General features: G+C 39.8%; 46 protein-coding genes, 1 tRNA gene and 1 pseudogene (1 of these 48 running past the window's edge). 28 read left to right on the forward strand and 20 right to left on the reverse strand.

Annotated features, from left to right (window positions below; all coding sequences use genetic code 11):
• From QZT73_RS07225 to QZT73_RS07240, 4 genes and pseudogenes are all read left to right on the forward strand, one after another.
• Positions 1-352, forward strand: a pseudogene (locus tag QZT73_RS07225) (6-bladed beta-propeller); the annotation flags it as partial.
• A gap of 192 nt (positions 353-544) precedes the next feature.
• The gene (rpsA, locus tag QZT73_RS07230; protein WP_291787471.1) at positions 545-2,308 is read left to right on the forward strand and encodes a 30S ribosomal protein S1; all 1,764 of its coding nucleotides are present in this window, start codon (positions 545-547) and stop codon (positions 2,306-2,308) included.
• A gap of 259 nt (positions 2,309-2,567) precedes the next feature.
• Positions 2,568-3,734, forward strand: a complete 1,167-nt coding sequence (locus QZT73_RS07235) for an ATP-binding protein (RefSeq protein ID WP_363331088.1) — start codon at positions 2,568-2,570, stop codon at positions 3,732-3,734.
• Positions 3,735-4,030: 296 nt separating this feature from the next.
• The gene (locus tag QZT73_RS07240) at positions 4,031-5,176 is read left to right on the forward strand and encodes a hypothetical protein (protein ID WP_291787423.1); all 1,146 of its coding nucleotides are present in this window, start codon (positions 4,031-4,033) and stop codon (positions 5,174-5,176) included.
• A gap of 55 nt (positions 5,177-5,231) precedes the next feature.
• Here the strand turns inward: QZT73_RS07240 and QZT73_RS07245 are convergent, their stop codons facing one another.
• The 3 genes from QZT73_RS07245 to QZT73_RS07255 all read right to left on the reverse strand — a co-directional run bounded on the left by QZT73_RS07245 (position 5,232) and on the right by QZT73_RS07255 (position 8,157).
• The gene (locus QZT73_RS07245; protein ID WP_291787425.1) at positions 5,232-7,454 is read right to left on the reverse strand and encodes a molybdopterin cofactor-binding domain-containing protein; all 2,223 of its coding nucleotides are present in this window, start codon (positions 7,452-7,454) and stop codon (positions 5,232-5,234) included.
• Between the two features lie 3 nt (positions 7,455-7,457).
• On the reverse strand, positions 7,458-7,931 hold the full coding sequence (locus QZT73_RS07250; protein WP_291787427.1) for a (2Fe-2S)-binding protein: 474 nt from the start codon (positions 7,929-7,931) through the stop codon (positions 7,458-7,460).
• Positions 7,932-8,086: 155 nt separating this feature from the next.
• A tRNA-Cys gene (locus tag QZT73_RS07255) sits at positions 8,087-8,157 on the reverse strand.
• 370 nt (positions 8,158-8,527) lie between these two features.
• Between QZT73_RS07255 and QZT73_RS07260 the strand changes: the two genes are divergently transcribed.
• From QZT73_RS07260 to QZT73_RS07345, 18 genes are all read left to right on the forward strand, one after another.
• Entirely contained in the window at positions 8,528-9,784 is a 1,257-nt protein-coding gene (locus tag QZT73_RS07260) for a c-type cytochrome (RefSeq protein WP_291781627.1), read from the forward strand.
• Positions 9,785-9,822: 38 nt separating this feature from the next.
• The gene (locus QZT73_RS07265; protein WP_291781624.1) at positions 9,823-12,897 is read left to right on the forward strand and encodes a TAT-variant-translocated molybdopterin oxidoreductase; all 3,075 of its coding nucleotides are present in this window, start codon (positions 9,823-9,825) and stop codon (positions 12,895-12,897) included.
• 17 nt (positions 12,898-12,914) lie between these two features.
• Positions 12,915-14,279, forward strand: coding sequence for an NrfD/PsrC family molybdoenzyme membrane anchor subunit (gene nrfD / locus QZT73_RS07270; protein ID WP_291781621.1), 1,365 nt, complete (start codon positions 12,915-12,917; stop codon positions 14,277-14,279).
• A 4-nt stretch (positions 14,280-14,283) separates the two neighbouring features.
• Positions 14,284-14,814 carry a DUF3341 domain-containing protein gene (locus QZT73_RS07275; RefSeq protein ID WP_291781619.1) on the forward strand — a complete coding sequence of 177 codons (531 nt, stop codon included), beginning with the start codon at positions 14,284-14,286 and terminating at the stop codon, positions 14,812-14,814.
• 13 nt (positions 14,815-14,827) lie between these two features.
• A complete protein-coding gene (locus QZT73_RS07280; RefSeq protein ID WP_291781614.1) occupies positions 14,828-15,454 on the forward strand; it encodes a cytochrome c in 627 nt (208 codons plus the stop codon).
• A gap of 2 nt (positions 15,455-15,456) precedes the next feature.
• Positions 15,457-16,746, forward strand: coding sequence for a quinol:cytochrome C oxidoreductase (locus QZT73_RS07285; protein WP_291781612.1), 1,290 nt, complete (start codon positions 15,457-15,459; stop codon positions 16,744-16,746).
• Between the two features lie 21 nt (positions 16,747-16,767).
• Entirely contained in the window at positions 16,768-17,802 is a 1,035-nt protein-coding gene (locus QZT73_RS07290; protein ID WP_291781609.1) for a cytochrome c oxidase subunit II, read from the forward strand.
• A 15-nt stretch (positions 17,803-17,817) separates the two neighbouring features.
• Complete coding sequence (locus QZT73_RS07295; RefSeq protein WP_291781606.1) at positions 17,818-19,707, forward strand: cbb3-type cytochrome c oxidase subunit I; 1,890 nt, start codon at positions 17,818-17,820, stop codon at positions 19,705-19,707.
• The gene (locus QZT73_RS07300) at positions 19,688-20,770 is read left to right on the forward strand and encodes a COX15/CtaA family protein (RefSeq protein ID WP_291781603.1); all 1,083 of its coding nucleotides are present in this window, start codon (positions 19,688-19,690) and stop codon (positions 20,768-20,770) included. The genes QZT73_RS07295 and QZT73_RS07300 overlap by 20 nt, the downstream gene beginning before the upstream one ends.
• Positions 20,767-21,669 carry a heme o synthase gene (cyoE, locus tag QZT73_RS07305; RefSeq protein ID WP_291781600.1) on the forward strand — a complete coding sequence of 301 codons (903 nt, stop codon included), beginning with the start codon at positions 20,767-20,769 and terminating at the stop codon, positions 21,667-21,669. The genes QZT73_RS07300 and cyoE overlap by 4 nt, the downstream gene beginning before the upstream one ends.
• A 2-nt stretch (positions 21,670-21,671) precedes the next feature.
• On the forward strand, positions 21,672-22,253 hold the full coding sequence (locus tag QZT73_RS07310) for a cytochrome c oxidase subunit 3 (protein ID WP_291781596.1): 582 nt from the start codon (positions 21,672-21,674) through the stop codon (positions 22,251-22,253).
• Positions 22,254-22,279: 26 nt separating this feature from the next.
• Entirely contained in the window at positions 22,280-23,056 is a 777-nt protein-coding gene (locus QZT73_RS07315) for a cytochrome c oxidase subunit 3 (protein ID WP_291781593.1), read from the forward strand.
• A gap of 18 nt (positions 23,057-23,074) precedes the next feature.
• On the forward strand, positions 23,075-23,404 hold the full coding sequence (locus QZT73_RS07320; RefSeq protein ID WP_291781591.1) for a cytochrome C oxidase subunit IV family protein: 330 nt from the start codon (positions 23,075-23,077) through the stop codon (positions 23,402-23,404).
• Between the two features lie 80 nt (positions 23,405-23,484).
• Positions 23,485-24,150: an SCO family protein gene (locus tag QZT73_RS07325; RefSeq protein ID WP_291781587.1), complete on the forward strand. Its 666-nt coding sequence runs from the start codon at positions 23,485-23,487 to the stop codon at positions 24,148-24,150.
• On the forward strand, positions 24,140-24,694 hold the full coding sequence (locus QZT73_RS07330; RefSeq protein ID WP_291781584.1) for a DUF420 domain-containing protein: 555 nt from the start codon (positions 24,140-24,142) through the stop codon (positions 24,692-24,694). Before QZT73_RS07325 ends, QZT73_RS07330 begins: the two co-directional genes overlap by 11 nt.
• Before the next feature lie 34 nt (positions 24,695-24,728).
• Positions 24,729-24,995, forward strand: coding sequence for a hypothetical protein (locus QZT73_RS07335; protein WP_291781638.1), 267 nt, complete (start codon positions 24,729-24,731; stop codon positions 24,993-24,995).
• 54 nt (positions 24,996-25,049) lie between these two features.
• Positions 25,050-28,751, forward strand: coding sequence for an ATP-binding protein (locus tag QZT73_RS07340; RefSeq protein ID WP_291787429.1), 3,702 nt, complete (start codon positions 25,050-25,052; stop codon positions 28,749-28,751).
• Between the two features lie 99 nt (positions 28,752-28,850).
• Entirely contained in the window at positions 28,851-32,327 is a 3,477-nt protein-coding gene (locus QZT73_RS07345) for a hypothetical protein (RefSeq protein WP_291787432.1), read from the forward strand.
• 105 nt (positions 32,328-32,432) lie between these two features.
• On the opposite strand, the gene QZT73_RS07350 is transcribed toward QZT73_RS07345, so the two are convergent.
• The 5 genes from QZT73_RS07350 to QZT73_RS07370 form a co-directional block, all read right to left on the reverse strand.
• Positions 32,433-33,092 carry a DUF1080 domain-containing protein gene (locus tag QZT73_RS07350; RefSeq protein ID WP_291781576.1) on the reverse strand — a complete coding sequence of 220 codons (660 nt, stop codon included), beginning with the start codon at positions 33,090-33,092 and terminating at the stop codon, positions 32,433-32,435.
• Between the two features lie 70 nt (positions 33,093-33,162).
• On the reverse strand, positions 33,163-34,191 hold the full coding sequence (locus QZT73_RS07355; protein WP_291787435.1) for a hypothetical protein: 1,029 nt from the start codon (positions 34,189-34,191) through the stop codon (positions 33,163-33,165).
• Positions 34,188-34,544 carry a hypothetical protein gene (locus QZT73_RS07360; RefSeq protein WP_291787437.1) on the reverse strand — a complete coding sequence of 119 codons (357 nt, stop codon included), beginning with the start codon at positions 34,542-34,544 and terminating at the stop codon, positions 34,188-34,190. Before QZT73_RS07360 ends, QZT73_RS07355 begins: the two co-directional genes overlap by 4 nt.
• Entirely contained in the window at positions 34,522-35,664 is a 1,143-nt protein-coding gene (locus QZT73_RS07365) for a DUF4221 family protein (protein WP_291787439.1), read from the reverse strand. The genes QZT73_RS07360 and QZT73_RS07365 overlap by 23 nt, the downstream gene beginning before the upstream one ends.
• Positions 35,665-35,744: 80 nt before the next feature.
• Positions 35,745-35,945, reverse strand: coding sequence for a hypothetical protein (locus tag QZT73_RS07370; RefSeq protein WP_009184235.1), 201 nt, complete (start codon positions 35,943-35,945; stop codon positions 35,745-35,747).
• A gap of 188 nt (positions 35,946-36,133) precedes the next feature.
• Here QZT73_RS07370 and QZT73_RS07375 point away from each other — a divergent pair, with 188 nt between their 5' ends.
• A complete protein-coding gene (locus tag QZT73_RS07375) occupies positions 36,134-37,417 on the forward strand; it encodes a M20/M25/M40 family metallo-hydrolase (protein WP_291787441.1) in 1,284 nt (427 codons plus the stop codon).
• A 127-nt stretch (positions 37,418-37,544) separates the two neighbouring features.
• Here the strand turns inward: QZT73_RS07375 and QZT73_RS07380 are convergent, their stop codons facing one another.
• The 12 genes from QZT73_RS07380 to sucD form a co-directional block, all read right to left on the reverse strand.
• Positions 37,545-38,048 carry a Na+/H+ antiporter subunit E gene (locus QZT73_RS07380; protein ID WP_291787443.1) on the reverse strand — a complete coding sequence of 168 codons (504 nt, stop codon included), beginning with the start codon at positions 38,046-38,048 and terminating at the stop codon, positions 37,545-37,547.
• Positions 38,049-38,059: 11 nt separating this feature from the next.
• Positions 38,060-39,826 carry a proton-conducting transporter membrane subunit gene (locus tag QZT73_RS07385; protein ID WP_291787445.1) on the reverse strand — a complete coding sequence of 589 codons (1,767 nt, stop codon included), beginning with the start codon at positions 39,824-39,826 and terminating at the stop codon, positions 38,060-38,062.
• Positions 39,823-41,325, reverse strand: coding sequence for a proton-conducting transporter membrane subunit (locus QZT73_RS07390; RefSeq protein ID WP_291787447.1), 1,503 nt, complete (start codon positions 41,323-41,325; stop codon positions 39,823-39,825). The genes QZT73_RS07385 and QZT73_RS07390 overlap by 4 nt, the downstream gene beginning before the upstream one ends.
• Entirely contained in the window at positions 41,312-42,847 is a 1,536-nt protein-coding gene (locus tag QZT73_RS07395; protein ID WP_291787449.1) for a proton-conducting transporter membrane subunit, read from the reverse strand. The genes QZT73_RS07390 and QZT73_RS07395 overlap by 14 nt, the downstream gene beginning before the upstream one ends.
• Positions 42,844-43,146, reverse strand: coding sequence for an NADH-quinone oxidoreductase subunit K (locus QZT73_RS07400; protein WP_291787451.1), 303 nt, complete (start codon positions 43,144-43,146; stop codon positions 42,844-42,846). The genes QZT73_RS07395 and QZT73_RS07400 overlap by 4 nt, the downstream gene beginning before the upstream one ends.
• A 48-nt stretch (positions 43,147-43,194) precedes the next feature.
• Positions 43,195-44,148 (reverse strand): hydrogenase subunit MbhD domain-containing protein, encoded by a 954-nt coding sequence (locus QZT73_RS07405; protein WP_291787453.1) that lies wholly within the window; start codon positions 44,146-44,148, stop codon positions 43,195-43,197.
• The gene (locus tag QZT73_RS07410; RefSeq protein ID WP_291787464.1) at positions 44,148-44,453 is read right to left on the reverse strand and encodes a monovalent cation/H(+) antiporter subunit G; all 306 of its coding nucleotides are present in this window, start codon (positions 44,451-44,453) and stop codon (positions 44,148-44,150) included. The genes QZT73_RS07405 and QZT73_RS07410 overlap by 1 nt, the downstream gene beginning before the upstream one ends.
• Complete coding sequence (locus QZT73_RS07415; protein WP_291787465.1) at positions 44,450-44,719, reverse strand: hypothetical protein; 270 nt, start codon at positions 44,717-44,719, stop codon at positions 44,450-44,452. Before QZT73_RS07415 ends, QZT73_RS07410 begins: the two co-directional genes overlap by 4 nt.
• 451 nt (positions 44,720-45,170) lie before the next feature.
• On the reverse strand, positions 45,171-46,811 hold the full coding sequence (locus tag QZT73_RS07420) for an ABC-F family ATP-binding cassette domain-containing protein (protein ID WP_291787466.1): 1,641 nt from the start codon (positions 46,809-46,811) through the stop codon (positions 45,171-45,173).
• 261 nt (positions 46,812-47,072) lie between these two features.
• Positions 47,073-48,461 (reverse strand): Na+/H+ antiporter NhaA, encoded by a 1,389-nt coding sequence (gene nhaA, locus QZT73_RS07425; RefSeq protein WP_291787467.1) that lies wholly within the window; start codon positions 48,459-48,461, stop codon positions 47,073-47,075.
• A 472-nt stretch (positions 48,462-48,933) separates the two neighbouring features.
• Entirely contained in the window at positions 48,934-49,581 is a 648-nt protein-coding gene (locus QZT73_RS07430) for a hypothetical protein (protein WP_291783224.1), read from the reverse strand.
• A gap of 246 nt (positions 49,582-49,827) precedes the next feature.
• A complete protein-coding gene (gene sucD / locus QZT73_RS07435) occupies positions 49,828-50,709 on the reverse strand; it encodes a succinate--CoA ligase subunit alpha (RefSeq protein WP_291783221.1) in 882 nt (293 codons plus the stop codon).
• A 129-nt stretch (positions 50,710-50,838) separates the two neighbouring features.
• Between sucD and QZT73_RS07440 the strand changes: the two genes are divergently transcribed.
• The 5 genes in view from QZT73_RS07440 to QZT73_RS07460 are tightly spaced (at most 51 nt apart) and all read left to right on the forward strand, a layout consistent with a single transcriptional unit that may run on beyond the window.
• On the forward strand, positions 50,839-54,267 hold the full coding sequence (locus QZT73_RS07440) for an ATP-binding protein (RefSeq protein WP_291787468.1): 3,429 nt from the start codon (positions 50,839-50,841) through the stop codon (positions 54,265-54,267).
• A gap of 51 nt (positions 54,268-54,318) precedes the next feature.
• Positions 54,319-55,497 (forward strand): ATP-binding protein, encoded by a 1,179-nt coding sequence (locus QZT73_RS07445; protein WP_291779599.1) that lies wholly within the window; start codon positions 54,319-54,321, stop codon positions 55,495-55,497.
• A gap of 2 nt (positions 55,498-55,499) precedes the next feature.
• Positions 55,500-56,132 carry an ATP-binding cassette domain-containing protein gene (locus QZT73_RS07450; RefSeq protein WP_291787469.1) on the forward strand — a complete coding sequence of 211 codons (633 nt, stop codon included), beginning with the start codon at positions 55,500-55,502 and terminating at the stop codon, positions 56,130-56,132.
• Positions 56,129-57,352, forward strand: a complete 1,224-nt coding sequence (locus QZT73_RS07455) for an FtsX-like permease family protein (RefSeq protein WP_291779605.1) — start codon at positions 56,129-56,131, stop codon at positions 57,350-57,352. The genes QZT73_RS07450 and QZT73_RS07455 overlap by 4 nt, the downstream gene beginning before the upstream one ends.
• Positions 57,353-57,377: 25 nt before the next feature.
• Positions 57,378-57,671 carry the 5' portion of a hypothetical protein gene (locus tag QZT73_RS07460; protein WP_291779608.1) on the forward strand. Its footprint extends 144 nt past the window's final position, so 294 of the gene's 438 nt are visible here — the first part of the coding sequence; its start codon is at positions 57,378-57,380; its stop codon lies beyond the right edge, outside the window.

The raw sequence follows: 57,671 nt of genomic DNA on the forward strand, positions 1-57,671 counted from the left end.
AGAGTTAGATTTCTTAGGAAGATTTTTTGAAGAGACAGCATTCCATTTGGTTTTTCAGTGGAATAGGAAAAAAAGTCCATCAAGCAATCGGATTGTTGACTTTAGGATTGGTGTATTCGATAAAAGAAATAAACAGTCAAAAATAAGTTTACCGGATGATTTTACGAGGAAATTAGTTGGCCCATTGGCAGCTTTTGGCAATGATGTTTATTTCTACATCTTACTAAAGGATTTGATTCAAGTAGCTGACGCGGACATATTGTCAAAGTTCAGGGCTTACATCCAAGAGGATTTATCGTCAATAGGTGATTTGGACTTACCTGTTTTATTAAAAATGGAATTAGCAAAATAATATACACTATTAAGATAAGTATATAAGTTCAATTTTTTTCTGTTCTCCGTATTCAGTTTATGAATTTTTCCTACCTTTGCAGTCCGTTCGAGTGGACGGAGTCTTTGGCTTTAAAAAACAAGGGCTTTATCAATCACTAAAAACCTCAACCCCATGATCCTAGGGTTGTTGAAAATCAGGATCAATCATTATATGTCTGAACAAAAAGAGTTTAACTGGGACGATTTTGGCACCAAAGGTTTTGGTGAAGGCTATTCCAAAGAAAAAAGAGCCGAAATGGAGGCCCTTTACGAAGGTACGCTGAACGAAATCACCGAGAAAGAGGTCATCAAAGGTACTGTAGTGGGTATCAATGACAAGGATATCATCATCAATATTGGATTTAAGTCTGATGGATTGGTTCCTGCTTCTGAATTCCGTGATGTTCCTGAACTAAAAATTGGGGATGAGGTAGAGGTTTTCATTGAAGAGCAAGAGAATTCCTTGGGCCAATTGGTATTATCCAGAAAGAAAGCCAGAATGGTACGTGCATGGCAGGATATCGAAGATGCCCTTGCCGAAGACAATATCATCGAAGGTTTGGTGAAAAGAAGAACAAAAGGTGGTCTTATCGTAGATATATACGGTGTAGAGGCTTTCTTGCCAGGTTCCCAGATTGATGTGAAGCCTATCAGAGATTTCGATATCTATGTAGGTAAGCAAATGGAAGTCAAAGTGGTTAAAATTAACCATACGAACGATAATGTGGTTGTTTCTCACAAAGTATTGATCGAGAAGGATCTGGAGAAACAAAAAGCTGAAATTTTGAACAACTTGGAAAAAGGTCAGGTATTGGAAGGTGTGATCAAAAACATGACCAATTTCGGTGTATTCATCGATCTAGGGGGTGTAGATGGTCTATTGCACATTACTGATATTTCTTGGGGAAGAATCAACCATCCGGAAGAAGTACTCAATTTGGACGATAAGGTTCAGATTGTGGTTCTTGACTTTGACGATGACAAGAAGAGAATCTCTTTGGGTATGAAGCAGTTGACTGCTCATCCTTGGGATGCGCTTTCTGCTGATTTGGAAGTTGGTTCCAGAGTTAAAGGTAAAATTGTTAACGTAGCTGACTATGGTGCATTCCTTGAGTTGGCTGCTGGCGTTGAAGGATTGATCCACGTTTCCGAAATGAGCTGGTCTCAGCATCTGAGAAACCCTGCTGATTTTGTGAAAGTGGGTGATGAAATCGAAGCAGTTGTACTGACATTGGACAAAGACGAAAGAAAAATGTCTTTGGGCATCAAGCAGTTGACTGAAGATCCTTGGACCAAAGGTGACATGGTGACCAAATATGCAGTGGGAACCAAGCACAAAGGTGTAGTTAGAAACTTGACTAACTTCGGTCTTTTCCTTGAATTGGAAGAGGGTATCGACGGATTGGTACACGTTTCTGACCTTTCCTGGACCAAGAAAATCAAGCATCCTTCTGAGTTCGTAAAAGTAGGAGATGAATTGGATGTTGCGGTTCTGGAATTAGATGTAGAAAACAGAAGATTGGCCTTAGGTCATAAGCAATTGGAAGAAAACCCTTGGGATACTTTTGAATCTGTATTCCCTGTAGGTTCTGTGCACAAGTGTACGGTAGTTTCTAAAAACGACAAAGGTGCTGTCCTTGAGTTACCATATGGTCTTGAAGGATTCGCCACTTCCAAAAACTTGGAAAAAGAAGACGGTTCTTCTGTAGAGGTCGGTGAAGCTTTGGATTTCAAAGTAACTGAGTTCTCTAAAGACGATAAGAGAATTGTCCTTTCTCATACAGCGACGTTCAAAGAAGAAGCGAAGCCAGCTGCAGCACCTAAGAAAGCTGCTCCTAAGAAGAAAGTAGAAAGCACTCCGGAGGAGAAATCTACACTTGGAGATTTGGATGCTTTGGCGGAGTTGAAAGAGAAGATGGAAGGCGGGAAGAAGTAATAGACTAGAAGCGAGCCCTTCGACAGGCTCAGGGACCCAGATGAGAGTCTAAACTAGTGAATTATATAATTGAAAGTGGCTGTCGGAAGGCAGCCACTTTTTTTTATGGTTGGGAGGGAAAAATACCCATTTTAGAGCATATGGGCATGAGGTTGATGATGGAGTCAAATCAGGTAAGAATCCAAGATTTGTGATCCAAATCGAAAAATATATATAATTTTTGTGAATACATTCACAAAAATTATATTAAATTAGTGAATTGAAGTTTTTTCCCTCTATTATCATGTATCTAAGGACTATTGAAAGGGTATTGTCAGAAAAAATAAAATCAAGGTTTTTCAGAAACAAAGCCATACTGATATTTGGGCCTAGGCAGGTTGGAAAAAGTACCTTATGTCAATATTTGCTTGACCAAGTAAGAGAGCCGTTCTTGGTGCTCAATGGAGATGAGTCAGATGTCCAAGAGGTTTTGAGTAAAACCAATGCAACTAACTTAAGACAAGTGATTGGCAAAAATAGGATTTTGTTTATTGATGAAGCCCAAAGGATTCCAAACATAGGCCTTACCATCAAAATCATTGTGGACCAAATCAGGGATGTTCAGGTCATTGCATCAGGGTCATCATCTTTTGATTTGGCAAATGCCGCCAATGAGCCACTCACCGGAAGGAAATATGAATTTTTTCTTTTTCCCTTAAGTTTTGGGGAAATGGTTTCCCACCATGGGTTTTTGGAAGAAAAGCGATATTTGGAGCACAGAATGATTTATGGCTATTATCCAGAAATAGTTTCTAAGTCTGGCGAAGAAAAGGAATTATTAAAACTGCTTGCCGGCAGCTATTTGTACAAAGACCTTTTGATGTTGGAAAGCATTAAGAAGCCACTTTTACTAGAGCAGATTTTAAAAGCATTGGCTTTGCAATTAGGGAATGAAGTGAACTTTCACGAGTTGGGGCAGATAGTTGGCGCGGACAAAAATACCGTGGAAAAATATATAGACTTACTCGAAAAGGCTTTTGTAATATTCAAGGTTCCCGCTTTCAACAGAAATGTAAGGAATGAATTGAAAAAAGGGAAGAAAATCTATTTCTATGACTGTGGTGTCAGAAATGCTATATTGGGGAATTTCACAGGTATAGATAAAAGGTCTGATGCAGGTGGACTTTGGGAAAACTTTTTCCTGGTAGAAAGAATGAAATACCTAAGTTATGAATCCATGGATTTCAGACATTACTTTTGGCGTACTACCGCCCAACAGGAAATTGATTTTATAGAAGAATCAGAAGGTGAGCTTTTGGCCCTTGAATGTAAATGGAATAAAAACACCAAAGTCTATTTTCCCAGTACATTCAGGGAAGCATATCCACAAGCAAAACTGGATGTTGTAAATCCGGAAAACTTTGAAAAGTTTTTGATTGGCAGGTAGTTGATGTTAATTGGGTTCAGATAAAAATATCCCTATTAGAATCCCCGTTTTTGTACAGTTTTTCAACTTTTGATTCTAACAAACACAACTCTATTAGTTTGCCCTGTCTCAACCATTTTTACCCTCATTCTGATCTCTGAAAATGCCAAATTTTAGAATTCCTAATGCGTATTTCGGGTTAAACCATCATAAGCACCGTATGCGCTGTATTTTTAAGGGCAAAAGTTGGGGATTTCTGGATAAATTTTTAGTTTAATATTCCTGTTCTGAGTTTTGAATTAAAAATTAAATGACTTATGAATGCTTTTCGATTATTCGTACTGGGGATTTCTTTTCTTGCCTTCGGGCTGTTTTTCTCCTGTTCTAAAAGTGAAAAGGAAGCCTCATTGGCCACTGGTTCCAATGAATGGGAACTGGTTATTTTGGATTCTATTCAGGTGGATTATTTAGCTGATATAAGAGAGGGTACTTTTAATAATGGGATAGGTCTGATTAAGGATATTTCCAGTAGGACGTTAGTTAAGTTTGATACAACAGGAAGAATTCTTCTTAAAAAGGAATTCCCTCAAGAAGGTCCTGGATCAGTAATGTGGTTGCAGACTTTGGTTGAACATAATGGAGAATATTTTGGATTGACCTCATTCAAAGATATCTATCATTTCGATAAAGAGCTTAATATCAAAGAAACGCTTAAAATGCCTTTTTTAGGTGAAGCGAGAGGAGGGGCTTACAATAGAAAGAATATTACTGTTTGGAATGAAAAATTGCTTTTGTGGTACCCGGGGCGCGATGGTGTCAGTCCATATATAGACCATTTTCATAGAGATTATGCACTTTTGGAATTATTTGACTTGAAAACCAGAAATTCAATACCAGTAGTAAGAACACCTTCTACCTCAAAATTTAGTGGCGAGGATTTTCATGTAAGTCCAAGTATATCTTTTGCCATAGCCAATGATAGTCTTTATTTAGTGTTTTCAAATGAGCCTTTGATTCATGTTTATTCCATGGGGGATAGTATCCAATGGGTAAGAAGTATTGATATCGAAGCCTCAGATTTTAAATTGTTGCATGGACAGAAAACGCCTGTCACTTATCAGGAAATGATCAGAATGTATGAAGCAAGTGTTTATGGTATATTTACTGATGCCAAAAATATTATCCTCACCTATCATGGAGGGATTGATGAGGAAACTTTCGCCATTAACGAATTAAAGGAAAGGGAGAATTTTTACCGATATCCGGAATTTCTCAAAAACTACCTCAAAATTTATAACCACGGATTGGGATGGTCCAACCCGATAATGATTCCTGCCAAAATCAAACTGATCCTCAATATCGAATCAGTAGAAAAACCTTTTTATGCTTTAAGAGATGACGATTTCATTGGGGAAGAACATGATTTTTTGACCTTTTATAAGTTACAGTTGAGGAGAAAATGAATGAAACAGAATGGGATAGCTTAGTTTGACCGTGTTTTTTGTTTACCGTAGCCTATCACCAGTAAATCTTTTCCGCTGTAATCGGCAATTCCCTAATCCTTGTCCCTGTACAATCAAAAACAGCATTGGCAATGGCTGCCGCTACAGGACCTTGAGCCGCTTCCCCAGCACCCAGAGGTGGGAGATCGGGCCGGTTGATGACATATACCTGGACCTCAGGGATATCGTTAGTTCTCATGATAGGATAGCTGTTCCAGTCTTTACTCAAAACCCCATGTTCATCATACTTGACCGCTTCCATAAGTGTCCAACTGGCAGATTGTATCATGCCTCCCTCTGTCTGATTGATGATTCCATCAGGATTGATGCACTGTCCGGCTTCAATCACTCCCACCATTCTTGTTAACCTGAAAGCTTTCTCCAATGGATCCTTTTCTACTTCAGCCATCAGGGCAAAGTAGGCCGCTGTGTTTTTGTATTTGGCAAAGGCAATTCCATACCCTTTGTTCCCTGATCGTCCCATGGCATTCCAATTGGTCTTTGATTTCAATTCTTCCAAAACTGCGATAGCCCTTTCATCCTTCAGGTTATTGATCCGGAATGTGAATGGGTCCATGTCAGAAGCCTCAGCCAGTTCATCTATAAAAGATTCCAATGCAAAAATATTGGCATAGGCACCAAGCCCCCTGAGCGCAGAGGATCTCAAGGGACCATCATAGTTGAATAATTTTAAATTCAGGACAGGTATATCATATAAAGGAATGGCATTTCGGTAGGCCCCTCCTGAAAATCCTCCTTTTTTGAATTCAAAAGGATTTTCCAAATGCCGGGCAGAGATAAAGTGTCCCGCATCTCCACGTGGCCTGGTACTATGGGAGTCGGACCAGATTTTGCTGTCCCAAGCCTGTATCATGCCTTCTTTGTTTATTCCGGCCTCAAGTTCCATGATCATAGCAGAACCATAAGGTTCCCATTGGTGCTCATCTTCCCGCATCCATTGAAGTCGGATAGTTTTTTCAGGAAAGGCCTTGGCGATAAGCGCTGCTTCTGCAGATACGTCATCAGCACCATTGTGTCCATAACAGCCAGAACCAGGTACACCAATGCACCTGATATTTGTCAGCTCCACCTGAAAAAGGTCTGCCAGTGTGGACTGTAAAGGATATACCCCTTGGGTAGGAGACCAAACGGTAAGTTTTTCGTCCTCCCATTTTGCTAAGGCGCAGGAAGGACCCGCAGACCCATGCATGTGATAAGGGCGCTCATAGGTTGATTTGAGCCGAATAGGGGATTGGTTGATCTGAGATGTGGTATTCTTGTTTTCTTCAATGATTTCCGGCTTTTGGTCTTTGCTTCGCATATCGGCAAATAAGCGGTCAGGTAGAGGGTTTATGGTTGGTTTTTCCCAGATTGTTGCCTCTTTGAGTTTTTCCCAAGCCTTTACAGCCTGAAATTCTCTTTCAGCAATGACCGCAATAAAACTTCCATCCACAAAAAGCCCTAATACGCCAGGTAGTGCTTCCACTTTTACTTTGTCTATAGACAAAAGTCTGGCCCCATAAGTGGGGGGATGCAAAACTCGTGCATGCACTATGTCGGGAAATCTCAGATCCTGAACAAAGTGGGCTTTTCCTTTGACTAGCTCAAGAATATCCGCTCTTGGAATGGGTTTCCCCACATATTGGTGCCTCTTATGGTCCAATATCGGAGCTTCTCCTGAAATGGTTTTTTCATAGTATTGGCCATCCAGGAGTTCCCAGTAACTGGTTTTTTTGTTTCGAAGTCCTTTGATGGTTCCGTCTGATAAGTTCAAGTCTTCCAGGGAGCATTCCAATTTTGTTGAAGCAAGCTGCAACAGGAATAATTTGGCCTCTGCTGCTGCCTCGCGGATGGCTTTTCCACTTCCTTCAATAGAGTTGCTGCCTGAAGTGTAGCCCTCATTGGCTGTCTGACCGGTGTCACCATTGATGATATGGCATCTTTGGATATCCACTTCCAGTTCATCGGCTGCTATTTGGATCAGGGCAGTCCGGATACCTTGTCCCAATTCTTTTTTACCTGTTAATACGGTCACATGCCCTTCCGCATCAAGCCTTATCCAGGAATCAATCAGCTCTCTCCCTCCATGAGGTCTTTCCGGAATGCCTGAGTAGGCATGAAAGATACTAGGATCCTTTTCCGCAGGGCTGCAGTTCAATAAGGGGAAAAGGTTGAAGCCTATTAGGAATTGCCCGGTAGTTTTCAAAAAAGTTCGTCTATCTGTGTTCGAAAGCTGCATGATTTACAAGTTTGAAGTGGAAGATGCTGCCTTTTTTACAGCCTTAATAAAGCGGCTGTGTGTGCCACATCGGCAAATAACCCGGTTCAATGCGGATCTGATTTCTTGCTCGTTAGGGTTTGGGTTCCCTTCCAGCAACTCTAATGCGGCCACCATCATTCCGTTGACACAGTATCCACATTGCGCAGCCTGGGCTTCAAAAAAAGCCTCCTGTAACACATGAAGTTTATCCCCATTGGAAAGACCTTCTATGCTTTGAATCTTTTTTCCTTCAAAAGAGGCGCATGGTATTCTGCAGGTGTAACTGGCTTCACCATCTACCAAAACCAAGCAGGAACCACACTGGTGTAAACCACAGCCGTACTTGGGGCCATTTAACCCAAATTCTTCTCTGAGGACATATAACAGTGGTTCTTCCGGATCAACTTCCACAGTTTTGACTGCTCCGTTGACCCGTAATTCAAGGGGCTTTTTCATTATTGACAAAAATGACGAATTATTAATCTAAGCATTTAGATGAAAAAATCCAATGATATAGGTACTATTGAGGAAAATAGCAATCCTGGATGTGAAAGATTTGTCAGTTCTGGGGGAATTAAAAAAAGCATCTGCCAATGCAGATGCTTTTTGAGAGGTCGCGAGCGGATTCGAACCGCTGTACAAGGTTTTGCAGACCTCTGCCTAACCGCTCGGCCACGCGACCAAACTAAATTGGAATGCAAATGTAGAGAAACTGGCGCTTAATCCAAAAGTAAATTGGAAAATAATGCTTCCGTTATAAAGACTGTTTATTTTGCTTATCAATAAATTTTATGCTTTCTAAGTCGCCTTCTTGAAGGTGCATTGTACAATTCTACTAAATGTCACGATATTGTACTATTTATAATTATTCTAAATTAATTGCAATCTTTAAAAATTTGATTTAAAATATTGATTAACAATAAGTTATTTGTGAACCTGTAATTATTTAACCCTCTTGCTACCAATTCCGTTCAAGTTTGAAAAATAGAATTGGGGTAGTACATTTGCAGTGCTCATAAAAAGTGCAATAAACTGTTTAATTAAAAATAAATATGTCGATCAAGCGCTCATTAACAAGTGTTCCTATGAAGTCAAGCTTCTTTATGATGCTCTTCTTTCTATTATTGGGTACACAGGTCTTTGCGGCTAATCCGGAAGTTTCTGACAGTGAAGAAGCAATAGCGGCTGGGAAATCCATTTTCAATGCCAATTGTAGGTCCTGTCATAGATTAGACCAAAAAAACGTAGGTCCTGCTCTTAGAGGCGTAACAGACCGTCATTCCATTGATTGGACCAAAAGCTTCATTCGTAATTCCCAGGTTTTGATTGCATCAGGCGATGCAGAAGCTGTGGCAATTTACAATGAATACAATCAATTGGTTATGCCTGCCCATGAATTCCTGTCAGATGATGATTTGATGAATTTGTTGGCCTATATTGAGTATGGAGACAAGGCAGATGCGACAGCGGCCGCTGAAGGTGGAGGTGGAGTCGCTGCTAGTGGAGGAGGAGGAATACCAAGTGAGTACCTCACTATTATACTAGGGGTATTGGTGGTAGTGTTGTTATTGATTTTGGTTGTACTGGGATTGATTATCTCTGTATTGACCAAATACTTGAAGTCCCAGTCACTCGAAGAAGATGACAAAGAGTTTTTGAGTCAGAAGTTCGATTTTAAAAAACTTGTGCGTTCAGATGCTTTCCTCATCATCATAACGGCATTGGTGATAGCTTTGGTAGCGAAGACCGCTTTGGACGAACTTTACACCGTTGGTGTACAGCAGGGCTATGCACCTAAACAACCCATAGCTTTCTCTCACCAACTACACGCCGGGCAGTATGAGATGGAATGTCAATATTGCCACACGGGTGTAGAAATTGGTAAATCTGCCAACATACCCTCGGCTAATATTTGTATGAATTGCCATATGCACATACAAAATGTAGGCGGAAAAGATGGTATTTCTCCCGAAATCGCCAAAATATACGCTGCCGTAGACAACAATCAGCCAATTGAATGGGTAAGGGTACATAATTTACCAGATTTATCTTATTTCAATCACGCGCAACACGTTGCTGTTGGTGGATTAGAGTGTCAGACTTGTCATGGTCCAATTGAAGAAATGGAAGTCGTATATCAGCACAGTTCCTTAACCATGGGATGGTGTATCGATTGCCATAGGCAAACTGATATTCGAGCTGATGGCAATGAGTATTATGACAAATTGGTTCAATTGCACAGCGGATCTAAAAACTCACTCAAAGTAAAAGACATTGGTGGGTTGGAATGTGCCAAGTGCCACTATTAATTTAAATCAATTCAGAACTTACTTTTCTTGAATATACAATGAAAGAAAATAAAAAGACCTACTGGAAAGGGTTAGAAGAGCTAACAAATGAAGAGTCGTTTGTAAAAAATGCTGACAGAGAATTTCCTGAGGGCCCGTCTAATCTTGATGGATCTTCCAGAAGGGATTTCCTCAAATTAATGGGCTTTAGCTTGGCTGCGGCCTCATTAGCAGCTTGTGAAGCGCCCGTAAGAAAGGCGATTCCTTATGTAAACAAGCCTGTGGATATTAATCCTTCTATCCCCAATTATTATGCGTCAACTTTTGCTTCTGGAGGTGATTATGCCTCAATCGTAGTCAAAACCAGAGAAGGCAGGCCTATCAAAATAGACGGTAATGATCTGTCACCTATATCGCAAGGTGGCGTTTCTGCAATAGTAGAGGCTTCAGTTTTATCTCTTTACGATAAGCAAAGGCTTTCAGACCCTATGATGAACGGGGAGAAAGTGGAATGGGCTGCGCTTGATGCAGAAATCAAATCCAAATTAATGGCTGCTGGCAATGTAAAAATTGTCACCAATACTATTCTCTCTCCTTCTACCGAAAAGGCCTTGGACGCGTTTGCGGCTGCTTTTGGTGATGCAGAAGTGATCACTTATGACGCGGTTTCCAGTTATGGGATTACAAAAGGAGCTGAGACTTCTTATGGAGAAGCCATATTGCCTACCTATCATTTCGATAAAGCTTCCGTTATTGTGAGCTTTGGGGCTGATTTCTTAGGTACTTGGATTTCTCCCATTGAATTTGCTAAGCAATATAGCAAAGGAAGGAAAATCAGCAAGGACAAGCCTTACATGTCCAGGCATTTTCAATTTGAATCCAATCTTTCCCTCACGGGAGCCAATGCTGATTATAGGACACCAATTAGAGCCTCACAAAGTGGATTGGCAGTTTTGGCATTATACAATGCCATCGCTAAAAAAGCGGGTGCCTCTACAGTTACTGGAGCTGCAGTAGAGATTGATTACCTTGATAAAGCAGCGAATGAACTTTGGGCAAACAGGGGGAAATCATTGGTGGTTTCAGGCTCCAATGATCCAAATGTCCAAATAGTTATCAATGCAATCAATGATCTTTTAGGTAACAACGGGTCAACAGTAGATTTTTCTACACCATCTTATTTTAGAAAAGGTGACGACTCGAAAATGAATCAATTCACTGCTGATTTGAAAGCAGGTAGAGTAGGAGGTGTAATATTCTATAACTGTAACCCGGTATATGATTATGTTAAGGGAGCAGATATTGCAGAAGGAGTTTCCAAGGCCAAAGTTTCCTTGGCTACCAATGCAACTTTGGATGAAACCGCTTCATTATGTCAATATGTGGCACCGGATCACCACTTTTTAGAATCATGGAATGACTTTAATCCACGTAAGGGGCATTACAGTTTATCCCAACCCACAATTTCTCCCTTATTCAATACGAGACAAGCGCAGGAGTCCTTTTTGATCTGGGCTGGAAATGATACCAATTATTATGATTTTCTTCAGGATAATTGGCGTACAACGCTATTTGAGTCCCAGTTAGAAATATCTGGTTTCCAAGAGTTTTGGGACAGATCTCTTTTCAATGGTGTTTATGCCATGCCAAGTGAGCCTACTGCATTGAGTGGTGCTGCAGATGTAAGTGCAGCAGCCTCAGCAATTGCTCGGGTATATAAGGCAGAAAATTCAAGCGATGAGCTTGTTGTTTACACCAAAGTAGGTATTGGAAACGGTACTTTCGCCAATAATCCCTGGTTGCAGGAAATGTCTGATCCAATTTCTAAGGCTACATGGGACAATTACCTTACTGTTTCGCAGTCATGGGCTGCTGACAATGGGGTGAAAATGTTTGAAGGGGCTACAAGAAAAGCGAGGATAACTGTTGGAGAAAAGTCTGTTTTAGTTCCTGTATTGGTTCAGCCGGGGCAGGCCAAGGGTACCTTTGGATTGGCATTAGGTTATGGAAGAACTAAAGCTGGAAGGGTTGCCAATGGTGTAGGTGTAAATGCCTACGAGCTATTGAACAATGCCAATGGTTTTACTGCTTTTGAACTTACAGAAGGCGTGTCAATTCAATTGACTGATGACACTTACAAAATAGCACAGACTCAAACCCATCAAACTTATATGGGCAGGGATTTTGTCATTCAAGAAGCTACTTTAGGAGAATACAAAGAAAATCCTTCTGCTGGAAGAGATTTCCCTAAAGTATATAAAGACGGTGAATTTGTTAAGCCTTCCAAGATTTCACTTTGGAAAGGGCACAAGTATTCCCAACATCATTGGGGACTGGCCATTGACATGAATTCCTGTATAGGATGTGGTGCTTGTACGATTGCCTGTCAGGTAGAGAACAATGTATCTGTGGTTGGTAAGCAGGAAGTATTGAACAGGAGGGAAATGGCCTGGATCAGAATTGACAGGTATTATTCATCTCCTGAAGGTGCTTCTTCCAATAAGGAGTTGGAGCAGGCAGCTGATAATCCAGAAGTGATTTTCCAACCTATGATGTGTCAGCATTGCAACAATGCACCTTGTGAAACGGTGTGTCCAGTTGCGGCGACTACGCACTCATCTGAAGGTTTGAACCAAATGACCTACAACAGGTGTATCGGTACGAGGTACTGTGCCAACAACTGTCCCTATAAAGTAAGAAGGTTTAACTGGTTCAAATACCATGACAATAAGGAGTTTGCAGCTGTGAATGTGGCTCAAAACGATGATCTTGGCAAGATGGTGCTTAATCCTGATGTTACTGTAAGGGCGAGAGGTGTGATTGAAAAATGCTCTATGTGTGTACAAAGGATCCAAGCGGGTAAATTGACAGCCAAGAAAGAAGGAAGAAAGGTAGAAGATGGAGATATCAATACTGCTTGTGCTACAGCCTGCCCAACAGATGCCATTGTCTTTGGAGACATGAACAATCCAGAAAGTAAAATCACAAAATTGCTTCAAATTGAAGATCAGGGTGATGCTGCTTCGAAAGAAGTCAATGAAGAAAGGGCGTACCATGTATTGGAATACTTGAATGTTAATCCAAACGTATGGTATTTTACCAAAATCAGAAATAAGGATAAATCAGAAGCGTAATAATAATTTTATAAGATATGCAGGTAACTTCATCCGTACGCGAGCCGCTAATTACAGGCGGTAAAACCTTAAAAGATGTCACCCACGACATTTCCAGACAGGTAGAAGGGAAGCCAAGTATTGGCTGGCTTCTTGGCTTGTTGGTATCAGTGGGCGCACTTGTACTAGGAGGTATTGCCCTAGGGGCAACCCTTTGGGAAGGTATAGGCATGTGGGGACTCAACAAAACCATAGGCTGGGCCTGGGATATCACCAACTTCGTGTGGTGGGTCGGTATTGGTCACGCAGGTACTTTGATCTCCGCTGTTCTTTTATTGTTCAGACAAAAATGGAGAATGGCGATCAATAGGGCCGCAGAAGCGATGACTATTTTTGCCGTGATTTGTGCCGCCATGTTCCCGATTATCCACATGGGGCGTCCTTGGTTGGGTGCTTATTGGGCACTCCCATTACCCAATACATTTGGTTCTTTATGGGTAAACTTTAACTCCCCATTGTTGTGGGATGTGTTTGCCATATCTACTTATTTCTCTGTCTCTTTAGTCTTCTGGTATATTGGTTTAATTCCTGATTTTGCCACTATCAGAGATCGTGCCACTGGCATAAGAAAGTCCATTTATGGGGCATTGGCATTTGGTTGGGATGGAGCTGCCAAAACATGGAGCAGGTACGAATCAGTTGCGCTGATCTTGGCGGGTCTTGCAACTCCTCTTGTACTTTCTGTACATACCATTGTATCTTTTGACTTTGCTACTTCAGTAATTCCCGGATGGCATACTACAATCTTCCCTCCATATTTCGTGGCAGGTGCGATTTTCTCTGGTTTTGCGATGGTTTTGACTTTGATGATTATCACAAGAAAAGTCTTCAAATTGGAGGATTATATCACTATTGGCCACATAGAATTGATGAATATAGTAATCATTATCACTGGGTCGATAGTAGGAATTGCCTACATTACTGAATTCTTTATGGCGTGGTATTCCGGTGTTGAGGCCGAGCAGTATGCATTTATCAATAGGGCATTTGGTCCTTATTGGTGGGCTTATTGGGCCATGATGACCTGTAATGTGATATCCCCACAGTTGTTTTGGTTCAAAAGAATAAGGACTTCAGTTGCTCTTACCTTTTTGCTTTCTTTGGTGGTAAACATTGGGATGTGGTTTGAGCGATTTGTTATTATTGTGACCTCATTACACAGGGATTTCCTTCCATCTTCTTGGGCGATGTTCTACCCTACCTGGGCAGACATTGGAGTTTACCTGTTTACCTTTGGTCTGTTCTTTACATTGTTCTTGTTGTTTGCCAAATTCTTCCCGGTAATCAACATGGCAGAAGTAAAGTCAATTGTTAAGAGTTCATCAGAAAAAGTTAATAAATAAGCACATGGAAAGAGATAAGAATTTTATCCTCGGAGTTTATGATGATGAGGATGTTTTGCTGGATGCAGTCTCAAAGGTGAGAGGAAGTGGTGTAAAGATACATGAAGTTTACTCTCCGTTCCCAGTCCATGGACTCGATGAAGTTCTGGGTTACAAGAGAAGCAGATTGCCTATTGCGGCGTTTCTTTTCGGAATGCTTGGTACCACACTTGCGCTGGTGATGCAGTTTTATATGATGAAATGGGATTGGCCTATGATAATTGGAGGTAAGGACTATGCATCTTTGCCCACCTTCATTCCGGTTACTTTTGAAATGACGGTACTTTTGTCGGCTTTTGGAATGGTTGGGGTATTTATGATCTCCAGCAATCTTAAGCCCTGGGGTCAGCCAAGGATCTTTGATCTAAGAATCACTGATGACAAACATGTAATGGCCATTGATTTGGCCACAAACTCAGGCATGGGAGAGGAGAATATTGCTGATGTGCTTAAGTCTTCGGGAGCCACTGAGATTAATAAAAAAAGTTTTGAATAGGTAAATAGAAGTCATGAAAATAAAATATTCTATATACACTTTAGTATTCACGGGAATAGCTTTTGGATTGGCCTCCTGTGGTGCATCGGGAGATAATCCCGGGTATGAATATGCCCCGCAGATGTATAACTCTGTGGCTTATGAGCCCCTTACTCAAATTGTAAATGAAGATGAGGGAGGATGGCTTTCTTCCAGAGAGGATGGAAAAGGAGAATTCTTTAACAGCAATATCAATAACCCACATAGAATGAATATGAGGGAGCCTGTTGAAGGAACTGTACCTAGGACCAAGGATGGTACTTTGCCTTACCGATTGAAAACCTTTGAATTGGAGGAGGCTGCTTTGATACCAAACCCTATTGAACTGAATGATCAAGTGCTGGCCCAAGGAAAGGTGCTTTACCAACAGTATTGCGCCACTTGCCATGGTCCAAATGGGGAAGGCGATGGAAAAGCAGGAGAAGTAGTAGGTGGGGTAGCCAACCTAAAAGGCGGTGCATATATTGATCTTCCTGAGGGGCATATTTTTCATGTGATTATGAAGGGTAAAGGCAGAATGGGAGCACATGGTTCTCAAATTTCCCAGGATAGGATTTGGAAAATTGTTCATTATGTTAAACAAGAAATTCAGAAGCAGTAATCATGGCCCACAGTACTACGAATTATAATCTGGATCAGAAATTTGATTTTACAGCGGCGCTGAAAAAATCAATTACCACTGTATTGGTATTAGGTGCAGTAATCCTTGCTATAGGATTAATTGCTGAAATTTTCGGAGGAAGTCATGATCAAGCCGAGGAAGCTGGTCATGCATACCATTGGTATCATAGGCTATATGCCAATTTATGGATCAATAATGTTTACTTTACAGGAATTGCCGTAATCGGTGTTTTCTTTTTTGCATTACAATATGCTGCCCAGGCGGGATGGTCTGCTGGTTTCCTTCGCATTCCTTTATCATTTGGAAATTGGCTGCCTATCGCTGCGGGGTTAATGATAGTTACTTTCTTTGTAGCAAGCCATGATATCTTTCACTGGACCCACAGTTACCTGTTTGATAAAAGTCATCCTGAATATGACAAAATCATAGATGATAAAGGTGGTTTTTTTTATTGGCCGATGGAGAAAGGAACCTTTCCTATTTTCTACATAGTGAGATTGGTCCTTTTCTTTGGTTTCTGGATATTCTTTTTTAATAAACTGAAGACCTTAGCCTTTGAGGAGGATATTCAAGGTGGTACGGGTTATTGGAAAAAAATGAGAGTATGGTCTGCCCTTTTCTTGGTTTTCTTTGCAGTATCTTCATCCATTGCTGCTTGGGACTGGGTAATGTCCATTGATACACACTGGTTCTCTACCCTCTTCGGTTGGTATGTATTTTCATCTTGGTTTGTTGCTGGCTTGTCAGCCATTACACTGATTCTTATTTTCCTTAGGGAAAAAGGCTACCTGGAAATGGTAAATGAAAACCATGTACATGATCTTGGAAAATTGATTTTTGGATTTTCCATTTTCTGGACTTATCTCTGGTTCTCTCAATTCCTTCTGATTTATTATGCGAATATACCTGAGGAGACAGTTTACTTTGCAGAGAGAATGCAAAGTGATGTGTACAGCCCGTATATTTTTGTAAATCTAGCGCTAAACTTCTTTCTACCTTTTCTTGTTTTAATGACAAGAGATGCTAAAAGACATGCTATATTTCTGAAAGTAGTTTGTTCTTTGATCATCTTGGGACACTGGTTTGACTTCTTTTTGATGGTACAGCCAGGAACTTTAAGAGAACATGGAGGATTTGGTTTGATGGAACTTGGTATGTTGTTGGTTTACTTGGCTTCTTTTGCGCTGGTAGCAATGAGTAAATTAGCTAAAAAACCATTGATTGCTAAAAACCATCCAATGTTGGAAGAAAGTTATTATCATAATATTTAATTATCCGAAAAAAATAACATTATGTACGGATTTCTAATTGCAGTTGGTGTTTTGTTGCTTGTATCCATAATTTGGATGGTGTACAGAATACAGACATTGGTATCTGTTATGAAAGGCAGTGACAAAAAAATCGCTACCGGCAGTAACAAAATCAATGCTTTCATGTTTGTCCTGTTTTTGGTAGGTGCTGGAATTTTGATGTTTTGGTACTCCATAAAAGAGTTTGATAATTATCAATTGCCAATTGCCTCTGAGCATGGTATAGTGACAGATCAATTATTTTGGATTACCATGGCTGTTACTGGTGTAATCTTTATAATCACACATATTTTATTGTTTTGGTTTCCCTATAAATACCAATACAAGGAAAGCAGAAAAGCATCCTTTTATCCTGACAATAACAAACTGGAAGTCATATGGACAGTTGTTCCTGCTATTGTTTTGGCATTATTGGTTATTGGTGGATGGAAAGCTTGGTCTGACATCACTGCACCTGCGCCTGAAAATTCACATGTAGTTGAAATTATGGGATATCAATTTGCTTGGGAAGTAAGGTATCCGGGTATGGATAATGTTCTTGGAGAGCATGATTATAGGCTTACCTCAGCTAGTAATGTATCAGGTATTGATTTTACAGATAAAAACTCCTTAGACGATTTCACTTCACCGGTTGTTGTAATTCCAAAAGGAGAACCTGTTTTGTTTAAAATCAGAGCCAGAGACGTTTTGCATTCTGTTTTTGCCCCGCACATGCGGTTGAAAATGGATGCTGTTCCGGGGATGCCCACAAGATTTTGGTTTACTCCTATCAAGACAACTGAAGAGATGAGAGCAGAGTTGAATGACCCTGAATTCGTCTATGAAATAGCCTGTACGGAAATTTGTGGAAGAGGACATTTTTCCATGAAAAAAGAAATTCGAGTTGTAGAACCCGATGAATACAGGAAGTGGTTGGCAGATCAAAAACCATATATAGTTAATAATCCCTCTTTGGTTGCTGATCTTCCCGAAGAATTAAAAGAATTAGCTGCAATAACAATCAGCGAACATAAGTAAATAAATTATCAAATTATGGCAACAGCTAACACAGCTACAAACAGTGCTGCTGCTCATGATCATCACGATCACGAGCATCACGATAATTTTATCACCAAATATATCTTTACAACAGATCATAAAATGATCGGTAAGCAATTCTTGATTACCGGTATGTTGTGGGCATTTATTGGTGGATTAATGTCAGTTATTTTCAGGTTGCAATTAGGATTTCCTGATATGAATCTGGAATGGTTAAGGCCACTATTAGGAGGTTGGATAACTGCTGACGGAGCGTTGGATCCTGAATTCTATTTGGCCTTGGTAACAATGCACGGTACCATCATGGTGTTTTTTGTATTGACTGCCGGTTTGAGTGGTACATTTTCTAACTTCTTGATTCCACTTCAAATTGGTGCCCGTGATATGGCTTCCGGTTTCATGAATATGCTTTCATATTGGTTCTTCTTTGTATCCAGTGTGATTATGTTCATATCGTTATTTATTGAATCGGGACCAGCTTCAGGTGGTTGGGTGGTTTATCCCCCACTTTCTGCACTTGAGCAAGCAATGCCTGGTTCGGGACTTGGAATGACCTTATGGTTGATTGCAATGACATTTTTCATAGCGTCTTCCTTATTGGGTGGTATCAATTATATCACCACTGTAATCAATTTGAGAACAAAAGGCATGTCATTTTCTAGGTTGCCTTTAACAATATGGGCTTTCTTTTTAACAGCCATTATAGGATTGTTATCATTTCCTGTTTTATTCTCAGCAGCATTGCTTTTAGTATTTGATAGAAGTTTTGGTACAAGTTTCTACTTGTCAGACATCTACATTGGCGGTGAAGCACTGCCCAACACTGGCGGTAGTCCAGTATTGTACCAGCACCTTTTCTGGTTCTTGGGTCACCCTGAAGTATACATTGTTTTGTTGCCAGCACTAGGTATTACTTCAGAGATTATAGCTACGAATTCCAGAAAACCAATATTCGGTTATAAAGCGATGGTGATATCCATGCTTGGTATCACGATTTTGTCTTTTGTGGTATGGGCACATCACATGTTCGTTTCGGGTATGAATCCATTCTTAGGATCCATATTTATGTTCCTGACATTGATCATCGCTATTCCATCTGCTGTTAAGGTATTTAATTATCTGACTACATTATGGAGGGGAAATTTAATTTTCACGCCTGGAATGCTGTTTTCAATTGGTTTGGTTTCCTTCTTCATATCCGGAGGACTTACTGGAATTTTCCTTGGAAATTCAGCTATCGATATTCAATTACATGATACATACTTTGTGGTTGCGCACTTCCACCTTGTGATGGGCTCAGCCTCTTTCTTTGGATTGATGGCGGGAGTTTATCATTGGTTTCCAAAAATGTTTGGTAGAATGATGGATGCAAGATTAGGATACGTGCATTTCTGGCTGACATTTATTGGGGTGTATTTGGTTTTCTTCCCAATGCATTATATAGGGATTGCAGGTTTTCCTAGGAGGTACTACTCTTGGACAACCTTTGAATTCACAAACATGTATACTGATTTGAATATGTTTGTATCTGTTGCCGCAATCATTACTTTCGCTGCACAGTTAATTTTTGTGTTCAACTTCTTCTATTCCATGTACAGAGGAAGAGTTGCTACGCTAAATCCTTGGAGGTCCAATACTCTGGAGTGGACAACACCGCTTCACCCTGGGCATGGAAACTGGCCTGGTGAAATACCCACAGTATACAGATGGCCATACGATTATTCTAAGCCCGGTGCAGAAGAGGACTATATTCCTCAGACTGTTCCTTTATCTGCCACACCAGAGTCTAACCTTCCGCACGAACAGGAGTTAGTAAAACTCGAAAAAGAAATTATTGCAGATGAAGAGGCTGATTTAGTTGCGAATGAAGCAAGACAAGTTTAAAAATATAAGTAGCTTCCGCAGGATCTCATTGATCACTGTGGTAGCTGTTTATTTTCTGATTTTAATCGGCGGGGTTGTTAGGAGTACTGGCTCAGGAATGGGTTGTCCGGATTGGCCGAAATGTTTTGGGAGCTGGGTTCCACCTACAAGTGTGGATCAGCTCCCAAATGATTATCAGGACATTTACTTAGCCAAAAGGGTTAAGAAAAACGAGGGTTTCGCTGCTCAATTAGAGGGCCTTGGTTTTAAAAGTAAAGCGGAAGAAATAAAAAATGATCCGACAATACTTATTGAAGAAGAATTCAATGCAGTAAAAACCTGGATAGAATATGTCAATAGGTTAATTGGTGCGGTGATTGGGTTATTAATCTTATTTACATTCTATCGCTCTATAGCGCTTTGGTCGTTAGATAAAGGAATAACCTTACTGTCTTTCTTTAACCTTGTTCTCGTTTTATTCCAAGCATGGATTGGATCTATAGTAGTATCTACCAATTTACTCCCTTGGATGATAACTGTACATATGCTCTTGGCCTTATTGATTGTATGCTTATTGCTGTATACTCACTACAGGTCTTACAGATTAAAATATCCCGTACAGTTTAAAACAGAAAAGCCTGGTCTATTGTATGGGATCATGTTATTGAGCATCCTTCTAATGGTGGTTCAGGTGGTTATGGGGACCCAAGTAAGGGAAGCTGTGGACACAGTAGCCTTCCAAATGGGCAATATGATGAGGGGTGAATGGATTGATATGTTGGGAATTACTTTCCTTGTTCATAGGTCTTATTCGCTGTTATTATTGGGTTTGACCCTGTTTTTTGTATACAAAGTATATAAATACAGTCTAAGGAATGTCAGCCTGTTTAAATGGACGCAGGCCTATGGATTGGTGGTATTGGTTGAGATTGGTTCAGGTGTGGGAATGGCTTATTTTGCTATTCCAGCTTTCCTTCAACCGATTCACCTACTATTTGGATCCTTGATTATTGGGATTCAATTTGTGATTCTTTTATTGTTAAAAGATCAAAAAAAATTAAATGTTGAAAAAATCGTTTCATGAGAGCGCTTAATATATCCGATACTGCATTATTTGAATTACTGACCTTAAGGGCCAAGGCTTACTTTGAGTTGGTAAAGTTCAGACTTTCTGCTTTGGTCACCTTTTCTGCTGCTTTTGGCTTTATTTTAGGTGATTCCGGAACTTTTTTTTCCTGGGGGTCTTTTGTAGCCCTTATTATTGGAGGTTTCCTAATCACAGGAGCTTCTGGTGCAGCCAATGAAATACTGGAAAGGGATTACGATAAATTGATGAAGAGAACTCAGAATAGGCCCTTGCCTCTGAATCAGATATCTCTTCAAGAAGCCTATTGGTTTACCTTTATCGTAGGGTTTACTGGTATCGGGATTTTATGGCTGTTTACCAATCCGCTGACAACGGCTCTAGGGGTATTGAGCATGATATTGTATATCTTCGTTTATACACCTCTTAAGCGTGTAGGTCCAATTGCGGTATTTGTTGGTGCGATTCCTGGAGCTATGCCACCGCTTTTGGGTTGGACTGCAGCTACTGGAATGATCGGTCATGAGGCCTTGATCTTATTTGGTATTCAGTTTATTTGGCAATTTCCCCATTTTTGGGCAATTGCATGGGTTAGTGATGAAGATTATAAAAAAGCAGGATTTAAGTTGCTACCAAGTGGTGGTAAGAAGGACTTGAATACGGCTATTCAGATAATGATTTATACATTATTTTTATTGCCTTTAGGACTATTGCCTACTTACTTTGGATTAACAGGTCTGAATTCCGGCATTGTTGCCACTGTTTGTGGCGTGCTTTTCCTGGCGCAGACCTTTTCACATATGAGAGATTGTTCGAGGAAATCAGCGCTTAAGATCATGTTTGGATCCTTCTTGTATTTGCCTATAGTTCAGATTGCGTATTTGTTGGATAAGATTTAAAGATGGAAGAAAAATTCGCATATGTAGAAGGTGCCGAGCAACCTATAGCCATGCACCCTAAGAAGTTTGCCTTATGGCTATTCATAGTCAGCGTGGTAATGATATTTGCTTCACTTACAAGTGCTTATATTGTGAGGCAGTCAGAGGGGAATTGGTTGGAATTTGATCTTCCTGTTATATTTTGGTATTCATCTGTTGTGATTGTATTGAGCAGTGTGACCCTTCATTATGCCTACACCGCTGCAAAGAAGGATGAGTTGTCCAAAATACGGTTGGGGATGATTCTTACCAGTATTCTTGGGGTAATCTTCCTTGTCGCCCAGTGGTACAGCTGGGTTGCCCTCGTGGACAGAGATGTGTTTTTTGTAGGAAATCCTGCAGGCTCATTTCTTTACGTTTTTACAGGTTTGCATGCAATACACTTGATTAGTGGTGTGATATTTCTAATTATTGTATTAATTTCGTCCTTTAGATATAAAGTACATTCCAAAAATATGAATGCCATGGAAATGTGTGTAACCTACTGGCATTTTTTGGGCGGACTTTGGCTTTATCTCTTTATGTTCTTATTATTAAATCATTAAACTAATATACTGTTAAATTATAGATTATGTCAACGACTGCAACTGCTGCGGGTGTAAGCCCCAAAAGAGGAATCTGGGGAGGTGGTAACGAACCTCTGAAAGCCAGCTACGGGAAACTAATGATGTGGTTCTTCCTTTTGTCTGATATATTCACATTTGCAGCCTTCTTGGTGGCATATGCTGCTATCAGGGTAAGTTACCCGGGATATGCCGGTCCTGAAGAAGCTTTTATAGGATCTAACGAATACTGGCCAATACCAGAACTTGTTTTTGACGCTATTCCGTTTTTTCATGGAGTCCATATTCCATTGGCGTTTGTTGGATTGATGACTTTCATTTTAATTATGAGTTCTGTTACCATGGTACTTGCGGTGGAAGCAGGTCATAGAAATGACAGAAATGATGTGGTTAAGTGGCTATTATGGACACTTTTGGGAGGGATTACCTTCTTAAGTTGTCAAGCATGGGAATGGTCACACTTTATCCACGGAACCGAAGGAGGTTCCATGCTCACTTATGTGAATAGAATGGGTCAAGTAGTAACTGAAACAGTATATGGTGCCAATTTATTTGTCAATGAGTATGGCCCTGTTGCTTTCGCCCAATTGTTTTTCTTCATTACAGGCTTCCACGGATTCCACGTAACAATCGGTGTTTTCCTATTGTTCTTAGCTTTCTACCAGGCTGCTGTTGGAGTATACGAAAGAAGAGGACATTATGAAATGGTAGAAAAAATCGGTTTGTACTGGCACTTTGTAGATTTGGTGTGGGTATTTGTATTTACGTTCTTCTATTTGATCTAACGCATAAATTTGAATAACATGGCATTACAAGAAAATAAATCAAGCTTGGAAATTATCCCAAGAAATGAAGAGAAAATAAAAAAGATTTGGAAAACGGCAGGTATTCTTTTGCTTTTGACAAGTATAGAATTCGTTTTTGCTTTTACACTTCCAAGAGGGATTTTATTGTATTTGATTTTCGTAGGCTTAACCATATGGAAAGCAAAATATATCATGATGGATTTCATGCACCTGGGTGAGGAAGCCAAACCGCTTTTCTATTCCATTGTGGTTCCTTTGATATTCTTAGTATGGTTAGTAATTGCCTTGATGCGTGAAGGTGCAGACATTTTCATGATCAGGTGGTAATTTGACCAAAAAGTATGTTAAAAATCAGGTTGGAGAAGGAATCTTCAACCTGATTTTTTGTTATAGTACAAAACTCAAATATGAAAGGTGTAAGAATTCTTCAGGGCTTGGTGTTGGTTTGTATTTTGATGATACCTGTATTGGTCATTGTTTTCTTAAAATCCTTTGGGACCAATTATTATGATATCCCCGTTTTTTTTGAAAAAGGTGTTGAAAATCCATTTCAGGAATGTGATGTTAGTGAAAATGACCAGCATTATATACCGGATTTTGAATTGATCTCACATCAAAATATAAGCATGGGAAGAAAAGAGATGGAAGGTAAAATCACCATTGTTGATTTTTTCTTTACTTCCTGCCCAAGTATATGTCCCGTGATGAGTGCTGAAATGGAAAGGGTCGATGATGCCTTTAGGGATATCGATGAAGTCCAAATTTACTCCATTTCGATTGATCCGGAATATGATACCCCAGAGGTCCTACAAGCCTATGCTGAAAGGCATAACGCCACTCCTGGGAAATGGCAATTTCTCACAGGGGACAAAGAACGGATCTACGATTTGGCCCGCTGTGGCTTTATTTTGCCTACCCTTGATGGCTATGGAGAGCCTGATGATTTTGTGCACAGCGATAAGTTTGTACTCGTGGATGAATTGGGTAGGATCAGAGGGTACTACAGTGGTACCAACAGAGAAGATGTGGACCTTTTGATATTGGAAACAAAAATTTTATTACATGGAAAATAACAGTTTAATTCAAGAGCGGGACAATAAGGGAATGCTTAAAATCATTACCGCAATTGCAATCATTGTGCCTGTAGTGGTAGCAGTTCTTTTGTTTATGCCATCCAAAATAGACCTGGCCAGTGAATGGGTATTCTTTCTTCCCCACCTCAATGCGGTCATCAATACAGCTGCTACAGTAGCTTTGGTTATGGCTTTGGTTTTCATTAAGCAGAACAATATTGCGCTGCATAAAGCAGCCATGACCGTGGCATTTGGGCTAGGTGCTATTTTTCTGGTTTCCTATGTAATTTACCATGCTGCTGCTGAAAGTACTGTATATGGAGGAGAAGGGTGGATTCGACCTGTATACTATTTTATTTTAATCAGCCATATTATTTTGGCAGCAGTTGCGTTATTCCCTATCCTTTTGGCCTATTATTATGGCTATACGGATCAAAGACCTAAGCACAAAAAAATTGTTAAATTTGCTTATCCTATCTGGTTGTACGTAACCGTTACCGGTGTATTGGTTTACTTGATGATCAGTCCGTATTATAACTTTTAAACTAATTTTCTGAAAACATCGTTCTAATCATATGATGAAGTCGTTAAAAATAGGCCTATTTGTGTTGGTCTTTAACCTTTCTGGATATTTCTCAACTGCATATGCCCAATGTGCCATGTGCAGGGCTACGGTGGAGAATAATATCAGTAATGGCGAGACTTCTATAGGGGCAGGTTTAAATATGGGTATTCTGTACTTACTCATCATGCCTTATCTTGCTGCGATGGTTATTGGATTTCTCTGGTACCGAAATGCTAAAAAGAGAAAAGGAAAATTTGTCTTTTACGGAGATAAATTCTGATTTAAAAAAGCAAAGTTGACAATCAAACTTTGCTTTTTTACTTTTATCCTTCTTATGTTAAAGAAAAAAAGAACCCTTCTTCTTCTAACCATTATAGCAATTGGATTATTGCTCGCATTTAATTTTTTTATTAGTGGAAGGGAAAGCGCTGAAGTTTATTCCAAGACTGTCAGCAAAAAGGTCCAGCAGGTGCTTCAAGCATTTGATGATGATTTTATTGAGCTTTTAATGCAGAATCGTCCTGAAGAACCACTTTCATTTGGACGGTTGTCGATAGATGCGCAGCATCCATATTTTATTTTTGAGGATAATGGTAATCTTATTTATTGGTCTGACTTTACTTTTTTACCCGACTTTGATATCATAAAGGATCGTGTCAATGCTTATATTTATGAGGACCGTCAAGGCATTTATTTCTCAAAAATCAGGCGTTTTACCAGAAATGAAAAAGGATATTGGCTGGTACAGTCCTATCCTCTTTATTTCAAAAGGGAAATTCAGAATGAATTTCTTCAAACCGGTTTTAACAAAGCTGTTTTTGGAAATGATTTTTTAAGTATCTCACCTCAAAAAGAAGAAGGGTATGAGGAGATTATCAATGAAAGGGGAGAATATCTTTTCTCAGTTGCCTTTGAGGAAGGTTATGAACCTGTGGAGCAGACCAATAATATCACTTTATTGGTTTTTTTCTTTTCTCTTTTATCCCTCGTTCTTATTTTGGGTTATGAATTCATAAAAACACTTTGGATAAAAGGGCAGGGCCTTGCTGCCGTTTTCTACACAGCTGCTATTTTAGTTGCCATTCGTTCCTTGATGTTGTTTTTCGGTTTTCCTCAGGATTATTTTGATTTTGAACTTTTTGATTCAAGCAGGTATGCATCTTCCTGGTTAAACCCAAGCTTGGGAGACCTTTTACTTAATGTGCTTTGTTTTGCAGTGCTATTTTCATTGATGCTTGCTTTTATTAGGTTAAAGACATTTGTTAACCTAATTGCCTCTTTGAAAAACAGCTTCAGCAAATGGTTCTTTTTCATTCTGGTGTATGCGGTAGCATTGATCCTGCTCGTGGTTTTTTATGGACTTTACATCAATATTCTTAGTAATTCCCAATGGGAATTGAACATCCTAAGTTTACCCTCTTTGGATTACCTGAAAATGATAAGTTTGTTTATCATATTTTTAGGAGCAGCGGGATACACCCTTTTTTCCATTATGGGACTGAGTTTGGTGTTGGATGATAAAAAAGAGGATAAAGTTTATGCATTGAAAGTTTTGCTCTTATTCTCTTTACCTATTGTTATTCTACTTCTGTTTTATAATTGGGTACACCTTTTGGCTTTTATTACCCATATCATTTTTTTGGTGTCTATCATCACCTTTGATTTATATAAAAATATATTTAAACTTGGTTTAAACACCTTTTTGACCTTCTTTTTTGCTTGTCTGATTACGGCAATAATTGCCGGTATAGCCTCACATGATGTGTTCTTGAAAAAACAGTTGCAGTCTAAAATTAGGTTTGGAACACAGCAACTGGCTGAAAGTGATGTAATGGCCGAGTTTTTTCTTTCTGATATTATGGAAAGGATCAGACAAGATCTTTTTATAAAAAATGCCCTTTCAGATCCCTTTCAATCAAAGGAACAAATAGAAAGAAAAATCCGGAGAATTCACATGACCAATTACTTCGATCAATATGCATTGAGAGTTAAGGTGTTCAACGCTTCAGGAGAGAATGTATTGAGCCGCAGTGATGAGGAGACTTTGGAAACTTTACGAATTAGCTATGTAAACAGTGATTACCTTACTGCTGTGAGGAACCTGTATTTTATCAAAGGGAATGAAGAGAAGATGGGTAATCAATATTTTGCTTTTATACCGCTCTTCAGAGAGGACTTATTAATTGGAACCATCTATCTTGAATTAAAACAGCTTAGAATCCTTCCAGGGTCAGTGTTTCCCAAGCTTTTGATGGATAAAAATTACCTTTCTGGCCTGAATGAAACCAATTACGATTATGCAGTTTTCCAAGATACTGAGTTACTGTATTCGGTTGGAGTTTTCAATTATAGAGCTGATGATTTTGTAGAACTTTTGGATTCACCCAACCTATTCAATACCGGAATCTATAAAAAAAAGTACCACCATTTTGGAGTCAGCAGTGAGGATAAAATCATCGTTGTATCCTCTTCCATGTACTCTCTTTATTATATTCTGGCAGATATTTCATTGTTTTTTCTTTCATTTATTTTATTGACACTTTTAAGCTTGGGTGTTTATTCTTTATTGCGGGGGTTGAAAACTTTTAATTTCAATTATGCAACGAAGTTACAGATGTACCTCAACTTTGCTTTTTTCTTTCCTATTTTAATTATTTCTGCCATTATCTTAGGACTTTTGACCAGTTCTTATCAGGAAGAACTGCACAGACAATATTTTCAAAAAGCGACTTTGGTCAAAGACAACCTGGCAGGTATGTTGGAAAGGATGCAGGCAGGGGTTGCGGATCGGGATGATTTCATTGAAATGGTCAATAGTCTGGCGAGTACCACCAACCTTGAGATCAACGTATACAATGATCAAGGCTATCTGATGACCAGCTCGCAGCCCAATATTTTTGATAAACGGGTCTTATCAAAAAACATCAATCCGAAAGCAATTGTTGCTTTGATAGAGGGGCAAAATAACCTTGCATTGATGGCGGAAAAGGTAGGCTCTTTGAGTTACAAAACCGTGTATGCTGCAGTAAGGTCTTCTGATGGACAGGATATCCAGGCTATTGTATCGATTCCATTTTTTGAATCTGAAAATGAACTGGATATGTTAATAGCAGATGTGCTGAGCAACATTCTCAATATATTTGTTTTGGTATTTATCATTTTCCTATTTGTATCCTATTTTGTGTCAAAAAATCTCACATTTCCATTTAAGCTCTTAACCCAAAAGTTGAAGGTTACTGATCTGGAAAACAATGAACCCATGTACTGGCCTGCAAGAGATGAAATAGGGCTTTTGGTCAATGAATATAACAACATGCTCTTCAAGTTAGAAGCCAGTAAAAATGTACTTGCAAGCACGGAGAAAGAGTCGGCATGGAGGGAAATGGCCAAGCAGGTAGCACACGAAATTAAAAATCCTTTGACACCGATGAAGCTGACTTTACAGCACCTTTTGCGTTTACAGTCTGAAGGAAAATTGGATGATGTGCAAAAATTAAAGAAGCCATTAGAAACACTGATCCATCAAGTAGACACGCTGAGTGATATTGCTACTTCCTTTTCCACCTTTGCAAAAATGCCTCTTCCCAAAAATGAAGCGATGGATTTTCGGAAGGTTGTTCAGGACACGCTGGAACTTTTCAAAAACAGGGAGAAGGGAACAATAAGTTTTGATGACCTCAGCCTGTCCGAAAAACTAATGGTGATGGGAGATGATCATTTGTTTGGGCGGGTAATTTCCAACTTGATCATCAATGGTATCCAATCCGTGGAAGAACCGATAAAACCAGAAATAAAGGTATTGCTCAAAGAAGAAAACTCTCAGGTGATTTTGGAAATCAAGGATAATGGGAAAGGAATTCCGGAGGAGCTGAAAGACAAAATTTTCGTTCCCAATTTCAGTACAAAATCCGAAGGATCTGGCCTTGGACTTGCTATAGCCAAAAGAGGGGTAGAGACTGCCGGAGGACGAATTTGGTTTGAAACAACTTTGGGAGTAGGTTCTACTTTTTACTTGGCTTTTGATTTGGCTAAATAAGATTTTTTTAACTTTGATTTTTGATTTACTGGCATTTAAACCCTTGATTTTCTTTCTTCAATCATAAAAATTACATTAGTGTGAATTTTGTGTGGTAATATGCCAAGGGGGAAATGTTTTCTTTTTCTTATTTTGCTCTTTTTTGTGGGAGTCTCAGGGGTTGCTGCGCAGACAACAACCTGCAGGCATGTATCATTGGAGCTTGCATCCAAACCATTTTTGTTGGACTCTTTGAGTGTAATTGAAGAAAGCATTCAGGTAACAGATGGGAAAGAAAATACTTTGGATTTCTCTTTTCATTTTGGTTCAGGTATGATCCAAATTATTCTTCCAGTGGAATATGAAGAGGAGATGGTATTGGTTTGTTATGAGACATTTCCTTATTCCTTTCATCAAAGGATTGCAAAAAGGACCTTAATGGCTGATTATGATTCTATGGCCTATTTCAAAGAGGGGAGGGAGGCAGCTATTCCGGCATTTGACTTTAGAGAGGAGCTTTTTCCTTCTACCAATCTGAATAAGTCCGGTAACCTCACGAGAGGAATATCTTTTGGCAATACCCAAAATCTTTTTGTCAATTCATCCCTTAACCTGCAGATGAATGGACAACTTTCAGAAAACCTAAATATTCGGGCCAGTATAACGGATCAAAATGTACCTTTCCAGCCAGAAGGGAATACGCAGCAATTGCAGGACTTTGATAATGTATTGGTCGAGCTTTATAATGACCGGTTTAACCTTGCCGCTGGAGATGTGGTCTTACAACAGCGGAAATCCGAATTTCTTCGCTATTACAAAAACGTGCAGGGGGCCCAACTGACAACAGACTACAAAATTGGAGATAAATGGAAAGCATCAACCCAAGCTGCAGCATCTGTAGCAAAGGGTAAATTTGCTTCCATTATCCTGGAAGTTTCAGAGGGTACATTGGGTCCTTATCGGATTCCAGGGCCTCAAAATGAACGTTTCGTGATCATCATGGCCAATTCTGAAAGGGTTTTTCTGGATGGTAAACAGTTGCAAAGAGGGTTTAATTACGATTATGTGATAGATTATAACCAAGGGGAAATTACTTTCACTCCCAATGTGCTCATTACGCAGTATACCAGGATCAGAATTGATTTTGAATTTGCCGAAAGAAATTATACCAGATCGATTTTAACAGCCAATCACATTCAGGAAACGGATAAGGTTACTTTTTATATGAATTTTTACAGGGAACAGGATAATAGGAATCGCCCACTTTTCTTCGAGTTTTCCGATGCCGAAAAACGGCTTTTGGCATCTGTTGGGAATAATTTGAATGAAGCTTCTGTACCAAGGGTGGATTCTGTGGCTTTTGATCCTAACCGTGTGCTGTACAGGAAGGTGCAGGATGTGGATGACCAAGGGAATCCCATAGAATTTTTTGAATATTCCACAGACCCTGAGCAGGCCCGTTTTGCTGTGGGATTTTCTGAGGTAGGTCAGGGTAATGGGGACTATGTGAGAGACCGTCAATTGGCCAACGGACCTGTTTTTGTTTTCCGCCCCCCTATTAATGGCATCTCTCAAGGGAATTATTCCATTTTGTCCCCACTACCTGCCCCCAATAAAAAGCAGATGTTTACCACAGGCGCAAGGATCAAGTTAAGTGCGTATGAGCAGGTTTATACCGAAATGGCATTTTCCAATGTGGATCAAAATCTTTTTTCAGAAATAGACAATGAGACCAATAATGGTGTCGGAATCAAGTCGGGATTTATTTCTGAAAATAGGCCTTTAGAAAAATTAAAAGGATATCGCTTCAATGCCATAACGGAATTTGAGTATAACTCTAATAATTTTAGTTTCATTGATCGCTTAAGATATATTGAATTTGACCGGGACTGGAGTCTAACTCAAGAGGACATGTTGGAAGCTGGTCATGAGCGTATTTTCAACGGTGGTTTTGAATTCAATAAGGACCAACACAACCAATTGAGTTACCGGCTTAATTTCAGGAACCGGGGTTCCATTCAGTCCGGTGTCCAACATCTTGCCAAATTTAACCAACGAATAGGTGGGAGAATTTTTCTCAAGAATGAATTGTTTGTTTTGGATTCTGATGTAAGGAATCTCAATTCAGACTGGCTGAGGTATACAGGAGATGTTCAGTACAGATCAAAGGTTTTGGTTCCCGGATACAGATTGATGCTGGATAGAAATGCGGTAAGGAACACGGAGACAGATTCAGTGGTAAGCACTGCGATGAACTTTGTGGAACACATGGCTTATATCAATAGCAATGATACCTTACCTTATTCCTTTTTTATCAATGCTTCAGTAAGGGAGGATCTTTTCCCTGTCAATGGGATTTTGGTTCCAGATACAGAAGCTTTTCAGACCATGTTTGGACTGAAAAGAAAGTTTAAAGACCATGATCTTAGCGCAACTTTTACCTACAGGGAATTGGAGTTTTTAAGATTGGATTCAGAAAAGGAGACTACTGTCTTGGGCAAGGTAGATTACCTGGGGACCATGGCCAAGGGAGCTATAAGAAACGAGCTCAGTTATGCCCTGGGTAATGGCAGGGAATTTCGCCGGGAGTTTGTTTTTCTTCCTGTACCCACTGGAGAGGGTACTCATACTTGGAGGGATGACAATGGTGATGGCATTCAGCAATTGAATGAGTTTTACCTGGCAGTGAATCCTGAAGAAAAAAACTTCATCAAAGTGTTTGTACCCACTACTGAATTTGTACAGGCTTTCACCACGATTTTCAATTATCGCCTGAATGCCAGATTTCCTGATTCTTGGAGAAAAGAGGCGGGGCTTAAGCAGTTTATGCAAAAATTTTCCAATACGACAAGTGTGAGTATAGAGAAAAAAATTACATCCAATGAATTTTGGGACAGGATCAACCCTTTTGTGGGGGGCTTTGCAGATGAAGACCTGATTTCTGTAAGACAGGTGATCCGTTCTTCTTTTTTCTTCAACAGATCCTCGGCCAAATATGGTTTTGATTTTTCTGTTTTTGACAGTCAGAATAAGCAATTGTTGGCTGGTGGGTTTGATGATTTGATTCAAAAGGACTTGAGGCTAAATACCCGTTACAATATCAATCAAAATATCAATCTTCGCTTGCTCGGACAAACAGGGAACAGGATCGCCAATTCAGATTTTTTGGATAACCGCAATTATACCATTCAACAATATGGTTATGGGCCGGAATTAGCCTACCAACCGAGCAGTGTGTTTAGGACAACCATCATGTATCAATATATGGAAAAGGTGAATGAAGCCAATACAGAGATCAATGAAAGGGCAATGATCCATCAAGCGGGATTGGACTTTAGGTTTGCCAAGGCAATTAAAACCACCATCAATGCCAACTTCAGGTACATTTATATTGATTATAACGGGCAGCCCAATACCCCCACGGGCTATGAAATGCTGCAGGCCTTAACGATTGGGAACAATGTGACCTGGTCTTTAAATTGGCTGCAAAAAATCGGGGAGGGATTACAGATGAATATGGTGTATGAGGGAAGAAACTCGGAAGGATTGGGCAGACTGGTACATATCGGCCGAATGCAGGTGACGGCATTATTTTGAAAAGCCTTAAAGGAATTTTGTTTTTTTGCCACAAAGACACTAAGGCACTAAGGTGTTTTCTTTTCGGATCTTTGTGACTTTGTGACTTGGTGCCTTTGTGGCATGTTAAAGTTTTGTCAACTCCAACTTCCTGAATTCCACTTCTGCCCCTTCTGCCTGAAGGGCGATTTTGCCTTTGGTGGCGGTAGCTCCAAATCCATGGTTGACCAGGTCACCATTGACCCATACCATGACCTCATCTCCTTGACATTCGATCAGCATATGGTTCCATTCTCCCAAAGGTTTTTCAGAGCCATCTGTGAGGTTAAGGATACGCCGGCCTTTTCCTTCTGTTACTCCCCAGTTCTCCCTTGGACCTCTTCGGGCTTCCATGTCCGGAACCTGAATGTCTTCACCGATTACCCAAAAATCCCCTGCATTTTCATGCATCATCTGTACTTCTATGGATTTGGGGAACATGTCATAGAGAAATCTGTGGCTAGAAGCATGGACTAAAACTCCACAATTCCCGGGTTCACCAGGAAAGCGGTATTCCACTTCCAAGCGGTAATTTTCAAATTCCTTTTCGGTAATCAGGTGTCCCAGTGGGGTGCCTAGACTAACCAACATGCCCTCCCGAACGATAAATGGTTTCCTCAAAGAGGAATCCTTTTCCAGTTCAGGTACATCCATATACCAACCACTAAGGTCTTTTCCATTGAAAAGACTTTGGGCGGAGCTTTCCAAAGCTAAAAGTAAAATAATGAGCGTAATCCGAAATTTCATACCTCAAGATACAGAAATTATACCTTTTCGGGAAAACTTTTGTGAGGACTTGAATTCATGCCATTTGAACTTATTTAAAAACTGAACTAAGTGGTGTAATTTCTATGTATTGTAAACTGTCTTTTTCAAAATAATTAAATAAATGGTCATTTGGCCCAAAATGAATAGGCATATACTGGATATCAATTAATGCTGCTGTAGGCGTATCATCAACAGCACATTTTATCAAATGTCTGCTTAATGTTTTCCTGTCTGAATGCTGGGATACAATTAAAAAAAGCTGATCATTATAAAGTGTGAAATCCATAACTCTTGTGTATTCTTGTAAATCAACCTCTGCTTTAGCGTATTCCTCCATAGTGGCAAACCACTTGTTTTCCGAGAAATTATAGTTGATTTCTTCAGGTACTGAGAATTTTCTTTTTGAAAGCATTTTCCCTTTTTTATTAATAGTCAGGAGCATTTGATGGAACGGATTTAAAAGGTGGATTTTGTTGTCTTTTACAAACACCTTAATATACTCCGCAACGGGATGTTCCAAGGTTTCTTCAAACAGGAGTTTTGAGCTTTGATTTTTGATATTGTATAGATAAATTTTGAATTGATTCAGTTTTTCGAACTCAAAGGTGCCAATAATGAGGTGATTTTTATCAAATTTTGTAAAATCTGAAATGAATTCGGTCGAGGGAGTGTCTATGGTTAATACTTTGACATTATAGGGATTTTCAGTATCGATAAAATGAAATTCATTTGGGGAGATTTTTAAAATCGCAAGAGTCTCTAGGTCGAAATAATTTAATTTGGAAACATATTGCCCTTTGATTTCAAATCCTGCATAAGTTTGCTTCATCTCGACCAGCTGAATGGCCGAATCCAATTTGTTCTCCCTGTATATATCCAGCTGTGTTCGGAAGTTGTGGAGAATAAAAAAAGCATCTTGATGAAAAGACATAAGCAGTTCATTGGGGTTTCTGATTTTTTCAATCTTTATTGTTTGCTCAATATCATGAAATGATTCCTTTTGGTTTTCGCAGGAAGATTGAAAAATCAGATGGCAAAAAAGACAGATACACCGAAGGTAATGTTTTGCTGATTTCATTTTACAGAAGGATTAGTTTGGAAATAATGACTGCTTTTTTCCAAATAATTTTCAAAATAACGCGTGCTGTCCCAGAGAACTTTAATCTTGTTTTCATTACCGAATAACATGGCTTTTTTCTTGGAATTGGAAAGCACTATGACTAAAGTAGATGTATCGTTTGCGCTGAGATTCAATCTGTCTGCGTATTCTGAAAAGCAGGAATTACAACGGTCAAGATCAATGATAGCAAACTGAGGCACTGCATTGATTTTATTTTCAAGTTCCCTATTTACCTGACTGGTTTCTTTAGTACATGCCACGAACAATAAAATCAAAACAAAGGATACTTTACTCCACACTGAACACATCATATACAATTTCATCTTCTTGTAAACCATCATAATTGGGATGAATTCTTGGTATGTAAATGCCTTTTGGACCAAGAAATAATAGTCTTGGATCATAAGTTCTGGAATTGATTCTGGTGGTGCCTAAAAATTCACCATCAAGCCTGTAAGAAAGAATTTCAAAATTCTTTATCAAGTAAGGATTATTGGAATAGTTTTTTGGTGAATTAGGGTTGACTGTTGGAACATACCTCAGCCTATGTATAATATTTTTATTTCTATCCAATAAAATTTTTCCATATACATATCCTTCTAATGACATTTCCAGCCATTTTCCATCATAATTTTCTTTTGGGACTGGTTTTGGGTTGGTGCCAATGCCTCCATTCATAGGTATTGCTTTTGACTCAATTAAAACTCCATTTTCGCCTATGATATGATAAACTGTATCTGAGAGGTTCCATGAAAAATACCATTCTTCCTTATCAATTTTTATTCTTGAAAAGGTTTCATCAATCCACCTTTGGTTATTCATAAATGAAGGTTTTTTTACATAGGGATATGATTTAAAGTTTCCTGATTCTAAATCAAGACTATGCTCATGGATAAAACCATCATTCTCTATACTTTCATTTGTTAATTGAAAGACTGAAAAGTGTAATTCATTTTCAAAGATTATGTTTGGCATGGAAGGAGTACCTACGTGGTTGATTAAGCCATCCACGTCACTGTTGAATTCATTATGCCTAATTCTATCTATAATATTCCCTTCTACATTTACAATAAGAGAATTCTTCAAAATAAATTGTGAAAATAGAAAAATTGAATCCTGATTATGATAATAGAACGTATTGAGTCTTTCTATTCCATTCATTCCCTCTCTATCAATGTTGATTCGGCCAATAAGGCTTTGTTCAGATAAACTGTAGATGTCCAATGAATAGTTGACCTGATTTAAAACCAATAAAGAATCACCCACAGACTGATAAATGAAAAATTCATAAGTGGATACTTCATCTAGTGGAAATTTAACTGATTTAGATTTAATTAAAAATTGATTTCCCGAATTTTTGAAAATTGTGGAATTATCACATGAGATCAATAATAATTGAATAACCAAAACGTTGACAAATAGTATCCTCATATACTATATTTTTTAAAATATTAAAATAAATATAATCAACTTGAAAGTTAAGTAACAAGTTGATTATAAATTAGATTGATTTACTGTTGGGAACCCCCACACTGAATATCAGGACAGTCCCCACCTGTTCCTCTACATGCTCCTGGGTCATTAGGAACTGTTTTGAAAGCACATATTAGACATCCTGTATCTGGATCAACAGCGCATGCACTATTACTTGAAAAACTGATTCCTGCTGACATAATCAATGTCAAAATTGAAGCTTTTAAGAAATTTTTCATAAAGATTTGGTTTTAGTTAATGATTTAGTTATGAAAGCAAAAAAAATAACTAAGTCAAGAGTTTTGTCTGATTTTTACATTTTTCCCCTTGAGATGAATGCTCATTAGCGCAGAAAAAGGATAAGTTGACAAACGGTATTGCCATAAACCTATTTTTTTGAGTATTTCAAACCCTAAATTAAACCCTTATGAAAATCAATTTCCTTGCATTGAGTGCTTTCGGTGTACTTATTTCCATTTCTGTACAGGCCCAGGTAATTCAACAATCCTATAAAGACCAGGTAGAAACTTTGGTGCAAGATCCCACCGTAAAAAAAGCTTTTGAATATATCCTAAGTATTGATGAACAGACGGTACAGGATATGATTACCCTGACAGAAATTCCATCGCCTTCCCATCATGAAGAAGAAAAAGGGAAGGTCTTCGCCGAGATGCTCAGAAATGCCGGGGCCGATAAAGTTTGGACAGACGAAGTGGGCAATGTGATTGCACTTAGGAAGGGAACAAAATCCGAAAGGACTTTTTTGGTGGAAGGTCATCTGGATACGGTTTTTCCTTTTGGTACCGATGTGACCGTCAAGGAAAGAGGGGATACCTTATTTGCTCCCGGAATTACAGATGCCAATAGATCCTTGGCCATTGTGGTGGCCTTACTCAAAACCATGGTTCATGAAAATATCCGAACCAAAGACGATATCTGGTTTGCAGGCACGGTGGGTGAAGAGGGTTTGGGAGATCTGAAGGGCATGAAACACTTATTCAGGGAGGGAGCACACCCACTGGCAGCCCATATTGCCATCGATGGTGGAGGATTGGAAGATATTGTAAATGGAGGCATTGGTTCGTTAAGATACAAAGTGACCTTCAAGGGACCAGGAGGTCATTCTTATGGGGCTTTTGGGATAGGGAATCCTCACAATGCACTGGCCCAGGCAGTAGTTTCCTTTGTGCCTAAGGCAGATGATTTTACCAAAGAAGGGCCTAAAACCACCTACAGTGTTTCAGTACTTGGAGGAGGCACCTCGGTAAACTCCATTCCATATGAATCCTGGATGTTGGTAGATATGCGTTCAGAAAGTCAGGAAAAACTACAGGGTATCAATCAATTATTCTTGGAGTCCATACAGGAAGGATTGGAAAAAGAAAATGCCATTATCCGTCGAGGCAAAGCTTTGACTGTGGATATTGAAAAAGTTGGGGACAGGCCCAGTGGTGTGGCAGATCCTGATTCTCCTTTGATTCAGCAGACCATGGCGATTGCTAAGTACCTTTCAGGCAATGATCCAGTTCTGAGCTCCAGTTCGACCAATAGTAATATTGCCTTTTCCTTAGGCGTTCCAGCGGTGACCATTGGCCGTGGAGGTTTGGGAGGCGGTGCCCATAGCTTGGACGAATGGTGGATCAATAAGGATGGACATTTGGCGATTCAGCAGGCGCTGTTATTGATTTTGATGCAGGGGGGGTGGAATTGATTACAGTAGGACTATAATGGGGGGAATATAGGTTGATTTTTTTGTCTTGATCAAAAGAAAATGTCAGAGTTGATTGTATAGAGGAGAAATGGGTTCAGTTTGTTGAAGTACATCTCCTTAAATCATCTTAACCCTCGATAAACATTTTATCGATCCGGTTTTGGAGTTCTTTGATTTCTTCAGCCACAGAAATGTTTTTATCAAGGAGATGGATGACGATCTTTTTTTTCTTAATCACGCAGCTTGTAGTACCAGGTTGCAGACTGATTACCCATGCAAGAATCAGCGTTTTTAAGGGATCCTGATTGTGTTTGATCGCTATAAAGTCGGGATCTGTTGGTACAATCCGCAAAAATACCCTTCTTGCTACATCCCAACCTCCTCTAATGGCTGTTAAAATAAAATAGAAAAAAAAGCGGATAAACTCCAAGGGATGTAATACCCATTTACCTGGTGGCATACTGTAAATACTGATTACAGTGGTAGCCGATATGAATAGAACCACGAGCCAAATTTCGCTAGGTTTATGTCCTCCTAATAAAATGATCCAACCTGCTCCAAACAGTGCAAATCTCACGATGAAGCTTTTGAAGAGGATGCTGCTTTTTATTTTCCGGATACCTGATTTCATGGTTGTCATATTTATCTGAGGAATAAGAACAAGGTGAGGAAAAATATAAAGAAGCTAATACCGACTACCTCCCAGCGTCTCAACAATGCTTCTGCGGAGGAACTGATCTGTATTGTTTTTTTATTATCTATGAATTTATTGATGATTTTCTCGGCACTTTGTCGGGATTGCATGAGTGACTGTAGCGAAGCCATTGCTTTTTGAAAAGGCTTTTCAATTTTCCTCCATAACCAGAGTAGGATATAAAGGAAGTCACCTGCGGGTATCTGAGGTTTTTCTTGAGGCCACCTATTGAGAAAAGAGAACTTTAGCGTAAAAATTACAACAAGTCCTCCTGCGGTGAGAAGGATTGGCCAAAGCGCAGTCCATATAGTAATGGGATTCCAGAAAAAAGACAGCATACTTTCTTCTCCTATAATCAAGGACATTAACTCTGAGGATAGAAGCGTAGGGGACATTGTCCACCAACCTCCAGCGAACAGAAGAAATATCCATGGAAGTATAAAACTTGGAATTTTATTTTCTTTGGGGGGCTCTACTTGTCCCAGTAGGTGTAAAAAACGGCTCAGTAATAATGTTGTTGTGATAGCCGATAGACTTAACAAATAGGAGAAGAAATCAATGCCTGGAAGATTGGTTTTTCCAAGAAAGGTTTTGAGCAGGTATTTTGTCCAAAGTCCACCGGTAAGCGGTCCACCCGCTATGGCCAAAACCCCTAAGCCTAATCCTAACCACATCAATATTCGCCAATATCCTCCTACTTTAGCAGGAAGTGCTGTTCCCAAAAACAAAAGGGCCTTAGCTGTGCCGTGGTTGAATCCATAAAGCGCAATTGCAGGCAGGATTATTCCTGCAGGGAAGCCTCCATACAATCCAAGTCCCAGAAATGCGGTCATAAGACCCATTTGACTGATGCTTGAATAAGCGAGATTGGTTTTAGGGTCAACCTGAAGTAAGCCTATGATCACTGCACCTAGAGCAGCTGTAAAACCGAGAGATACTATGAGTAAGCTGAAAGAAGGCCATGTTACCAATCCTACAGGAGTAAAATGCATCCAGCCAACCAATCCAGCTTTTATCATGGCACCGCTAAGTACTGCACTGGCCGGTACAGGAGCTGCGGGGTGCGCCAAGGGAAGCCAGAAATATAAAGGAATAGCCCCCACCTTAACACCAAACCCAATCAGGCCCAATAGGAAGATGAAGGGGCCATTTGAAGCACTCGCCAGTGCGGGAGGTATGTCAGCGAGGAGCATACTCCCTGCACTTTGGACTGCCAGAAATAAAGCACTGATAATAAATAGTTCGCCGATAATGGACATCACCAGATAAACCTTCGCGGCTTGGCGGGCAGAGTGAGTTTGGCTATGGATTACTAATCCATAGGAGGCAAAGGTCATCAAAGCAAAAAATGTGTAGAAAGAGGCAGCATCTGCTGCAATAAGCAACCCGAAATTCCCTGCCATAGCAGTTCCAAAATAGAAGTAAAAACTGCTATTTCTAGCATCTTCTTTTAAGTACAGTCCGGCAAAAAATCCAGAGCTGGCCCATAAAATCCCTGTCAGCAACAGAATTATCCGCCTTGGTGTATCAAGAGAAAAGTGGGTTCCTAAAATGAACCAATCCAGACTGATTTCGGGTACTTCCACCAATCCTGTCCAAATGGCAGGTAAAGAGGCGAAAATAAAAATAGTAGGGGCATTCCGAGATCCAGCAGGAAGGAATGCGGTAAGCAGCGCGGCTAAGAGCGGCAATATGATAACGAGCAACCAGATCATGGCAAGTGAAGATAAAACCGATCAGCTATTTCGCGGGCAAAGTACAGCGGACTGTTTGTGGAGGCAGCAAATAACCCTGCTGCAAGGGAAAACAGTCCAGTCAATAGCACTGGGATTAACAATAATGCTTCGGTCTCCCAGCGGCCCGAACAACGGGGCTGAATAGTACTAGGTTCTGGTTCACAAAACCATGCCCTGTAAACGATGGGTAGAAAATAAGCTGCATTCAATGCACTGCTAGCAAGTAGAACCAGCACTACCCAATAAGTTTCCGCTTCAACAGCCCCTAGTCCAAGATACCATTTGCTGACAAATCCTGCAACGGGTGGGAGACCGATCATGCCAAAGGCTGCAATGGTAAAAGCAACCATGGTAATGGGCATGCGTCGACCGATGCCATTGAGTTGGCTGATTCTATAATAACCATAAGTCTCGGCCACATTTCCAGCTGCAAAGAACATGGTGATTTTCATGATTCCTTGATGGACAAGGTGGACTATTGCTCCAGTAGTACTCAGGACTCCTGTGATGGCCACGCCCAAAGCAATGTAGGAAAGCTGGCTGATAGTGGAGTAAGCAAGCCGTTTTTTGAAGTCGTCCTGGTAAAAAGCTTTTACCGAACCGTAGATTATTGTAAAACCTGCAAAAATCGCCAACGGGGTAAGCAGATTCATCTGTTCAGATGTCTGGACTCCATAAATGTCATAAACCAAGCGAATAATTCCAAAGGCTCCGGCTTTGACCACGGCTACGGCATGCAAAAGAGCACTTACAGGTGCAGGGGCTACCATGGAAATAGGCAACCATCCATGCAGTGGGAAAATTGCGGCTTTTACAGCAAGGCCACTCAACATCAGAAAAAAGACAATGGTCAATTGGAGTCCATTTTCCGGAGCCAGGCTCGCTATAATCTCGGTCTGGCCAAAATAAATCGGGCCTGCGAGCACAAACAAACCGACTACACCCAAGAATAAAACTGTACCCCCACCGATGGTATACCAAAGGTAAGTCCTGCCCGCTTCTACGGCTTTATCGTCTCCACGGTGTACCACCAATGGGTATGTCGACAATGTGAGGAACTCGTAGAAAACGAAGAAGGTAAGTACATTTCCGGAAAGGGCAATTCCCGTACTGGAGGTAACACAAAGGCTGAAAAAAGCAAAAAAACGTCTTTGGTGTTTTCCGCCCTTCAAGTAACCAATGGCGTAGATCGTGGTAACCAACCATAGTACTGATGAAAGTGTGGCGAAAAGCAGTCCCAATTGATCTATATGTAGTGCAAAAGTCAGATCCGGGGCCAGACCAAAAATGAAAGTGTATGATTCCCCCCGCAGGTAACCCGCAAAAACCCAAGCTACAAGGACCACTTTAGCAATAGCACCAAAGAGGTTAAGGAAATTCCTGGCGAGGACCTGCTTTTCCTCCAGGAGCAAGATCACAATTCCCGGTATCAGGGAGCTAATGAGAATCAGCAAAAGCAACAAACTATTCATTTCCATACCGACCTCCTTTCACTATTGATTGAATACCGGATCCAAAGCTTTCACTTCCTTCCAGAAACTGTATCAGATTTTCTGCTGGTATGACGATCAAAAAGGATCCCAGTGCCAAGATAAGGGCGCAGATCTGTAAGCTTTTTGGGACAGAACGGAAATGGTTTATTTCTCGGCTGGGAGCAAAAGCCAAGCGCAATAGCATAAAGACGTAACCTGCAGTCAGTAAGCTGCCTAACAAGATGGCAGGGGCCCACCACCATTGACCGCTGAGGAATACTCCTTTTAAAAGCATCCATTTAGCCATAAAACCTCCGCTTGGCGGAAGTCCGATTAAACTCACCCCGGCAATGCCAATAGCCATTGCGGTCATCGGCATCCATGCTACCAGATCCCTTAGGGATTCTATCCTATCGTGTCCCAAAGCCATGATAATTATTCCAGCTGATAGAAATAGAGAGGATTTGGCAAAAGCATGTGAAATTACTTGAAAGATGCCTGCTGTCCAAGCCGGAGATAGCCAATTAGCTGAATCTGAAGATATTCCAGGGGCTATAATCAGCAATGGGAACATCATTAGTAAATATCCCATTTGAGCAACACTTGAATGGGCAACAAGAAGCTTAAAGTTCGTCTGTAAAAGCGCCTGCCAGGAACCCCACAGCACTGCTGCAGCGCCTGCAATTCCTATGAGTTGTCCTGCAGCGAAGGTCAGGGAGACCTCAAAAACTTCAGTCCACAACCTGAGCATCATGTAAAATGCCCCTTTAACTACCAAAGCGGAAAGTAAAGCACTCACGGGAGCCAAGGCTGCAGAATGGGCAGGTGGGAGCCAAAAATGAAAAGGAAAGGCGGCCTTTTTGATCATTAAACCAAGAGTAATAATTATCAGGGCAAAGTTGGTTGTTTTACCCGGCTTAAGAACCTCACTCAAATGTTCAAGATCAAGGGTTCCGGTACTCCCATAGATCAGTGCTACTCCAAATAGATAGGCCATTGAACCGGCAATTGCTGCCAATAGATAGCGTAAGCCGGACTTCAGAGCATTTTTCTCACCCGAAAGCACAGCCAGGCCTACCGCACAGATAGTAATGATTTCTATGGTTACATAGAGGTTAAACAGGTCATTAGAGAGAAAAAGTCCATTCAGGCCTGCCCAAAGGAAAAACCATAAAGGCCAGAATAGCGGGAACCTCCCCTTAGAAGCCTCTCTGGCCCGGAAGTACCACCAGGTATATAAGCTGATGAAAACCCCTATTGTAGCAGTCAAACCAATGAATACCGCAGACAAAGGATCCATCCGTAACAATATTCCCAAAGGAGGTTCCCATCCACCCAAAATATGAATAACGGTTCCTTTTTGTATCACTTCTATAAATGAGACTAAGGCCAAAATTCCGATCAAAAAGCTTCCCCAAAGGCCAATTATAGCTCTTCTATTGATCCTGAAAATGAGACTTAGTATAGCCAAAAATATAGGTAAAGCTACCAAAAGAGCAGGAAATGATGATGTGGGGAAGTTTATCATTTTTCGTCCGTAAAGGTTTCTTCTCCACTGAATTTATGTATACGTCTTGCCAATGACAGAGCAAAAGCAGCAGCGGTCACAGCTACCACGATTCCTGTTATTACCAAGGCATGGGGAACAGGGTCTGCGTAAGAAAGGGAATCTCGGTCTGCAAAACTTACTAAACAGAGGAAGACACCTCCTCCCATAATGATGGTTGCAATGATTTTCCTTAAAAAATGTTTTGCAAGAAACAATCCCCCAAGACCAATGGCAAAGAGAACCACTGAGGTTATACTGTAAATTTTATAAGTTTCCATATTTCATCTTCAAGTGCTAGGTTCGATTTAGATTAGGAACTCTTTAATTTATTTCGTTAAAAAGGCAAAAATTGCCGTGAGGGCAGCTGCAATGCTTACCGCCCCGAATGTTTCTATCATCAATATCAGTAATCCTGCATAGGCGGGAGGATATTCAAACAGGGCTCCTCCTGTGGTCATGAATATCAAACCTAAGAAAAGGAAAAAACCCAGACCAGCAGTCAGCATTAACAAGCGTAGCCGGCGTGGGATTTCTGTGAAAACCGGCCAGCCTCCCAAGTGAAGCAGTATTCCAATCGCCCCCCACATTACAGCAGCCTGAAACGCACCCCCAGGCCCCATTTTTCCAAAATACAGGAGGAAAGCCCCAAAAAGGAATAATACCGGTATAAAAATCAAAATTGCCTGACGAAGTATTGGGTCTTGTGAGGGAGTAATACCCGCTTTACGGTATTGCTTTATTCCACCTGCTGCAAATATTGCCAATAGCCCCATTAGAATAACTCCAATTTCCAGCCAAGTATCATATGCACGGTAATTAAGCAAAACAGCAGTAACCGGGTGTTCCACCCCGGATTCAGAAATCTTGGATCCGGCAAGTGCAGTTAATCCACCGCCTTCAGGAATATTCCAGACCGCTTCCAGTGAAATGAGAAGAAAAAGCAGTAATCCTATACCCAAACCGATTTTTGGAAAGAGTTCGGACCTGTTCTTTACTTCAACAGAATTATTTGGTTTTACTTCAATGACATTGTGATTTTTTGAAAATGTAAGCGAAAAGTCCCGTAAAGAATCAAGCAGCAGCACACCCATAAATCCGGAAGCAATAGCAGCCTCGGCAATGGCTACATCCACTGCACCTAATCGGATCCAAGCCAAAGCTAAGGTCAAACCAAAAGCGAAAAAAACAAAAACTGCTTTGCTTAGCTTCGGTGCAAGCATGCACCGAAAAGCAAGGTATACTGAAAGTAAGGCCAGCAATATATCGATCAAAATATCCACTATTCCTCCCTTCTGTTTTTAGATTTGTCCTGTCCCCTTTGGAAACGTGCGATGAGATAACTGGATGTGGCACTTGAAAGGAGTGTCAATATCCAGATCAAGAAAATCTTAACTGAAGTCCAAGGTGATGCAATGTATAAGGCCATGCCCGCTGCGATAAAGCCAAGTCCTAAATTATCGGCATTAGTCAGGGCGTGTAGGCGGGAGAATAAATCCGGAAAACGAAGTAAACCCAATGTTCCTGCCAGAAAAAAGAAACAGCCCGCCAATAAAAGTAGAACGATTAACAATTCCTTTATCATCATGGCATTTTTTCTTTCTTTTTTTTCCAGACCTGAACCAAACAGATTACCAAAATAATGGATAACACATTGAAAGTAATTACCACATTAAGCAAAGTAAGATCATTCAGGTAACCGGCCATTACCATCAGTATGGCCATGCCAGCAGTACCGAAAAGTTGGGTGGTCAGCAAGCGGTCTGCAATTGATGGGCCCCGCCAAAGCCGAATTAAACCCAAACCAATGTTGAGCAGAAGGAAGATGATCACTATGATGAAAAAGCTGTCCATTCAAGCAAATTATTTTGACCAAAAAGGGAGCTACTATTAAACCGAGAGCAATATTGTCATATACGCTCCTTGATTGGAAATGTTTAAGGTTTTAAAATAACGAAAAAATTAATTATAATTTTTGTTTGAACCCTTAAATTAATAGCTTATACCGTTTTATAGGCTGTTCATTTTTTCAGCCATACTTATTTTAATGGCTTCAATAGGATCAGGTCCATCAATAGGATAATGTTTTTTCTCATATCCATCAATATCTTAAAGCTATTATCTACTTGTATCCACTATAATATCTCTACCATATTTCTAAATATATCCCGAAGCATTTTTCCATAATATTCCCTTCAATTTCTCCCAACCCATATCAAAAAATATCACTTTGTAAATATCAACCAATATCGAACGCTACCTATATCGCTGAAGGCATGTTTCCATTTATATCACTAGGCATATATCATTTTGAACTTCGTTCCACCTCCCTCAAATTCTCCAATTTCTTATTTCTCAGGAAGCCATTGATGTCCTCAAAGTGTTCCTTAACTCTTTTATTTCCAAACTCAAAAACCTTGGTGGCCAAGCCATCGAGGAAGTCCCTGTCGTGGGAAACCAGGATCAAAGTGCCGTCAAAATCCTTTAAAGCATCCTTTATGATGTCCTTGGTACGCATATCGAGGTGGTTGGTAGGTTCGTCAAGGATAAGCAGATTGACCGGCTCCAATAAAAGTTTGATCATGGCCAATCGGGTTTTTTCTCCTCCGGATAACACCTTTACTTTTTTGTTTATATCATCACCTTTGAACATAAACGCGCCCAAAAGGTCCTTGATTTTGGAGCGGATTTCTCCTACAGCAATCTGATCTATGGTTTCGAAGATAGTCAGGCTTTCATCCAGCAGTGAAGCCTGGTTTTGGGCAAAGTAACCTATCATACTATTGTGCCCCAGTTCACAACGGCCTTCAAAGTCGATTTCTCCCATAATGGCTTTGATCATGGTGGATTTACCTTCCCCGTTTTTACCAACAAAGGCCACTTTTTGTCCTCTTTCAATGGTCATGGAAGCATTCTTGAATACCACATGTTCACCATAGGATTTGGTAAGTTCTTCGACTATTATCGGATACTTTCCGGACCTCGGGGAAGGAGGAAAGCGTAGTTTCAGGGCAGAAGTGTCCACTTCATCCACCTCAATGATTTCCATTTTTTCAAGCATTTTCACTCGAGATTGTACTTGCAGGGTTTTGGAATAAGTGCCTTTAAAGCGGTCGATAAATCCTTGAATATCCGCAATCGTACGCTGCTGCTCTTCGTAATGCTTCTGCTGTTGTTCCCTACGTTCTTTTCTCAGTTCGAGGTAATGGCTGTATTTTGCCTTGTAATCATAAATTCGGCCCATGGTTACCTCAATGGTACGGTTGGTGATGTTATCCACAAAGGCACGGTCATGGGAAATCACCACTACCGCTTTTGCTTTTTCAGTCAAAAATTCCTCCAGCCACTGAATGGATTCTATGTCCAGGTGGTTGGTAGGCTCATCCAAGAGGATCAGATCAGGTTTTTGCAAAAGAATTTTGGCCAACTCAATCCTCATTCTCCATCCACCGGAAAATTCCGAAGTTGGTCGCTGGAAATCGGACCTGTCAAAACCAAGACCCAAAAGGACCTTTTCCACTTCTTCTTCATAATTCACTTCTTCAATGGAATAGAACTTCTCCGATACTTCTGAAACCCTTTCAATGATTTTGTAATATTCCTCAGAATCATAATCCGTTCTAACGGTCAACTCGTCATTCAGCCTGTCTATTTCCTCTTTAAGGTTTAGGTAAGACGCAAATGCCTTGGCTGTCTCTTCGAAGACAGTACAATCATCAGCAGTCAGCAAATGCTGAGGGAGATAGGCGATTACTGCATCTTTGGGTGCGGAAACACCACCTTTGGAGGGTTTGGTTGCTCCTGCTATGATTTTAAGCATGGTGGATTTTCCGGCTCCGTTTTTCCCCATGAGTGCAATTTTATCATTGGGGTTGATGGAAAAAGAAACATCACTGAATAAGGCGTGTCCGCCGTGAATCACTGCAATATTGTCGACTGAGATCATGGTATTAGGAATTCAAGGCGCAAAGGTAGTTTATTCTTGAAATATACTTTGTCTAACCAGATAGGTTCGTGAAATAAATTGAAATAAAAATAAAATCGAAGTATATCAAAGAAACCGAGAGTGAAACGATACGGGATAAAAAATGATCAATTAGGAACGGTTTTTTCTATTGAAACATAGTCGAGATTTTTTATTTCTAATGTTCTGCAAAACTAAACTTGGGACTCCCACCAAAAATCAGCTGTATTCAGCAGAGTGACTCTATTTTTGGATTGGTTTAAGGTCTTCAGCAGCCTTGTTTATTTGAGGAAATGAAGTGATTTCCTTTTTATTCACGGCTCTCTTCAAGATTAAATATCCTGCTATTCCAGACACTAAAGAGGCCAATAATACACCCATTTTGGCTTGCTCTACGTAGACGGGGTTGGTAAATGCCAAGGCATTAATAAAGAGTGACATGGTGAATCCAATGGCTGCCAGGCAAGAAATTCCAAGCAGCATGCTGGCATTTAGACCTTCAGGCATGCTGAACCATTTGAGTTTAAGACCCAAGGTAGACAAGCCATAAATTCCGATAATTTTTCCAAATACAAGACCAAAACATACTCCCATAGCAATGGGGCTACTTATCATTTCCATCCAGTTGCTATCCAATACCACTCCGGCATTGGCCAGTGCAAAGACAGGCATGACAATATAAACTACCAAACCATGCATGCTTCTCTCCAGCCTTTGTAGGGGAGAGATGGAGGCTTTCGAGATTCTTTTAATTTCCCCTATGATGTTTTCTTCCTCACTGGAGAGCAGGTATTTTTCATCTCTAGCTTTATTGGCTTCTTTGAATTTAGCAGCGAGGTGATCAATATTGAACAGGTATTTTTTTTTGTTGATTTTTCTGTCTGCGGGAATGACAAATGCGGCCAAAACTGCTGCAATAGTAGCATGTACACCAGATAACAGGGTGGCTAGCCAGACACCTCCAATTCCAAGAATAGAATAAATCAATACCCTCCTTACTCCGATTTTGTTGAGGGTAAACATCAAACCTAGAATTAGGGCACCAATGCTCAGGTTTACCATGGAGATTTCAGAGGTATAAAATAAGGCTACTACCAAGACTGCGCCCAGATCGTCTATTATGGCCAACGCTGTAAGAAAAACCTTGAGCTGAATAGGAACTCTTGGACCTAATAAATAGAGTACACCCAAGGCAAATGCAATATCAGTTGCCATGGGAATTCCCCATCCTCGAAGTGCATCAACAGAGCCGCCAGATGTAAAAGCAAGGTATATCAGGGCTGGGAACGCCATTCCACCTATGGCAGCTACAATAGGCATTAGGACATTTTTTGGAACTGAAAGTTCCCCACAAATGATTTCCCTTTTTAGTTCAAGTCCTATGACAAAAAAGAAAATGGACATCAATCCATCATTGATCCAAAGCAATATGGATTTTTCAACACTGAATCCACCAATCGTAAATCCAATGTTTTGATTCAAAAACCACTGAATATAGCCATGAGCGGGTGAGTTTGCTAAAATCAATGCCAATGCAGCAGAAAAAAACAACAACATCGAACTGAATGTGCTTTTTTTGATAAAGCGCATCATTGGGCTAAGTATATTGATATTCAAAGATCTGGATGTCATATTACTTCGATTTTAGTGCTGTTAATTGGCTTTCTTTAGGACTCAAATTCTACGGGAAATTTTTTAAAAAGGATAGGTTGAATCCAATTGTCGCTTAATAAATACAGCGCATTGATAATGTTTACTTTATCGCTACCAGACTATCGCCAGGCCAAAAAAATAAAATATATATACAAAAATATGTATTACAAATTCATAAAAAATACCCATATATAAATTTTCACAAACATAAGCCACTTAATGACAATGCTTAAAGCGACATTTACAATCACTTTGAAAGATTTATAAAACTTATTTATGATCATTATATCAAGCTTCTAAAGCCTATACCTTCCCTATCTCGGAAGTGTTTTTTAGATACTTGGCTATGGGTTTTTATGATACAAAACTTTAGTCTTTTACCATTGTAGTTTTTGTATCATGTTTTACATGATGATAGTATGGGTAAGGATATAATCCGATAGGACTCTTGTTATAAGTTTCGTTCTATATCAACTTCTGTAATAAATCTTCCTTTCTCAATGGTACCGATTTTATCCCCACTACAGCTATATAAATCACAGGTAACAACAGTCCATAATCTAACTCTTTTGTAATCCTTATTTCCTTCAGAGTCAGGTTGTAATTCCTGCAATCTGACAATCTCGATGGAGCTTTTATTTTGGTCTCCAAAGTAAGTGGAAAAGCAGCCATCCTTGGTTGTTCCTTGAATTATAAAACCATCAAATACAGTGTTGCTTGTAGTCTGGAATTCTTTTTTACCTACGTCAAAGATGGCCAGTTTAGTGGAATAGGTATCAGCCGTATCAAGGGCCGGTGATATAATTTTTAATGATCTCAGATTCGCGGCCGGATCATTTTTAGAGAATCCGAAATTTCTCTGTTGAATGGCTTTGTTATCAGCAACACACCAAAAGCTTTGTCGGAATATTGTAACCCCACCGTTCCAATCAAATCTCCAGGCAATATTTTCATTCAAAACCTTTCCATTAAACTGTAGGGTTGTCTCGGTTTTAAAACGAGCTATTTCGCTGTCAATTGGGTTTATTGAGTCTGTTGTATCACAACCTAAAATAATGAAGACCGTCAAAGTCAGAAATATTGGAATACACTTTCTCATAATAGTATTTGTTTTTTACAATGGTGCCTAAAGTTTAACTGCAGCTTCCAATACACTTTTTTTCCAAGACGTATAAACTCTCAAAACTGTCCCGTATTTCCACTAAATTAAAAAAGATTTAGTTTGATTTCATGTTTTCATTTAATTTATTTTCATCATGTCAACAATAAAAAAACCGCCAGGATTTCTCCGAGCGGTTTTTTATTTATCAGTTACTAATCATTAATAACCGATCACTAATTTCTATCAAGCCTCAACTTCTAAAACCTTGGCCATCACTGCGCCGATTTCTGCAGGGCTTTCAGCTACGTGGATACCGTTTTCGGCCATAATTCTCATTTTGGCAGCAGCTGTGTCATCGGCGCCACCGATAATGGCACCGGCATGGCCCATTCTACGTCCCGGAGGAGCAGTCTGTCCAGCGATAAATCCAACTACTGGTTTTTTATTTCCTGTTTCCCTGATCCATTTGGCAGCTTCAGCCTCATAGTTACCTCCAATTTCACCGATCATGACAATAGCATCCGTTTCCGGGTCTTCCATCAACAGCTGTACAGCTTCTTTTGTTGAAGTACCTATGATTGGGTCTCCACCGATGCCTATGGCAGTGGATACTCCCATTCCAGCCTTAGCGATTTGATCAGCAGCTTCATAAGTTAATGTTCCTGATTTGGAAACAATGCCGACCCGGCCTTTTTTGAAAACAAATCCAGGCATGATCCCAACTTTAGCTTCGCCCGGGGTTATCACACCAGGACAGTTTGGACCAACCAATACAGCGCCTCTTTCTTTGATATATGGCTTGGCCTTCATCATGTCAGCCACTGGAATTCCTTCGGTGATGGCAATGATTACTTTGATACCAGCGTCTGCAGCTTCCATGATGGCATCTGCCGCAAATGCTGGGGGAACAAAGATGATGGATGTATTGGCACCTGTTTTTGAGACTGCTTCTTCCACAGAGTTGTAAACAGGCTTTTCCAAATGTTTGGTTCCACCTTTGCCTGGAGTTACTCCTCCCACTACATTGGTACCATACTCTATCATTTGCTGTGCATGGAATGAACCTTCAGAACCGGTAAAGCCCTGCACGATCACTTTTGAATCTTTATTGACTAAAACACTCATATTGCGATTTTTAAAGTTTGGACAAAAATAAAAGATTAAGTCCTACCACAAAAAGAAAAGGGAAACAATATCCAATTTATTTACAGTATGGATATCTTTTTATAATTTAGATGGCTGTTACCCTGGATTATGAGAGTATTATTTGGTTGGATTTTTCTATTTCTGACGTTTACTGAAGTCAATGCACAGGTCTTTCCCGTGAATAGACAAATAAGGGGTGTAGAATTGCCTTCTGATATAATTTATAATTTACAACAGGATACAGAAGGTCAGATTTGGTTCAATACAGCTCTGGGACTTTATTATTCTGATGGATTTTTTACTTATCCTATCCCTGATTCCATTCAATCCCAGTTATCCAAGCGTATCCACATACTGAAGGGAAAAGATGAAGCAATTTGGATTTATAATAAAACTGGAGAGCCTAGAGTCTTTAGATATAAGGAAAACGATTGGATGATTTTTCCTTTACCCGAAGAGCTTGATGGTCAGATTTTTAACTACCTTCATTTTGATTTTTTTGATCATAAGGGAAAGGAGGGGTACTTTTTTATAAATAGTAATTTTATATACTTTTTTGATGGACTTTCATGGAAAAAAGAACCGCTATCTTATGAAAATAGTGGAGCATTTTATGCTGTTTTTCATAATGAAGAATTCACTTTATTGCTATTTGAAAAGCAGTCACTGAAGTTTGATGGTGAAAAATATACCGACCTGAAGTGGGAGGGAATCACATTGCCCAATCAGGTTGCCAGGATAGTAAAAGGCAAAAAAAATGAACGGTACTATTTTCTTGGTGAAGATTTTTTTGCAGAAGGATCAAGTTTAAATAAGGTAGACAGAATAATCAGTAGTGGTTTTGTCAAGAGCGCTTACATTACCGAACCATTCAGTGGTTTAATGTTATCAAATGGCAATATCCTTTATCATTATAACTCCCAATTATTTAAGTACAATATAGAAGAGGATAAGGTTATTGGATTAAGTACCATTGATTTACTGCGTACGCATAACCTTTATTCCAGCTTTTTAGACAGGGAAGGAGTGTTATGGATTACATCTCACCGTGGTTTGGTGAATATTCGCTCATTGCGCTTTTTGAATTTTTCATCACCCCCTTTTTTGGAAGACGAGGTTACTGCGCTGTTCCAGCTAAGTGAAAAGGAATTATTGCTGGGTTTTAATAGTGGCCTTCAAATTCTGGAAAATGGAAAAACGAGGAATCTTTATCAGGATGATGCGCTGATTGGTCAGCCGGAGATCAGAATCACAAGTTTTGCAGAAGATAAAAATGGGAAAATTTGGTTTACAGCCAATGCTAAGGGTTTAGGTAAATTTGATCCAATGACCAGAAATTTGACTTTTCAGAAAAGTCCCTTTGATAAATATGTGAATTCAGCCCATTTGGTAGGGGATAGCATTTTTATAATATGCAACAACAAGGTATATCTTTCAAATATCCACAACGCTTCAGAGATGCATTTTAACAAGGATATCACCTTGGATCTTTTATCATCCCTTGGTCAAGACAAAGTTTTTTTGAGAAAGGTTGGAAAGCTTTCTGATGGCAGATTGGTTTTGATGCAGGGAGGAAATGCTACCCCGGACTTAGACAGGGTTTCGGTATTCGATGGGGGAATAGCAGTTATTGGGTATGATTTTTTAGAATGGAGAGATCAGGTTTTATTTGCAACAGAAACAGGTCTGAAAATTTTCAAGGATGGAAAATTATTAGACTTTGAATGGCATGGGCAAAAGGTACAAAGATCTGTGTTTGGTCTTTTGGCGGACAGCTCGGGAAGAATATGGGCAGGAACAGATAGGGGAGTTTATCTGATTGAAGAAGAGGGTATACGTCAATTTGATGAAAGAAGCGGGCTGGCTGGTTCAGAAGTGAACAGAGGGGCTTTGATGGAGGATGCTGATGGTAATGTTTGGATAGGTACTTCTAAAGGCCTTTCAAAATTTAACCCTAGGGAAGATACCCCTACTGGTAGTCTTCCTCTGGTCAAGATTGGCACTCCTCGGATTGTAGATTTCCCTATGCGCAAAGTTGACCTGAAGAAAATTCCTTTCAGTAGCAATAGCATCATCATTCCTTTTAAAGCGGTTACCTTTTTGCAGGATGCACAGCTTACTATAAAATACAAACTTGAAGGGTTAGATGACGCTTGGGTAGAAATCACCAACCCAAGGGATAATCTATTGTATTTCAATAATCTTCCTGCTGGGGATTACAAGCTCTTGCTATCAGCCAGCAGGGATGGTATCAATTTTACTCCTCCGGTAGCTTCTGCCTCTTTCAAAATTTTAAGACCTCCTTATTTTCAGTTCTGGTTCATATCCCTTCTGTTTTTTGTTCTGATAGGCTTTGGTTATTTGATCAAGTCACTTTTTTCCAAGACCAAGCAAACAGGTATTTTGAAAATTGCGGTGGATGAAAAAACCAAAGAAGCATTTCAGTCAGAAGACCAGTTCAAGAATGTTTGGGAAAGTTCGAAGGATGGACTTATGCTTTCAACGAGCAACGGAAAGGTAATAGCTGTAAACGAATCTTTGGCCAAATTGGCTGGACTTTCATTAGAAGATATTGAATCCGGTCATATATGGACGCTGTTCCAAAGTAGGGAATTCTACGAAGAGCAAAAGAAAAAAATAGAGGAAATTTATAGGGATAACCCTGTGACCAGCATCAATGTTGAATTGAAATTGGCTTTCAGGAGTGGGTATAAAGATGTGGATTACTATTCCACTGAGCTTCAGTCGGATTTTGAAGGAGAGAAAGTTTATTTATCGGTTTTTAGAGACATTACTGAAAGGAAGGTATATGAGGAAGGTTTGAAAGCTGCAAAAGAAAAAGCAGAACAGGCAAGTAAAATGAAGTCGGCATTTTTGTCCAATATGAGTCATGAAATCCGCACTCCGCTCAACGGTATATTAGGAACAGCTGAGAATATTATTTTGAATAGAAAAAATGATACAGAACTCATCGTGCAGCTTGAAATCATACAGGAGTCTGGTGAGCGCTTATTAAATACCATCAATAGTATCTTGGATTTGTCTAAAATTGAGGCCAATAAGATGGAGCCCCGTTTGGAAACAGCCAATCTGAATGAATACCTTTCAAAATTACTCCTACCCTTAAAGGCTATGGCTGTCAAGAAAGGGCTATTGATTACAGTCAAATATGTTACGCAGCCTTTTATTGCAAAAATTGATACCCGTTATCTGGAAATGATAATCAATAATGTAGTCGGTAATGCAATCAAATATTCAGATAAGGGACTGATTAGTGTTCGATTGGAAAGGGTTGAGAGCTCTCTACATTTTGAAGTAATTGACCAAGGGCTAGGGATGAGTAAAGAGTTTATGGAAAGAATTTTCAGACCATTTGAGCAGGAAAGCCAAGGCTATGGAAGGACTTTTGAGGGCACAGGTCTGGGTTTGACAATTACCAAAAACCTGGTAAACCTCATGAAAGGTGAAATTATCATTGAAAGTGAAAAGAATATAGGTACGAAGGTATTGATTATTTTACCGGTAGGGTATAAATGATTTTTGAAATCAAGATAATCTTGTAATTTGCATGTTACAGTGACGACGCCTATGTTTCCATTAAGGATTTTGATTACGGAGGATGACCATGTGTCAGCCCTTTTGCTTAAAAAAGCGCTTGAAAAAAATAACCATCAAATAATAGGGATCTCCGAATCGGGAGAAGAAGCCTTGGAAATTTTATCAGAGCATCATGCCGATATTGTGATGATGGACATCAATTTGGCAGGAGAACTTGATGGTATCCGGACTACTGAAATCATCAATGAAAAATATGATATTCCAGTTGTCTACCTTTCGGCGAGTTCAGATGCTGAAACACTAACCAAAGTAGTGGGCACTAATCCCTCTGCTTACGTGATCAAGCCATTTAATATCCGGGAATTGAACATGGTAATTGAATTGGCCATTTTCAAAGACAGGAAAGAAAAAGAGCTTCAAAAGCTCAATAACGAGCTGGAGGAGAAAGTCCGTCAGCGTACCAAAGACTTAGCAGAGGCCAATAAAGAATTGACAAGGGCTTTGGAAAAAGAAAGGGAAATAGGTGAATTAAAATCCAGAATAGTTTTGAATGTTTCCCATGGGTTCAAAACCCCATTAACTTCTATTTTGAGTTCTGCCCAATTGCTACAAAAGTATGCTGAAAAGGACCATCCTTTCAAAGTTAAAATCATGAAGCATGCAGAAAAAATCGAACACTCTGTTAGAAGTCTCAATAGTTTGCTGACTTCTGTACTTTTCTTTGGCAAGGCAGACGCCAATAAGATCGATTATAAACCGAAGAAACTTTTTCTCAATGCATTGGTCAAGGAGGTAGTTGATGTAGTCAAGGCAGGGAGTGAACACGATGTTAAAATCAATTTAAAACTGACCAATTTACCCAAAACCATTACTTCTGATTCAGATCTCTTATATCAAATTTTTGAGAACCTGCTTTCCAATGCAGTAAAGTACTCTAAAGATGGACAGGAAGTCGAGTTTGATCTTTCGGAAGAGGATAGCCATTTGCTTGCTAAGTTCACGGATCATGGAATTGGTATTCCGGAAAAGGAACAAGATCAGCTTTTTGACCGTTTCTTTAGAGCAAAGAATGTCGGCATTACAGAAGGTTCCGGTCTAGGGTTGTCCATTGTAAAAAAATGTGTGGACGTGCTCGATGGGGAGATTACCTTTGAAAGTAAACAAAACCAGGGAACGAAATTTTTTGTAAAAATTCCTATAAAAAAATAACCATGCTTATTGCAAAGAATATTGAGTTTTCATATCAACCAGATCAGAAATTTAATATCCCTACACTGGAACTCAAGGCTGGAGAACAGTTATTGATTTTAGGCAAATCAGGATCAGGTAAAACGACCGTATTGAATATGCTAGGTGGTTTATTGAAACCTAAGCGGGGAGAAATTATTATTGATGGGACTTCTATTTATCAGCTTAAGGGTGCTGCTTTGGACAAATTCCGAGGAAGGAATATTGGAATAATATTTCAAAAACCCCATATACTTTCGCCTTTGACTGTGGAGGAAAATCTCAAGCTGGCCAATTTTTTTTCTGGTACAAATGGCAATAAAAATGAATCCTTATTAAATGATCTGGATATTTTGGATAAAAGGAAAGCAAGGGTCTATACTTTATCAGAGGGTGAGGCTCAAAGGGTCTCAATTGCCAGGGCACTGGCCAATTCTCCCAAAATTATTCTTGCTGATGAACCTACAGCCAGCCTAGATGATATCAATGCAGCCAATGTAGTCAAACTTCTCAAAGAACAAGCAGAAAAGTTCAATGCTGTTTTGATTATAGTAACCCACGACCAAAGGGTAAAAGATCATATTTCCAATCAGATTACTATAGGAGGTGAAGCATGAATATGTTAAAACTGAGCTGGAAGTACTTGATTGCCAAACCTCTGAATACAGGCTTGAACATCCTTTTGCTTGCTTTGGGTCTTGCAATTATTACGGTTCTTATATTGATCCAAGATCAATTTGAGCAGAAGATGACCAAAGACGCAGAAGGCATTGATCTCGTTGTCGGAGCAAAAGGCAGTCCATTACAATTGATTTTATCCAGTGTATACCATATAGATTTTCCGACAGGAAACATTGATATGAACGATGCAATGGCCTTATCCAAAAACCGCTTGGTTAAAAATATTATTCCCTTAGGCATGGGAGATAACTATTTAGGCTATAGGATTGTAGGAACCAATTATGATTACCTGGAACTTTATGATGCTCAAATGATAGAAGGCCATCCTTGGGAGAAGCCTTTCGAAGTAGTGCTTGGTCATGAAGTTGCGGATAAACTTGGGCTCAAAATTGGAGACACTTTTGTAGGGTCTCATGGGATAGGGAGCAGTAGCCATGCCCATGATGAGCATCCCTATACCATAACAGGTATCCTTGTGCCTATGAGTAATGTTTTGGATAAACTCATCCTAACAAGTATAGAGTCTGTTTGGTATACCCACGATGAGGGTCATGATCACGAAAAATTTGAAAAAACTGTAGCGAAAACAGGTTTCCCGGAAACTGATGAAGACAGGGAGGTTACTTCATTATTGGTTCAATACCGTAACCCTATGGCGGCAGTTCAGCTCCCTAGGTATATCAATAGCAGGAGTGCCCTTCAAGCGGCCTCACCATCATTTGAAATATCCCGTTTGTTTGAGTTATTAGGAGTAGGGATCAAACTGATACAGGGTTTAGCCATTGTGATTATTATCATTGCAGGTTTAGGTATTTTCATTGCACTTTTCAATTCTCTCAAGGAACGTAAATATGATTTGGCGGTAATGCGGACCTTGGGAGCATCAAGTACGCAGTTATTTCTTCATATTGTTTTGGAGGGAGTAATACTTACGGTATTGGGTGCGATTGTAGGGATTCTGATCGGGCACCTTTTCATAGCCGTACTTGTTATACAAAATGACCAAGGGGCAATCAGTACACTGAGTGCGACTGTCTTCTTAAAAGAAGAACTATGGATACTTGCTTACGCGGTACTTGTAGGAATAATTGCCTCTCTTATACCAGCTTGGAGCGCTTATCAAACAGATATTGCTAAGCAATTGACCAAATCCTAAATTGAAATTTGAACACCAAATAATAATGAAGAGAACAATAATTTTAAGTTGCTTGATTCTGGCATTGACAATTTCCGCTTATAGTCAGACTGCACAAAATGTATGGAGGGACCTTTCTAATGTTACTTATAAAATTGGGCAGGATGAATTTGGGGAATTGTACATTCCTGTTTTCAGTGATAAAATAAAAGATCTTGAGGGCAAAGTAGTAGAAGCGGATGGCTTTATTATTCCATTTGAGGGCATGTTTAAGCCTGAACACATTATCTTGTCCTCCCTTCCACTGGCAGAGTGTTTTTTTTGTGGCTCCGGTGGACCG

It is taken from the genome of Cecembia sp. (genome assembly GCF_007126775.1).
Taxonomy (GTDB): Bacteria; Bacteroidota; Bacteroidia; order Cytophagales; family Cyclobacteriaceae; genus Cecembia.

What these genes read in the sequence shown, in the direction of transcription:
- rpsA (WP_291787471.1), top strand. Translation starts at nt 545, where the DNA reads ATGTCTGAACAAAAAGAGTTTAACTGGGACGATTTTGGCACCAAAGGT.
- QZT73_RS07240 (WP_291787423.1), top strand. Translation starts at nt 4,031, where the DNA reads ATGAATGCTTTTCGATTATTCGTACTGGGGATTTCTTTTCTTGCCTTC.
- QZT73_RS07245 (WP_291787425.1), bottom strand. Translation starts at nt 7,454, where the DNA reads ATGCAGCTTTCGAACACAGATAGACGAACTTTTTTGAAAACTACCGGG.
- QZT73_RS07250 (WP_291787427.1), bottom strand. Translation starts at nt 7,931, where the DNA reads ATGAAAAAGCCCCTTGAATTACGGGTCAACGGAGCAGTCAAAACTGTG.
- QZT73_RS07260 (WP_291781627.1), top strand. Translation starts at nt 8,528, where the DNA reads ATGTCGATCAAGCGCTCATTAACAAGTGTTCCTATGAAGTCAAGCTTC.
- QZT73_RS07265 (WP_291781624.1), top strand. Translation starts at nt 9,823, where the DNA reads ATGAAAGAAAATAAAAAGACCTACTGGAAAGGGTTAGAAGAGCTAACA.
- nrfD (WP_291781621.1), top strand. Translation starts at nt 12,915, where the DNA reads ATGCAGGTAACTTCATCCGTACGCGAGCCGCTAATTACAGGCGGTAAA.
- QZT73_RS07275 (WP_291781619.1), top strand. Translation starts at nt 14,284, where the DNA reads ATGGAAAGAGATAAGAATTTTATCCTCGGAGTTTATGATGATGAGGAT.
- QZT73_RS07280 (WP_291781614.1), top strand. Translation starts at nt 14,828, where the DNA reads ATGAAAATAAAATATTCTATATACACTTTAGTATTCACGGGAATAGCT.
- QZT73_RS07285 (WP_291781612.1), top strand. Translation starts at nt 15,457, where the DNA reads ATGGCCCACAGTACTACGAATTATAATCTGGATCAGAAATTTGATTTT.
- QZT73_RS07290 (WP_291781609.1), top strand. Translation starts at nt 16,768, where the DNA reads ATGTACGGATTTCTAATTGCAGTTGGTGTTTTGTTGCTTGTATCCATA.
- QZT73_RS07295 (WP_291781606.1), top strand. Translation starts at nt 17,818, where the DNA reads ATGGCAACAGCTAACACAGCTACAAACAGTGCTGCTGCTCATGATCAT.
- QZT73_RS07300 (WP_291781603.1), top strand. Translation starts at nt 19,688, where the DNA reads ATGAAGCAAGACAAGTTTAAAAATATAAGTAGCTTCCGCAGGATCTCA.
- cyoE (WP_291781600.1), top strand. Translation starts at nt 20,767, where the DNA reads ATGAGAGCGCTTAATATATCCGATACTGCATTATTTGAATTACTGACC.
- QZT73_RS07310 (WP_291781596.1), top strand. Translation starts at nt 21,672, where the DNA reads ATGGAAGAAAAATTCGCATATGTAGAAGGTGCCGAGCAACCTATAGCC.
- QZT73_RS07315 (WP_291781593.1), top strand. Translation starts at nt 22,280, where the DNA reads ATGTCAACGACTGCAACTGCTGCGGGTGTAAGCCCCAAAAGAGGAATC.
- QZT73_RS07320 (WP_291781591.1), top strand. Translation starts at nt 23,075, where the DNA reads ATGGCATTACAAGAAAATAAATCAAGCTTGGAAATTATCCCAAGAAAT.
- QZT73_RS07325 (WP_291781587.1), top strand. Translation starts at nt 23,485, where the DNA reads ATGAAAGGTGTAAGAATTCTTCAGGGCTTGGTGTTGGTTTGTATTTTG.
- QZT73_RS07330 (WP_291781584.1), top strand. Translation starts at nt 24,140, where the DNA reads ATGGAAAATAACAGTTTAATTCAAGAGCGGGACAATAAGGGAATGCTT.
- QZT73_RS07335 (WP_291781638.1), top strand. Translation starts at nt 24,729, where the DNA reads ATGAAGTCGTTAAAAATAGGCCTATTTGTGTTGGTCTTTAACCTTTCT.
- QZT73_RS07340 (WP_291787429.1), top strand. Translation starts at nt 25,050, where the DNA reads ATGTTAAAGAAAAAAAGAACCCTTCTTCTTCTAACCATTATAGCAATT.
- QZT73_RS07345 (WP_291787432.1), top strand. Translation starts at nt 28,851, where the DNA reads ATGCCAAGGGGGAAATGTTTTCTTTTTCTTATTTTGCTCTTTTTTGTG.
- QZT73_RS07350 (WP_291781576.1), bottom strand. Translation starts at nt 33,092, where the DNA reads ATGAAATTTCGGATTACGCTCATTATTTTACTTTTAGCTTTGGAAAGC.
- QZT73_RS07355 (WP_291787435.1), bottom strand. Translation starts at nt 34,191, where the DNA reads ATGAAATCAGCAAAACATTACCTTCGGTGTATCTGTCTTTTTTGCCAT.
- QZT73_RS07360 (WP_291787437.1), bottom strand. Translation starts at nt 34,544, where the DNA reads ATGATGTGTTCAGTGTGGAGTAAAGTATCCTTTGTTTTGATTTTATTG.
- QZT73_RS07365 (WP_291787439.1), bottom strand. Translation starts at nt 35,664, where the DNA reads ATGAGGATACTATTTGTCAACGTTTTGGTTATTCAATTATTATTGATC.
- QZT73_RS07370 (WP_009184235.1), bottom strand. Translation starts at nt 35,945, where the DNA reads ATGAAAAATTTCTTAAAAGCTTCAATTTTGACATTGATTATGTCAGCA.
- QZT73_RS07375 (WP_291787441.1), top strand. Translation starts at nt 36,134, where the DNA reads ATGAAAATCAATTTCCTTGCATTGAGTGCTTTCGGTGTACTTATTTCC.
- QZT73_RS07380 (WP_291787443.1), bottom strand. Translation starts at nt 38,048, where the DNA reads ATGAAATCAGGTATCCGGAAAATAAAAAGCAGCATCCTCTTCAAAAGC.
- QZT73_RS07385 (WP_291787445.1), bottom strand. Translation starts at nt 39,826, where the DNA reads ATGATCTGGTTGCTCGTTATCATATTGCCGCTCTTAGCCGCGCTGCTT.
- QZT73_RS07390 (WP_291787447.1), bottom strand. Translation starts at nt 41,325, where the DNA reads ATGGAAATGAATAGTTTGTTGCTTTTGCTGATTCTCATTAGCTCCCTG.
- QZT73_RS07395 (WP_291787449.1), bottom strand. Translation starts at nt 42,847, where the DNA reads ATGATAAACTTCCCCACATCATCATTTCCTGCTCTTTTGGTAGCTTTA.
- QZT73_RS07400 (WP_291787451.1), bottom strand. Translation starts at nt 43,146, where the DNA reads ATGGAAACTTATAAAATTTACAGTATAACCTCAGTGGTTCTCTTTGCC.
- QZT73_RS07410 (WP_291787464.1), bottom strand. Translation starts at nt 44,453, where the DNA reads ATGATGATAAAGGAATTGTTAATCGTTCTACTTTTATTGGCGGGCTGT.
- QZT73_RS07415 (WP_291787465.1), bottom strand. Translation starts at nt 44,719, where the DNA reads ATGGACAGCTTTTTCATCATAGTGATCATCTTCCTTCTGCTCAACATT.
- QZT73_RS07420 (WP_291787466.1), bottom strand. Translation starts at nt 46,811, where the DNA reads ATGATCTCAGTCGACAATATTGCAGTGATTCACGGCGGACACGCCTTA.
- nhaA (WP_291787467.1), bottom strand. Translation starts at nt 48,461, where the DNA reads ATGACATCCAGATCTTTGAATATCAATATACTTAGCCCAATGATGCGC.
- QZT73_RS07430 (WP_291783224.1), bottom strand. Translation starts at nt 49,581, where the DNA reads ATGAGAAAGTGTATTCCAATATTTCTGACTTTGACGGTCTTCATTATT.
- sucD (WP_291783221.1), bottom strand. Translation starts at nt 50,709, where the DNA reads ATGAGTGTTTTAGTCAATAAAGATTCAAAAGTGATCGTGCAGGGCTTT.
- QZT73_RS07440 (WP_291787468.1), top strand. Translation starts at nt 50,839, where the DNA reads ATGAGAGTATTATTTGGTTGGATTTTTCTATTTCTGACGTTTACTGAA.
- QZT73_RS07445 (WP_291779599.1), top strand. Translation starts at nt 54,319, where the DNA reads ATGTTTCCATTAAGGATTTTGATTACGGAGGATGACCATGTGTCAGCC.
- QZT73_RS07450 (WP_291787469.1), top strand. Translation starts at nt 55,500, where the DNA reads ATGCTTATTGCAAAGAATATTGAGTTTTCATATCAACCAGATCAGAAA.
- QZT73_RS07455 (WP_291779605.1), top strand. Translation starts at nt 56,129, where the DNA reads ATGAATATGTTAAAACTGAGCTGGAAGTACTTGATTGCCAAACCTCTG.